Below are 56,510 nucleotides of genomic sequence, written 5' to 3' on the forward strand. Positions count from 1 at the left end.
CCCGATCGCCGCGCGCGAGCTCGGCCGCGCAGAGCCGCTCGAGGACGCGCACCGCGCGCAGCGGCTCGCCCGCGGCGCTGCACGCGCGCGCGAGCGCGCCGAGCGCGCCGGGATCCTCGGGCGCGAGCCGGAGCGCCTGGTCGAGGTGGAGGCGCGCGGCGGGCGGGTCCGCCTCGAGGAGCAGCGCGCCGAGCTCGGCGTGAGCGCGCGCCTTCTCCGCCGCGTCGGGATCGTGCGCGACGAGCCGGCGGAGCGCGTGGAGGAGCCCCTCGCGGTCCCCCGCGGCGAGGGCCAGCGCGCGGAGGGCGCGGAGCGCCGGGACGTGATCGCGCCGGACGGAGAGGGCGAGCTCGGCGGCGCGCAGCGCGTCCTCGCGCGCCGCGCCGGGCAGGGCGAGGGCGACCTCCGCGGCGGCGAGCGCCGAGAACGTCTCGCCCCGCGCGGCCGCGCCGGTGGCGAGGGCGGCGAGCGCGCGGGCGGCCTTCTCGGGCTCGCCGCGGGCGAGCCGGATCGACGCCTCGGCGGCGAGCGCCGGCAAGAACCCCGGGCGCCGCGCGAGCCACTCGGCGGCGAGATCGAGCGCCTCGTCGTGGAAGCGGTCCTCCGCGGCGAGGAGCGAGAGGAGCCGCTCGGCGGCGAAGGGGTGCGCGCTCGCGGCGGAGCCGGCGGCGAGGTACCGCTCCCGTGCGCCCGCTGCGTCGCCGGCGGCGAGCCGCGCCTCCGCCTCGCGGAAGGTCCGCGCGCCCTCCTCGGCCGCGAGGAGCTCGGGCTCGGGCGAGACCGCCGCCGGGCCGGCCGCCCCGCGGCTCCAGGCGAGCCGGACGGCCCCCTCGATGATCTCCGCGCGCGAGAGCGGGACGCCCGCCGCGCGCGGCAGCTTCCAGCCACGCGGCGCGAGGACGCGCCGCAGGAGGACCGGGAGCGGATCGCGCAGCACGGCCTCCCCGCCGACCGCATCGAGCACGCCGCGGGCGAGGTGGGGGAGCATCGCGGGCGGGATCGGCGCCGGGCCGTAGACGCGCGGGGAGTGGAACACGAGCGCGGCGCCCTGCGCGCCTGCGGGGACGAGCCCGGCGAGGAGCGTGAAGGGAGGTCCGCCCGAGAGCCGCGCCGCGATCTCCGCCGCCCCGGGGCGGAGCGCGATGCGCACGTCCTCGACGCCGAACGCGGCGAGGCTGGCCGACGCGAGCGCCGCCTCGGCGACGCCGGGCTCGATCGCGATGGAGAGCTCGAAGAGGTCGGAGAGCCGGTGGCGGAACTGGCCCGAGCCCTTGCCGACGTCGAACGGGAAGCGGACGTCGGGGACCTCGAGGGTGAGCGCCTCGAGCCGCACGCCGGGCGAGATGGGCTGATCGGCGAGCCGGACGAACGCGCCGCCGCGCTCGAGGCGGAGCTCGAACCCCGCCCCGCTCCTCGTCCCGGGGGCGGAGGATGGGGCGGAGGCGTCTTTTCTCACCTCCGCCATGTGCCGAATTCTAGCGGAGGGGCGAGGGGTTGGGAAAATCCGGCCCGCCCGACCCGGGCGCCGGCCGCTCCCGCCGCTCCGCGATGTGCGCCCGGGGCGCACATCCGGTTTCACGGTTCGTTCACCCCGCGCCGGGGTTGCGCGCGAGGTCACCCCGCAGCAAACACCGAAGCCCATGCGCCCATGCTCCCGGATCACCGCGTCCCTGCTCGTCTTCGCGCTCTCCGCCTGCGGAGGTGGCGGCAAGGACGGCGGCGACCCGGGAGGCGGGGGAGGACCGGCCCTCTGTCCCGCGGGCCCGGAGAAGACCGGCAGCGCCACCTCCTACGACGCCTCGGGCGTGGGGGCGTGCGGGTGGGATCCGGCGCCGGCCCTCGCCGTGGCGGTCTCGCCCGTGGTGTTCGCCGCCTCGGCGGCGTGCGGGACCTGCCTCGAGATCACCGGGCCGCTGGGGAAGGCGACCGCGGTGGTGGTGGACTCCTGTCCCTCCTGCGCCGACGCCGCGCTCGATCTCGGCGCAGCGACGTTCGCGCGGGTCGCGGATCCCGCTGCCGGCCGCGTGGACGTGACCTGGCGCACCGTGCCATGTCCGGTGGACGGCCCGATCCGCTACCGGTTCAGCCCCGCCTCGAACGCGTGGTGGTTCGGGATCGTGCCGATGGATCACCGCCACCCCATCGCCGCCCTCGAGGCGCGGGGCGCGGGCGACGCGACCTTCCGCACCCTGGAGCGGAGCGGCACGAACCTGTTCGTGGGCGCCGGGGTCCAGATCGCCGGGCCGCTCGCGATCCGGGCGACCGACGTGCACGGCCACGTGCTCGTGGACGAGAACGTCCCGTTCGCGCCGCCGCTCGACCCGGCGGCGCAGCTCGTCAGCGGGGCGGCGAACTTCCCCGAGACCTGTCCGTGACAGGGTGCCGGCGAGGTTCAGGCGGCGAGCGCGCCGAGCTTCTCGCGCAGCGCCTCCACGGCCCGGTCCACGAAGGCACGCACGAGCGGGGTCACGAACCGGCCCGCCGGGATCACCACCTGGACCGGCACGGGCGGCGGCTCGTACGGTTCCAGGATCCGCCGCAGCCGGCCGGCGCGGACGTGCGAGTCCACCATGTACGAGAGCACGCACGTCGGGCCGAGCCCGGCGACGGCCGCGTCGATGGCGGCCTCGGCCGTGTTCACCACGAGGCGAGGGGACACGGCCACGGCGAAGCTCCGGCCCCCGCGCCCGAACGTCCAGCGATGGGGGGCCGGCGTCACCGAGGTGCAGGCGACGCACGCGTGGCTCGCGAGCGCCTGCGGCGAGCGTGGCGTCCCGTTCGCCTCGAGATACCCGGGGCTCGCGTAGACCGCGCGCCGCACCTCGCCCGCGCGGAGGGCCTTCAGGGACGAGTCGGGCAGCCGGCCGAGGCGCACCGCCACGTCGAGCCCCTCGTCCACGAGCGACACCACGCGGTCGAGCAGGAGGAGCTCCACGCTCGCCGACGGGTGATCGCGCAGGAACGCCTGCACGATCGGGAGCACGTGCAGCCGCCCGAACACGACCGACGCGGTCACGCCCAGCCGCCCGCGCGGCTCCTGCCGCTCCGCCGCGGCGGCGCCCTCCAGCTCCTCGAACCCGGCGAGCGCGCGCCGCGCCGCCTCGAGCGTGCGCGCGCCCACGTCCGTGAGCGCGACCGAGCGCGTGGTGCGGTTGAGCAGCCGCGCTCCGAGCCGCTCCTCGAGCGCGGCCACCGCCCGCGTGACGGCGGCGGGCGACCGCCCCAGTCGCCGGGCCGCCGCGGCGAAGCTCCGTCCCTCTGCCACCGCGGCGAACGTCGCCCAGGCGTCGATCCGGTCCATGCGTCATTCCCCCGAGCGCAAGAGTGTCCTGCGACAGCGTCCATTGTTCCGGCGGGCTCGCGGCCGCAACTCCATGGGCACCCACGCGCCGCACCTCGTGCGGCCTCACCCCACCAGGAGACGCCATGTCCCGCATTCCCCCCGTCGATCCCTCCACCGCCGAAGGCCGTGCCCGCGAGCTGCTCGAAGGCGTGCAGCGGAGCCTGGGCGCGACCCCGAACCTCTACCGCGTGATCGCCCAGTCGCCCGCGGCGCTCGAGGGCGTGCTCGGCCTCGCGGGCGCGCTCGCGCGAGGACGCATCCGTGCGCGGCTGCGCGAGCAGATCGCGCTCACCGTCTCTGAGGCGAACGGGTGCGAGTACTGCCTCTCGGCCCACAGCGCGCTGGGGGCGGGGCTCGGGCTCCCGCCCGCAGAGCTCGAGCGCGCGCGGCAGGGGCGCGCCTCGAACCCGCGCGACGAGGCGGCGCTGCGGTTCGTCGGACGCGTCATCGAGCGGCGCGGCCGCGTCGACGACGCCGATCTCGCGGAGGCTCGCACCGCCGGCCTCGACGACGGGCAGCTCGTCGAGCTCGTCGCGAACGCGGCGCTGACCGTGTTCACGAACTATCTGAACGAGGTCGCCGGGACCGAGATCGACTTCCCCGTCGTGCACGCGAGCGGGGCGAAGGCCGCGTGACCGAACCCTGGGGTCCGGACGGGAGACCGGCCGGACCCCACCTCACCCGCAAGGAGCCGCGAGATGCACCGCCCCTCGAGCGACGTCGCGTTCACGCCGGCCGTCAAGGCGGTCCAGGCCCGCAGGGGATCGCGGGAGGCCTACGCGCGCCTGGAGCGCCGCGGAGGCTTCGGGACGGAGCTCGACGACGAGCTCGCCCGGTTCGTCGCGGAGCGCGACAGCGTCTACCTCGCGACGGCGAGCGCGGCGGGTCAGCCGTACGTGCAGCACCGCGGCGGTCCGAGGGGCTTCCTCCGCGTGCTCGACCCGCACACGATCGCCTGGGCCGACTTCCGGGGAAACCGGCAGTACGTCACGACGGGGAACCTCGCCGAGAACGACCGGGCGTTCCTCTTCCTCATGGACTACGAGACCCGGACGCGGGTGAAGATCTGGGGACGCGCCCGGGTGGTCGAGGACGATCCCGCGCTCGTCGCGCGCCTCATGCCCGAGGGTTACCGTGCCACGCCCGAGCAGGCGGTCCTGTTCACGGTGGAGGCCTGGGACGTGAACTGCCCGCAGCACATCCCGCGGAAGCTCGACGCCGCCGAGGTGGAGGCCGCGCTCGCGCGGCTGCAGGAGCGGGTGGCGGCGCTCGAGGCGGAGAACGAGCGGCTGCGGGCCGCCGCGGGCTGATGCACGAAGGGCCGCGCGTCGCCGCGCGGCCCTCCGCTCCCACCACCCGCCAGCAGCTCCGTCTACTGGGCCTGCCTCGTCTTCTGCGTGCCGTCCGTCGCCACCTCGGCGGCCGGGCGCCGGTAGACGACGATGCTCCTGCGGCTCTGGAACTCGTCGTCCTCCCGCGCGAACACCGTGACCACGTTGTTGCCGGTCTCGAGCGGGATGTCCGCCGTGAAGTCGAGCTTCGCGGCGGCCGTGCTCTCCGGGAGCACCTTGAAGAACACCTTCTGCTCGTTCACGAACACGAACACGTCGCGCAGGCGGGCGTCCGGATCGGACGAGGGCGGCACGAGCGCCGTGCCCTGCAGCTTCCAGTGATCCCCCTCCACCACCGGCGCGCCCTTCTGCGGATCGGGGACGAGCGCGATGCGCGGCGGCTCGCGCTGCCACGCGGCGGCGACGACGCCGGAGCGCGGGCCGCGCGCGGCGCGCACCTCGGAGTCGGGGACGAAGGCGAACCGGCCCTTCTGCCACTCGACCCGGTAGAACTCGCCGATCTTCGCGTCCACCGGGATCACCGCGCCGCGCTTGGCGGTCGCGATGGCCGGCGACGACGCGCTCGCGCCGGAGCGGAGCGTCGCCTCGGCGGCCTCGACCCGGACCGAGCCGGACGCCGCCGTGCGCGCCTGCTCGTCCTTCGCGACGGGCCAGTCGAGCTTCTCGGAGACGTACTCCTCCATCTTCTCGTCCACGATCATCACGCGGAGCGGGAGCGTGTCGCTCTTCGAGCCGCGCCGCAGCTCGACCTCCATGCGCGCGGACTTCGTCTCCCCGGGCTTGAGCGCGCCGAGCGCCTCGCGCCCCTTCTTGATGAAGACCTTGTCGTCGCCGAGGTTCTTGAGCGAGACCCAGGTCTTGTCGCCCGCCGCGCCGGTGCCGGCGTTGCGGACGTCCACCCGGACGTCGAACGTCTCGCCGCGCTGCGCGAGGCCGTCGCCGTTGCCGCCCTGGCGGTCCTCGATCTGCACGCTGAACGCGAACACGGGCTTCGGCACCTCGACCACCCCGAGGCTCGTCGCCAGGTCGGCCGGGGCGTGGCCGCCCTCGTCCTCGAAGTGCAGCGAGATCTCGTCCCGCCGGCTGTCCATGCCCTTCGGCAGCCGCAGCGGCACCGTCCAGCTGCGCCGCTCGCCCGGCGGCACGTTGCCGAACACGAACTCGCGCCGGTCGAGGAGCGGGTTCTTCTCGGCGGTGCTCCAGGCGCGGAGGCGCCGGAACGGCGCGTCGCCCTTGTTCTCGACGGTCACCGTCCACGGCACCGTGTCGCCGGCGCGGTGATCCTTGCCCGGCGCCGGGGTGAGCGTGACGGCGGCGCGCGCCGCCCCGCGGCCCTGCGTCGGCGCGGCCGGCGCCCAGTCGACGCCCAGCTCCTGGAGCCGCTTCTCGAGCCGCGTCTCCTCCTGCGCCTGGCGCTCGGCGACGAGCGCCTTCGCGGCCTCCATGAGGCGCGCGCGATCCGGCAGCGGCGAGCGCTTCAGGAGCTCGCGGCCGAACCGGATCTGGTAGTCCTCGACGAGCCGGTCGGGATCGGCCTCCGCCTCCTCGTCCTCGATCTGCTCGGGCGTCAGCTGCTGCTCGATGCCCTCGTCGTGGGCCTCCGCGGCCTGCGCGGCGACGTCGCGCTTCAGCGCCTTCGCGACCTGGTCCTCCTTCTCGTCGAGGAGGTAGCGCAGCTCGAGGGGCGCCTTCTCGACCCGCTTCTTCTTGGCCTCGGCCTTCGCGACCTCGGCGGGCGAGGAGTCGGCGGGGTTCATGAGGTGACGGTCGAGGTCCACCTCGCCCATCGAGCGCGGCGGCGCGAAGAAGTTCACCTGCTCCTTCAGCGCGCGGCCGGGGAGGAGCATGACGTCCGGCGTGATGCCGACCTCCTGGATCGACACGTCACCGGGGGTGAGGTACTGCGCGATGGTCAGCTTGAGCGCGGACTGCTCGCCCGAGCCGGTGGGATCGTTCAGGTCGTCGAGGACCTGCACCGACCCCTTGCCGAACGTCTGGCGCCCGATGACCAGCGCGCGGCCGTTGTTCTTGAGCGCGCCCGCGACGATCTCGCTCGCCGAGGCCGAGCTGTTGTTCACGATGACGACGAGGGGCAGGCTCGTGAGGTCGCTCGTCTCCCCGCTCGCCTCCTTCACCTCGTGGATCCGCTGGCGGTCGCCGCCGCCGACCGTCTTCACGATGACGCCCTGGGAGAGGAACAGGTCCGAGACCTGGATCGCCTGCTCGAGCAGGCCGCCCGGGTTCCCGCGCAGGTCGAGCACGAGGCCCTCGAGCTTGCCGCCCGCCTGGGCGCGCTGCTGCTGGAGGGCGGTGAGGAGGTCGCGCGTCGTGTTGGCCGAGAACTGGGACAGGCGGACGTAGCCGATGTTGCCGTCGAGCAGCTTCGCCTGGGCGACCGTCTCGACGTTGATGACCTCGCGCAGCAGGGAGAGCTTGCGGGCGTCCGTGCCCTTGCGCTGGACCGTGATCGAGATCTTCGTCTGCGGCTTGCCGCGCAGCCGGTCGACGGCGTCCTGCAGGTCCATGTTGACCGTGGACTGCTCCTCGATGCGGGCGATGACGTCGCGCGCCTTGATGCCCGCCCGCTGCGCCGGGGTGTTCTTGAGCACCTTCACGACGGTGAGGTTCCCGTCGCGCATGGCGATGACGAAGCCGAGCCCGCCGAACTCGCCGCGGGTCTGGAGCTTCATCTCCTTGAAGTACTTGGGCTCGAGCAGGTTCGTGTGCGGGTCGAGCGTGGAGAGCAGCCCGTTCACCGCCGCGTACTCGATCTCCTTCAGCTCCTTGTGCGCGACGAGGTGCTCCTGGATGAACCCCATCGCCTCGCCGAGCGCGGTGCGGACCTTCCAGATGGAGTCCACGCCGGTGAGGTCGAGCTCGCGCTGCGCCGCGCCCACCGTGAGCGTGAGCTTCGGCGACTTCGCGTCGCCCTGGACCATCACCTCGGCGACCGTCCGCTCCACGCTCTCGAGCGAGGACACGACCATCTGCTTCGGGTCGAAGCGCGAGGGATCGACGTAGTTGTCCTTCACCGCGAGGATCACCTGCGACAGGATCGGGAGGCGATCGAGGCGGTACTCGCCGGCGCCGTCCGCCTTCGCGTGCGCGGGGACGGCGCCGCGATACGCCACGGCCGCCGGCGGGACCTCGGGCTCCGCTCGTACGAAGCGGACGGTGACGCCGAGCGCGAGGGCGGCCGTGGCCGCGAGGGTGGTGAGCAGCCGGAAGGGGCGGATCATTCGGGGGCGCCTGGGCGTGGGAGGTCTTTGAGCGGGCAAGCGAGAAAACCTACGTATCGTCCGAGGATAGGGTGGGGGGTAGGGGTCCGCAAGCAGAACGGTGACCCCCCGCCGCCAGGGGACAGAACGTCTCGGGGTGGTTTTCATGCCCGCACCCACACCCGGGTTCGGGGTCGCAGGAGAGCGGTGACCTCGCGGGGTCCGGCCGAGGGCCCGTCAGTCGTCGTCGCGCGACGCGCGCGCGGACACCGGAGCGACCGCGCCTCCGGGCGTCGCGGGGAACGGCCCGAACGCGCTCGCGCCCCCGTGCGCGTACACGATCTCGCCGCCCGCCGAGCCGGTGCGCACCCCCAGCGCGGCCACGCCGATCGTCCCCGCGGCGACGGCCGCGCTGAGCCCGAGCGCGAGGCGCGCCGGCACGAGCAGCAGCGCCGCCGAGAGGGCGAGCACCGCCCCCGCCGCCCAGACGAAGATCTCGGCACGCTCCTCATGGGCCTCGATCACCCGCTCCGCCACGACCCTCTCCACCTGCCGCTCGTCGCGCTCTCCGAGCTGCATCGCGACCACGCCCGAGGCGACGAGGAGGGCCTGCAGCCCCACCAGGACGCCGAGCGCGATCCGGGGAACGCGCCCGCGAAGGTGGGCGATGGCGAGGGCGAGCGCCACGAGCGGGATCGCCAGCGCGAGGCCGAGGGGCAGGTGGACGATGGCGGGGTGCAGGGGTAGGGTCGGCATGGTTCGCTCTCCGGTGGTTCCCGCGACCTTGGCGGCGCGGGCGTCCGGCCGCCATCCGACGGATGACGCACGAAGAAAACCCGAGCGCGATGAAGCACCTCGCCCGCTCGCCTGCGGCGGATGACGGGGTCGTCCGCCCCGCGGTGCTCGCCGTCCCCGCCGCGATCCTCCTCGCCGTGACGCTGCTCGTCGGGCTCGACGTGATGAGCGACGCGGGCGCGGGCGGCTCCACCGCCCACCTCCTCCTCGAGGTGGCCGTGATGGCGGCGGCCCTCTCCGGGACGGTCGTGCTGTGGGGCCAGCTGCTCGTCGCCCGGAGGCGCGCGCGATCCCTCCAGCGGGACCTGGGCCGGGCGGAGGCGGACCTCGCCCGGTTCCGCCTGGAGTCGGACGAGCACGTCCGTGGGCTCGGCGCCGCGATCGATCACCAGTTCGCCCGGTGGGAGCTCTCGGGGGCCGAGCGCGAGGTGGCGCTCCTGCTCCTCAAGGGGCTCGCCTCCAAGGACATCGCGGACCTCCGGCGGACGAGCGAGCGGACGGTGCGGCAGCAGGCGCTCGCGGTCTACCGGAAGGCCGGGCTCGCCGGGCGCGCGGAGCTCGCGGCGTTCTTCCTCGAGGATCTCCTCTCTCCTCCACCGGCCGCGGGCCGCGCAGGAGTCCGCGCGGAGGAGCGCTGACGGGCCGGTCCGCGGGCTCGAGATTTCCGCAGGGGGCGGGCCGGGGCGGCGTTATAGAGTCCGCCCGCATGTCGCTCGACGCCCGCATCCACGAGTCGCCGCCCATCGCCGGAGTCGAAGACCTCGTCGCGTGGTTCCGCGCGCGCGAGCGGCCGCGCGAGAGCTGGAAGGTCGGGCTCGAGCACGAGAAGCTCATGCTCCGCGCCGGCACGCTCGAGCCGCTGCCGTACGAGGGGCCGGGCGGGGTCGCGGAGGTGCTCCGGGGGTTCACGCGCTTCGGCTACCAGCCGTTCGAGGAGGAGGGGCGGATCATCGCCTCCCAGAACGACGGCCTCACGATCTCGATCGAGCCGGGAGGACAGCTCGAGCTCTCGGGCCGGCCGTTCGCCGACGTGCACGTCGTGGCCGCCGAGCTCGACCGGCACATCGAGAAGTGCGCCGAGCTGGCGCGGGACCTGGGCGTCGAGTTCCTCGCCGGCGGGTACCGGCCATGGGGCACGCCGTCCGAGAGCCCCTGGATGCCGAAGAACCGCTACAAGGTGATGCGCCCGTTCCTCGCGGCCCGCGGCCGGCTCGCGCCGGACATGATGGCCATGACCGCGTCGGCGCAGGCGTCGTTCGACTTCTCGGGCGAGAACGACCTCGCCGAGAAGCTGCGCGTCGCGCTCGCGATCCAGCCCGCGGTGGTCGCGCTCTACGCGAACAGCCCGATCGTGCAGGGGCGCGAGATCGGCTGGAAGAGCTACCGCACCGCCGTCTGGGAGGAGACGGACCCGGCGCGCTGCGGGATCCTGCCGTTCGCCTTCGAGCCGGGGTTCGAGGAGGATCCGTACCGCCGCTACGCCGAGTGGGCGCTCGACGTCCCCATGATCTTCCTGCGCCGCGCGGGCGCGTACCGGGACACGGGCGGCAGGACCTTCCGGCAGTTCCTCGCGGAGGGGCTCTCCGGCGAGCGGGCGACGATCTCCGACTGGGAGGACCACCTCACGACGGTGTTCCCGGAGGTGCGGGTGAAGGGCGTCGTGGAGGTGCGCGGCGCCGACTCCTGCTCCGCGCCCATGGCGAAGGCGCTGCTCGCGTTCTGGAAGGGCATCCTCTACGACCGCCAGGCGCGCGCCTGGGCGTGGGACGTCGTGAGGTCGTTCACGGTGGCGGAGCGCCGGTCGCTGACGCGCACCGCGGGGCGCGAGGGGCTGACCGGGCGCGCACCGGACGGCCGCTCGATCCAGGAGCTCGCCCGCGTGCTCCTCGAGGCCGCATCGGGCGGCCTCTGCCGCCAGAGCTGCTGCGGCCAGCGGGGCGAGGACGAGCGCGTCTGGCTGGCGCCGCTCGCCGAGCGCGCCGCGTCCGGGCGCTCGCCGGCCGACGAGGCGATCGAGGCGTTTCGCCACGGTCCGCGAGCGCTCGCCGAGGCCCTCCGCTGCGCGTGACCTCGCATCCGGCGATCGCCGGAGGTCGCCGTCGCTTGACCGTGGGAGTCGCCCGCACTCCGTTGGGGATCAAAGCTCCAACGCGTGCGTCCGTACGGACAGGCGGCGTAGAAGTGAGCGAGGGGGACGCTCGACGGTTCGGCCATGCGCGGCGAAGAACCCGGTCAGGCGAGGATCCGCGAGCTGAAGCGCGCGCTCATCGACGCGCTGTGGGACGGGCCGACCGGGATCGCGCTGTTCGACGCCGACGTTCGATTCCTGCGGGTGAACGACGCGATCGCGTCCTGGAACGGGATCTCGCCCGAGGCGCACGTCGGCCGTTCTCTGGGTGAGATCCTGGAGCTCCGGCCGGACGACCCGCGCCGAAAGGCGGTGGAGGGCGTCGAGGCCGCCGTGCGAGCGGTGCTCGAGACCGGGCAGCCCCGCACCAACGTGCCCATCGAGGGAACGCCTCCGGGCGACCGCGCCCGCGGCTGGATCTGCTCGTACATCCCCATGCCGGAGCTGGACGGCCGTCGCCCGGGCGTCTGCGCGCTCGTGACGGACATGAGCGGCGCGCGCCAGCGTGAGGAGGAGATGGAGCGGGCCCGCGACAGGGCCCAGGCGATCGCGCTCCGGCTCGGGCTCCTCCAGGACGTGACGTCGGCGCTCGCGCGCGCCGGCGGCGCCCAGGAGATCGCGCGCGTGGTGGTGGAGCGGGTGCGCGTCGCGGCGGGCGCGAGCGTGACGACCTTCCGGACGAAGGAGGGCGACGCCCTCGTCGTGATCGACGAGGCGGGGGTGCAGGCGATCCGGCGGCGGTTCGGGCGGGTCCTCGTCACGGCGCCGCTCCCGGTCGCGGAGGCGGTCCGCAGCCGGGGGCCGGTCTGGTTCCGCTCGCACGAGGAGCTCCACGCGCACTTCCCGGAGATGTCCGAGATCGCGGCCGAGCACGGGGTGCGCGCCGGGGTGGCCTTGCCGCTCATCGCCGGGGCCGACCGGGACGTGCTGGGCGTCCTCTCGCTCGGGTTCCCCGAGCCGCGCGCCTTCGATCCCGACGAGCGCGCCTTCCTCCTCTCCGTCGCCGAGCACTGCGCCCAGGCGCTCGAGCGGGCCCAGCTCCTCGACGCGGAGCGCGCGCAGCGCCGGAGCGCGCAGCAGGCCCGCGATCGCCTCCAGCGGCTCCAGGCCGTCACCGCCGCGCTGTCCGGGGCGAGCACCGTGTCGGAGGTCGCCGCGGTCCTCGTCTCGCAGGCGAAGGAGGCGCTCGGGGCGTCCTCGTCCGTCGCCTACGTGCTCGACGCGGCCGCGGGGCGCCTGCACATGGCCGCCGCCATCGGCGGCGCGGAGCAGGTCCGCGATCGGCTGGCCACGCTGCCGCTCGACGCGCCGCTGCCGGGCGCCGCCGCCGCGCGCGGCGGCGAGCCGATCTGGATCGAGACCGCCGAGCAGCTCCTCGCCGCCTTCCCGGAGCTGCCCAGCTACGCGCCTCACGCCGCGCGGATGAAGGCGCTCGCCGCCCTCCCGCTGAAGCTCGGCGACCGCGTGCTCGGCGCCGTGTCCTTCGCCTTCGACGCGCAGCGGGCGTTCCGGCGCGAGGAGCGCGAGCTCATCCTCGCGGCCGCGCAGCAGTGCGCGCAGGCGCTCGACCGCGCGCGCCTGCTCGACGCCGAGCGAGGCGCCCGCGCCGCGGAGGCGCGCGTGCGCGCGGTGCTGGACGCGATCTTCGACAACGCGCCGCTCGGCATCGGGCTCCTCGACCCCGAGCTGCGCTTCGCGCGCGTGAACCGCGTGCTCGCCGAGATCAACGGCGTCCCGGCGGAGGCGCACGTCGGAAAGCGGCCGCGTGAGCTGCTCCCGGACATGCCGCACGACGAGGTCGAGGCTGCGTTCCGCGAGGTCCTGAGCACCGGCCAGCCCAAGATCGACGTCGAGCTCTCCGGCGAGACGCCGGCCGCGCCCGGGCACCTGCGCCACTGGGTCGAGAGCTGGTACCCGGTGCGGGTGGCGGGGGCGACCCTCGGGCTCGGCCTGCTGGTGCGCGAGGTGACCGCCGAGCGCGAGGCCGCGGAGTTCCAGCGGAACGTGCTCGGGATCGTCGGCCACGACCTGCGGAACCCGCTCTCCGCGATCACGGCCTCGGCCCAGCTCCTCCTGCGGCAGGCCGGCGATCCGGCGGCGGCGTCGCGGCTCGGCGAGCGGATCCTCGGGAACGCCGACCGCATGCAGCGCATCATCGCGGTGCTCGTGGACTACGCGCGCGTGCGGGGCGGCTCCGGGATCCCCCTCCGCCCGCGGCGCTGCGATCTCGGGGCGGTGTGCAAGGTGGTCGCCGAGGAGTGCGAGGCGGCCCACCCCGGACGCGCGGTGAGGGCGGCCGGCGCGCCGGACGTGCACGGAGAGTGGGACCCGGACCGCGTCGGCCAGATCGTCGCGAACCTCCTCTCGAACGCCCTCGACTACAGCCCGCGCGACTCGACGGTGGAGGTCTCGTGGCGCGCGGACGCCGAGCGCGCGGTGATCGAGGTCGCGAACGAGGGCGCCCCCATCCCGCCGCAGCTCCAGCCCTCGCTGTTCGAGCCGTTCCGGCGCGGGGAGCGCGACCGCGCCGGAGGGAAGGACGGCCTCGGCCTGGGGCTGTTCATCGCCCGCTCGATCGCGATCGCGCACGGCGGCACGCTCGAGGTCCGCTCCGCCCCCGGCGAGCGGACGGTGTTCACGCTCGCGCTGCCGCGGTGACGACGATCGTCGCTACTCCGTGGTCCGTCCGTCGAAGTGCTCCTCCGAGGCGTCGGCGGCGGCCTTCGTGGCGTGCACGGTCCCGTCCACGTGCTCGGGGGGCGCGTAGATCGTGTACAGCTTCAGCGGCTCGTCGCCGGTGTTGCGGACGTTGTGGCGCGCGCCGGCGGGGACGACGATGGCGGAGTCGCCCTCGACCTTCGTCCGCTTGCCGTCTATCGAGACCTCGCCCTGTCCCTTCTCCACCCGGAAGAACTGGTCCCGGTCCTCGTGGACCTCCTCGCCGATCTCCTCGCCGGGGCGGAGCGCCATCAGCACGAGCTGCAGGTTCTTCCCGGTGTAGAGCACGCGCCGGAAGTCGGTGTTCTCCTCGGTCCTGTCCTCGATGTCGTCGACGAACCCTCTCATCGGAGCCTCCCCTCGCCGCCTCATTCCACCCCCTCCTGCGCCGATCGCCAGGAACGGATCGGGCTGCCGCGGGTGGGCCACACAGGGAGCAGCCGCCCGTGGGGTGAGGAGGCGAGCGCGTCGGGCTGGCCGAGAGCGTCTTCAGTGCCCGTGCCCCGCGCGCAGGAAGCGCAGCGCCCACATGAGCACGAGCCCGCCGATCATGGCGATCGAGAGCCGCCAGCGCGCGACGCCGCGGCGGTGGAGGTCGGGGAGGATGTCCGAGAGCGAGAGGTGCAGGAACGTCCCCGCGCTGGCGGCGAGCGCGATCGAGGTGAACGCCTCCACGTGCACCGTCTCGCGCAGGAGGACGTACAGCCCCGCGCCGAGCGGCACCATGAGCGCGAACGCGGCGTTCATCGCGAGCGCGCGCCCGCGCGTGTAGCCCTCGGCGCGCAGGATCGCCGAGAGCGAGAAGGCGTTCGGGATCTTGTGCGCGAGGATGGCGAGGAAGACGAGCAGCCCGAGCTCCGCCTCCACGTTCGCCGCGCCGAGCGCGAACCCGTCCACGATCGTGTGGAGGCTCATCCCGACGAAGGCGGCGAGCCCCATCGTGTGGACGCCGCAGCCGGTCGCGTCGCCGTGCACATGGACGTGGGCGGGCGCGCCGTGGACGTGCGGGTCCAGCTCCGGGACGCCGCCCGGGCCGGGCTCGGCGCAGACGTGCACGAGCACGAAGCGCTCGAGCAGGTAGAGGAGGAGGAAGCCGAGCATCGCGTACGGCAGCGCCGCCGCGCCGCCCGCCTCGACCGCCTCGGGGAGCATGTGGAAGAAGGCGGCGCCCAGCATCACGCCGGCCGAGAACGAGAGCAGCACGTCGGAGCGCCGCATCGCGCCAAAGAGCGGGAGCGCCCCGCCGGCGAGGGCGCCCGCGAGGATCGCTCCGGTGTACGTGGCCAGGGACTGCAGCTCGGTCATGTGTCGTCCAGCCCGAGCGCCCGCATCCGGCGCACGAGCGTGCCGCGATCGATCCCGAGCGCCGCCGCGGCGGCGGCGCGCACGCCGTTCGCGCGCGCGAGCGCGCCGGCGATGAGCGGCTTCTCGACCTCGCGCATGACCGAGTCGTAGAGCCCGCCGGCCGGGTGGCCGCGCAGCCGCTCGAAGAACGCCTCCACGCGGTGCTGGAGCTCCTCGTCGAGCGGGCGTGGTCTCGCGATGCGTGCGTCCACGATGGCGAACTTCTCGCGCGCGGCGAGGGCGCGGCCCTCCGCGACGGTCTGCGCGCGCTCGACCTCGAAGCCCGCCTCGGCGCACGCGCCGGCGAGCTCGGCCGAGTCGGCGAGCAGCAGGGCCCTGGGCTTCACTCCCCCTCCTCCTCGCGGCGGAACCCCGGGTCCAGCTCGAAGCTCGCGCCGCCGGCCGGGAAGTGCTCCTCGATGACCTGCGCGACGTCCGCGGCGGTCTTGAGGCGGTCGGCGTCGCGACGGAAGTGGACGCCGCCACGGCGGCCGCGGGTGTACCACAGGAGGTGCTTGCGGAGCTCACGGATCGCGAGCAGCTCGGCCTCGCGCGGATCGTCGCCGGGTCGCTGCCGCCGCCGGTGCTCGACCTGGAGCCGCACGTGCTGGAGCACCGTGCCGACCCACTCGTCCCGGGTGGGCGGCGGCGGGCGGGGCGCGCCGAGCTCGGCCGCGCGCAGCTCGCGGAAGATCCAGGGGTTGCCGCAGGCGCCGCGGGCCACGAGGACCGCGTCGCAGCCGGTCTCCGCCCGCATGCGCAGCGCGTCGTCCGCCGTCCACACGTCCCCCGAACCCAGGACGGGGATGGAGATCGCCGCCTTCACCGCGCGCACGAGGTCCCAGCGCGCGCGCCCGGAGTACATCTGGTTCCGCGTGCGGCCGTGGAGCGCGACGGCGGCGGCGCCTCCCGCCTCGGCGGCGCGCGCGACCTCGACGCAGTTCAGCTCGGCGTCGTCCCAGCCGGCGCGGATCTTGATGGTGACCGGGACCGCCACCGCCGCGCGGATGGCGCGGACCGCCTCCTCGACGCGGCGCGGGTCGCGCCCCAGCGCGGCGCCGGCGCCCGTCCCGCAGACCTTCTTCACCGGGCACGCCATGTTCACGTCGATCATCCCGGCGCCGGCGCGGACCGCCACCTCCGCGCCCCGGGCGAGCACGTCCGGCTCGGACGCGAAGATCTGCACCGCGAAGGGGTCCTCGTCCGGCTCGCGATCGAGGTAGCTCTCCGTCTGGAGCGTCCCGTGGACGAGGCCGTGGGCGCTCACCATCTCGGTGTAGGCGAAGCTCGCGCCCATCGCGCGGCAGATGGCGCGGAACGGGCGGTCGGAGACCCCGGCGAGCGGCGCGAGGAAGAACCTGCCGGAGAACGAGTACGGGCCGATCTGGACGGACATGCGGAACGTGGGCGGCGGCCGGGATCTAGCACTCCCGCCGACGGGCGGGAAACCTGGAATTCGCGAGGCGGCCGGCGGTTCCCTGCTAAGCCGCGAAGCCCCCATGCGCAACTCGAACCCCGCGATCGCCCTCGCGGCCGTGATCGCCGTCGCGGCCGCCCCGGCTGGTGCCGCGCCCTCGTCCGGGCCCGAGCCCCGCCTCCCCGATCGCGTGACCCTCGTCTACGCGGCGGACGTGGGGGGCTATCTGGAGCCGTGCGGGTGCAGCGAGGACCAGCGGGGCGGCCTCGCCCGGGCCGCCACGGTGCTCGCGCGAATCCGGGCGGAGGGGGCGCCGACCTTCTTCGTCGCGGGCGGCGACCTGCTCTTCGAGCTCCCTCCCGACGCCGAGGCCCACGATCAGGACGTCCTCCGCGCCCGCACGCTCGGGGCCGTGATGCGCCGGCTCGGGCTCGCCGCCGCCGTCGCCGGCGAGCGGGACCTCTTCCTGGGCGAGCGGTTCGCGCGGTCCACCGGGATCCCCTTCACGGAGGGGACCGTGCTCGGCGGTCAGCTCGGGTTCGGCTCGCTCGGGAAGGTGCCTTCTGCGCCGGTGCGCGTCGCGGTGGTGCACGCCGGCGGCACGCGCGCCGCCCTGGAGCGGGCGGACGAGGCGCGCCGCGCGGGCCTCGCGCTCCTCCTCGCCGCCCACCGCGAGCGCCTCATCGACGACGACCAGGACCGGGCCGTGCTCGAGGCCCCGGTGCCGGTCGTGCAGGTGGCCGGTCGCGGGCAGTCGCTCGCGCGGATCGACCTGTGGCTGCGCGGCGATCTCTCCCGCCCGTTCGAGGTGTTGCGGGGCGCGTCGCAGCGCGACGAGGAGCTCGCGCTCGTCGCCGAGCGCCGCGCCGCGTACGCGGACCGGCTCGCGCGCGCGCGCTCGGCGGGACAGGCGCCGCTCGCGGCCGCCCTCGAGGCGAAGCTCCGCGAGCTCGACGCGCGCGAGCGCGAGCTTCGCGCCGCCGCGCTCCCGGAGGCGCCGCCGGATCGGCCCGCGCTCCGCGTCAGCTTCGTCCCGCTCACGAAGGACATCCCCGAGGACCCCGTCGTCCGGGGGATGATCGACGCGCACTACCGGGAGGTCGCGGCGGTGAACCTCGCCCACGCCCGCTCGCGCGGGGAGGTCTGCCCCCCGCCGGCGAAGGGCGTTTCGTCGTACGTCGGAGCGGGCGCCAGCAAAGGGGCCTGCCGTGCGTGCCACCCCGATGCGCAGTCTCACTGGCAGACGACGGCCCACTCGGCGGCGTACGAGACGCTCGTCCGCGTAGGGCGGCAGTTCGACCTCGCCTGCGTTCGCTGTCACGTGACCGGCTGGAAGGAGCCCGGCGGCGCGTGCGGCGTGGCGCAGGTCGCTGGCCGGGAGGCGGTTCAGTGCGAGGCGTGCCACGGGCCAGCGAGCGCGCATGTCCGGGATCCTCCCGGCCACATCGCGCGCGAGGTGCCGGCGACGCGCTGCCGGTCCTGCCACACGCCGGAGGCGTCGGTTCGCTTCGACCTCGCGCGCTACCGCGCCCTCATCCTCGGCCCCGGCCACGGGCAGCCGAGCAAGTAGGCGAGCGAGCGCATGATTTTGACCCCAGTAGTTTGGCCGCTACCATGTCAACCCTGAGAGGCTCCGGCCCCCTGGCCGGCGCCTGAGCAGCCGAGGAGCGATGCGACCGACGCGCCTGTCCCTTTTCGTCCTTTCCGTTCTCGCCGCGCCCCTCGCGTCGGAGGCCCGCGCCTCGCGGTCCGCCGCGCTCAGCGCCGCCCACTCGGCGGCCACGCAGGTGCTGCCGCCTGCGAGCGTGCCTGAACCGGAGGTCGTGGAGACGGCCCTCGAGCTCGCCGCCCCCGCGCCGCGGGCGCCGCAGATCGAGGCCTGGGCGGACGTGCCCGACGAGCCGCCCATCGCGGAGGAGATCGATCGCGACTCCGCGGACATCGAGGCGGTGCGCCGCGCCGAGGAGGAGGCGCACGTCCGCGACGGCGCGAAGGACGCGGCGGTAGAGGGCAAGGTGCCGCACGAGACCGGCGCCGGGCGCATCGAGCTCTTGCCCGAGCTGGACATGGACCTCGCCCAGCTCCGCGCGAAGTACGACATCCCCATCGACGTGAACGAGGCGGTGGTCGGCTACGTCCGCTTCTTCCAGTCGCCCGCCGCGCGCGCACATTTCGTGAAGTGGCTCGGCCGCTCGCACCGCTACCTCGATCACTACCGGGCCATCCTGCGCGAGGAGGGGCTGCCGGAGGACACGGTCTACCTCGCCATGATCGAGAGCGGCTTCGGCAACTTCGCGTACAGCCACGCGAGCGCCTCCGGGCCGTGGCAGTTCATCGCCTCGACCGGCAAGGCGTTCGGCCTGCGCCAGGACTTCTGGGTCGACGAGCGCCGCGATCCGGAGCGCTCCGCGCGCGCCGCGGCCCGCTACCTGAAGCAGCTCTACACGCAGACCGGCGACTGGCGCCTCGCGTGGGCCGGCTACAACGGCGGCGGCGGCCGCATCCAGCGGGCGAAGGACGCGGGCTACGACGACTTCTGGGACATGGCGGCGGAGCCGGGGAAGAAGGTCCTCCACCCCGAGACGAAGGGCTACGTCCCGAAGCTCATGGCGGCCGCCATCCTCTCGAAGCACCCGCAGGCCTTCGGCTTCACCGACGAGGAGATCGAGAAGCAGTCGTGGACGGAGTACGAGGAGGTGAAGATCCCCTCCGCGACCCTGCTCTCCGTGCTCGCCAAGGCCGCCGGCATCGAGGAGCGCGCGCTCATCGACCTGAACCCCGAGCTGCGCCGCTCCTGCACGCCGCCGCGCCCCTACTCCCTCAAGATCCCGAAGGCGAACGCGGAGACCTTCGCCGCGAGCTGGCCGGCCATGCAGCCCAAGGTGCGGCTCACCTTCGCGGGCCACGTCGTCCGCCGCGGCGACACGCTCTCGTCGATCGCGCATCGCCATGGCGTCCCGATGCAGGGGATCCTGGAGATGAACGGGATGAAGACCGCGAAGAAGCTGCGCGTGGGACAGCAGCTCCTCATCCCGAAGCCGATCGGCGCTGGTTCCGCCGTGGCGTCCGCCGATCGTGATCCCACCTTCGAGCCCACCATCGCCCGCGCCCGCGCCCGGACCGCCGTCCGCGTCCCGGCCGGCCGCGCCCGCACGACCCACCGCGTCCAGGCGGGCGACACCCTCTGGTCGATCTCGCAGCGGCTCGGCGTGGACCTCTCCGAGCTCTGCCGCTGGAACGGCATCCACAACCCGAACGGCCACAAGCTCCTCGTCGGCAAGAAGCTCGTCGTCTACAGCGAGCGCGGGTAGCGGCTCTGTAGCCTCGAAGGCGGCGTGATTCGCGACCCCGGAAGGTGATCGCGAATCCCCGCTCAGGACAGCGTCCGTGCCGGATCGACGCGCGCCGCCGCCGCGGCGGGCCCGAGCGCGCCGGCGATCGCGGCGAGCGCCGGGACCGCGACGCCCAGCGCGAGGAGCCAGGGCGGGAAGAGGAAGAAGCTCTCCGGCCGGAAGGGGAGGTCCGCGAGGAGCCGCGCGGCCGCGGCGTCGCCCAGCGCGGCGAGGCCCCTGGCGACGAGCGCGCCCGCCAGCCCGCCGGCGAGCCCGATCGCCGCGCCCTCGGCGAGCACGATCCGCCGCACGTCGGCGGGAGCCGCGCCGAGCGCCTGGAGCACGGCGAGCTCGCGCACCCGGCCGCGGACGCTCGCCGAGAGCGCCTGGGCGATCGCGAGCGCGGCGAGGGCGCACATCGCCACGGCGAGGAGGACGAGCGCGCCGGTCGTCACCTTCACGATGAGCGCCACCCGCTCCGCCGTCGCGCGCTCGCCCTCGTCCACCGCGAAGCCCATGCGCCGCGCGGCGGCCGCGAGGGCGGGCACGTCCTCCGGGCGCGCCGCGAGCACCGTCACCTGGCCGTACGCCGCGTCGCCCTTGCCGTACTCCCGGTGGAGTCGGCGGACCGTCTCGAGGGGCACCGCGACGGCGTAGAGCGGCACGCGATCGGAGAGGCCGGCCAGCCGGAGGCGCTCGGGCTCGACGCGCGCCTCGCTCGCTCCGGCCACGACGGAGTGCCCGACCCGGACCGGCAGCTCGACGCCGACGAGCGACACGCCCGGCGGCAGGCGGCGCAGGTTCCAGGCGGGCGCGAGGGTGCGGTCGTAGACCTCGACCAGGCGGCGGGCGAGGACGGTGGGGATGGGCGCGCCGGGCGGAGGATCGGCGAACGCCCCCGGCGCCACGTCCTCCTCCACGAGGGCGGGATCGACCCCGACGATCGGGAGCTGCAGCGCGAGGCCGGAGGGCCAGCGTCCGCCGAGGCCTCCCGCCGGCTCGGAGGCGGAGACCGGCACGCCGAGCGGCAGGCGCGGCCAGGCCGCCGCCGCGCCGGGGAGCGCGCGGAGCCGCCCCACGGCGTCGTCGTCGAGGCGGCCGCCCCCGAGGACCCCGCCGAGCGAGACGCGCGCGGGGACCACCTCCACGAGCCGGGCGTCGGCGGGGAACAGCCGGCGGGCCGCGGCGCCGACGCCCAGGCCGAGCGCGAGGAAGAGGACGAGCGCGGCCGCGCCCACGCAGGCCGCGGCGGCGTTCACTGCCGCCCCGCGGCGATCGGCCCGGAGCGCCGCCCCTGCCAGCCAGAGGATCCCGCGGGCCCCCGCCATCAGGCGAGCCTCCCGTCGAGGAGGTGCAGCACGCGCGTCGCCGCGTCCGACACGCGCTCCTCGTGCGTGACCACGAGCACCGACACGCCGTCGCGGGCGAGCTCGACGAAGAGCCGGATGACGTCCGCGCCGCTCGATGCGTCCAGGTTCCCGGTCGGCTCGTCGGCGAGGAGCACCGCCGGACGGGAGAGGAGCGCCCGCGCGAGGGCCACGCGCTGCCGCTCGCCGCCCGAGAGCCGCGCCGGCGGCGCGCCGCCCCGGTCGCCGAGGCCGACGCGCTGGAGCGCGTCCCGGGCCCGGGCGCGGACCTCCCCGATCCCGCCGCCCGGACCGGCGCGCCGGAGGACGCCGGGCAGCATCACGTTCTCGAGCGCGGAGAGGGTCGGGAGCAGGTTGAAGGCCTGGAACACGAAGCCGATGGCGCGGTTGCGGAGCTCCGCGCGCGCCGCCTCGCCGAGCCCCGCGAGCGAGGTCCCCGCGACGACCGCCTCGCCCTCGAAGTCGCGGTCGAGCGCGCCCGCGACGTGGAGCAGGGTGGACTTGCCCGAGCCGGACGGCCCGACGATGGCCACGAGCTCGCCCGGCGCGACGTCGAGGTCCACGCCGCGCAGCACGGGCACCTCTCTCGCGCCGTCCCGGAAGCATTTCTTCACGCCGCGGAGCCGGATCACCGCTGGACGCCCCCGCCGCCCGTGGCCTCGGGGGCACGCGCCTCGACGTCCAGGTCGAGCACGAGCGCGCCGGGCGCTCCGCCCGGGCCGGGCGCGACGCGCGTCTCGAGGGACAGCGCCCGGAGCCGCGCGGCGGGCTCGAGGAAGCGCTCCGCGAGCGCGCGCACCACGAAGCCCGAGGGGCCGGTCCCGAACGCCTCGGGCGGGAGCGCGCGCACGCTCGAGACGAGCCGCTGCACGTCCACCACCGCGCCGCCGAGCCCCCCCGCGAGCGCGGCCTCCGCGCCCGGGGTGGGGGCGCGAAAGCCCGCGCCCTCGCCGCCGAGCCGGGCGAGGAGCGCGTCGAGGCGGCCGGCCGCGCCCGCGGCGAGGACGAGCCGGTGCGCGCGCGGTTCGAGCCGCCAGGCGATCTCGCCGGAGGCGGTGGGCATCCGCACGATGGTGTCGGGCGCGGCGAGCGCGTCGTCCGGGCCGTCCGCCGGCAGCCCACCGCGCCGGTGCGCGCTTCGCGCCGCGCCGCCGCGCCTGGGTCCGCCCGGCACGGTCTCCGCGAGCGCCGCCGCGACTCGCCGGAGCGCGGCCTCGGCCTCCACCTTCACCGGCAGGATCGCCTCGAGCTCGAGGAGCTGGAGCGGGTCGGCGCGGAGCGCCTCGGGCGAGAGCGCGCTCACCGCCGCGCGCGGGGAGATCGCGAGCGCCACCGCGGCGCCGGGGGCGAGCGCGCCGAACAGATCGCGCCGCAGGTCGACGCCGTGCGCGGCGAGGCGGGCGCGGTCTTCCTCCGGCAGGAGGGGCACGAGCCGCTCGCCCAGCGCGGCGGGATCGCCGTCCCAGCGGAGGACGACGGCTGCGTCGCCGCGCAGGTGGGCGGCGGTGGCCCCGCCCGAGCCGCTGGCCTCGAGGGCGCGGAGCGCCGCGGCCCGCCCGCCCGCGAGGAGCGCGGCGCGCGCGTGCAGGCGATCCTTCGTGGCCGAGAGCCCGATGCCGAGACCGTCGCGCGCCTGCGGCAGCTCGGCGAGGAGGGCCGAGCCCCCCGGGACGTAGACGAGCGCGGCGGCGCCGTCGGCGGCGGCGGCGCGCGCGGCGCCGAACGCGGCGGTGGCGCCGAGCGCGGTCTCCGGCGTGAGCGCGGCCGCCTCGGCCACGACGGCGGGGCCGTCCGGGCCGGGCGCGACGAGCGCGGTCCGCTCGACGATCGCGTAGGAGAGGGCGGCGGCCGCGCCGGCGGCGCGGCGAAGGACGACGATCGCCTGGCCGCCGTGGGTCGCGTCGCTGCGGACCGCGGCCCCGAGCCGCTCGCGGGCGAGGCGAGCGAGGAGCGCCTCGACCCGCCCGGCGTCGGAGACCGGCAGGACGAGGAGCGGCGTCGCGCCGCCGGGACCCGCGAGCGCGAGCGCTCCGGCGCGGCGCGGGTCGAGGCCGGCGCCGGCGAGGCTCGCGCCGTCGAGCGGATCGAAGCCGAGCTGGGAGGCGAGCGCTCCGCGCGCGCCGGCGAGCTCACCCGCGCCGGGGAAGGACGCGGCGGTCGCGTGGAGGGCGGCGAGGTCGGAGGCGGCGCGGCCCAGCTCCGGCGCGAGGACCGCCGCACGCACGCCGGGTGGGAGGAACCGCTCCGCGGGGGCACCGCGGACCGCCTCCCGGCAGCCGCACCCCCGGCACCCGGCGGCGAGCGCGACGGCGACGAGCAGTGCCGGGGCCGCGCGGCGGAGCACGCGGGTTTCTTAGCATGCTAAACAGGCGCGCTCATGATCTTCTCGAACGACGACGACGCCCCCATCGCGCTCGACCTCGCGCCCGACTGGGCGGCCCGGCTCGGGCCCTCCGCGGCCCGCCTGGAGCTCGAGATCGGCTGCGGCCACGGCGGCTTCGCCCTCGGGTTCGCGGCGGCGTACCCCGACCGGGCGCTCGTCGCGATCGAGCAGCGGCGCGCCTTCGCCGAGGAGGTCGCGGAGAAGCGGGAGCGGCGCGGGCACGCGAACCTCGTCGTCATCCAGGGCGACGCCCGCATCCTCGCGCCGCGCCTCTTCCACGCGGGATCGCTCGCCGCGATCCACGTCCACTTCCCGGACCCCTGGTGGAAGCGCCGGCACGTCCGGCGGCGGCTCGTCGACGACCGCATGTCGACCCTGCTCCTCGGGCTCCTCGCGCCCGGCGGGCTGCTCGACTTCCGCACCGACGTCGAGCGCTACGCGCGGGAGGCGGTGGTGCGGCTCGAGGAGGCGGGGTTCGAGAACGAGGCCGGGCCCGGCGCGTTCGCGGAGCGGCCGCCCGACGAGATCCCCTCCACGCGCGAGAAGCGCTACCTCGAGACCGGTCAGCCGGTGTGGCGCCTGCGGATGCGCAAGCCGGAGTGACGGCGAGCGGAGACGCGAGCGCCCCCGGCCGTGTGGCCGGGGGCGTCGTCTTCCGGGCCGCTCCGCGCGCTTCGCCGCGTCGAGGCCTTCACGCGGAGTTAACGGCGCGTGCCGGTGCCGGACGTGTCGTAGCCGCCGCCCGTGCCCGTCGAGCCGCTGCTCGTGCCGGTGTCTGACGGGGTGCTGGTGCCGGGGGTGCTGCTGCTGCCGGAGGTGTCGCTGCCGGTGGTGCCCGTGCCGCTGCCCGTGCCCGGGGTCGCTGCGCCCGTGTCGCTGGTCGTGCCGCTGCTGGGCGTGCTGGTGTCGCCGCCCATGTGGCCACCCATGTCGCCGCCCATGTGACCGCTAGTCCCGCCGGCCATCGGGGCCGCCTCGATCTTCACCGCGACCTGCTTGCCGTCCTGCTCGTTGAAGCTGGCGCGGACGTCCTGGCCTTGCTGGATGTCGGAGATCTGGCCGGTGCGGCCGTCCACGGTGACGATCGTCTCGGGGACGACCTGGAGCGTCCTGCTGTCGCCCATGTCCGACTGGATCGAGACCGAGTTCGACGACACGCTCGCGACCTTGCCCATCAGCACCTTGTCGCTGTCGTGTCCCTTGATGTCAGGGCTCTGGGCGGTCGCGCTGCCCGAGGTGCCATAGGTGTCGCTCTGCGTTCCGGATCGCGCCGTGGTTTCGCTGGCGGTCGCGGGCGTGGTCCCCTCGGTCCGGGCCGTGCGGTTCGCGTGGGACGTCGAGCAGGCGATGCCGAACGCGAACGGCAACGCCAGCGCCATCTTGCGGATCTGCATTCTTCTCCCCCTCCTGATGCGCAAATGCTGTGCGCGGGTTCATCGGCCGGCGAGCCCCACCCGAAGGTGCGGGCGAGCGCGCGGGCTTCACCGCTGCGCCGCCGCCGGTGCCAAATATGTGGACTCTGGCCGAGCGAGGAGCGGCCGAGCCACACGACGCGCGTTTCTGCTCGCCCGCCGCCCCGCACGCCGGGCCCCCGCCCGGCACGGCGACCCGGGTGCCCGGAGAAGCACGGCCTGCGGCTATGCTGGCGAGATGACCGCTCGATTCACGAGGATGGCCCTCGGCGCCGCCCTGCTCGCGCTCCTCTCCATCGCCTGCCGGCGTCCCGAGGGGCCGGCCGACCGCTACCGCGTCTTCGCCGCCGCCGCGCGGGCGGGCGACGCCGACACCGTGTGGAGCATGCTCTCGGAGCGCTCTCGCGCCGAGCTCGACGAGCGGGCGAGGCAGGTGGCCGCGCGCGCCGCTCCCGGGGTCCTGCCCGCGACCGGCCGCGAGCTCGTGCTCGGGGACCTCTCGCCCACGGCCGGCCGGCTCGCCTCGGTGACGGTCCGGCGCGAGTCGCGCGACGCGGCGCTGCTCGCCGTGCAGGTCGAGGGCGCGGCCGGCCCGGCGGAGGTCGAGATGGTGCGCGAGGACGGGCGCTGGCGCGTCGTCCTCCCGGACGCGCAGCGCTCCTCCGGCCGGTAGCCAGGCGCCGAACCCTCTGTTAGAAAACGCTCTCCGCCATGAAGACCGCCGCCCAGATCCGCGAGCTGTTCCTCCGCTTCTTCGAGGAGAGGGGGCACCGCCGCGTCCCCAGCTCCTCGCTCGTCCCGCAGAACGACCCGACGCTCCTCTTCACGAACGCCGGGATGAACCAGTTCAAGGACGTCTTCACGGGACGTGAGAAGCGCGACTACTCCCGGGCCACCACCGCGCAGAAGTGCGTCCGCGCCGGCGGCAAGCACAACGACCTGGAGAACGTCGGGTTCACCGCCCGTCACCACACGTTCTTCGAGATGCTCGGGAACTTCTCGTTCGGCGACTACTTCAAGAAGGACGCGATCGCCTGGGCGTGGGAGCTCGTCACCTCCGAGCGCTGGCTCGCGATCCCGAAGGAGCGGCTCGCCGCCACCGTCTTCGCGGGCGAGGGGACCCTGCCTTGGGACGAGGAGGCCTACGACCTCTGGAAGGCGCAGGGCGTCCCGCCGGAGCGGATCCACAAGCTCGGCGCGAAGGACAACTTCTGGGCGATGGGCGACACCGGGCCCTGCGGCCCGTGCTCCGAGCTCCACTTCTTCCAGGGGAACGACATCCCCTGCGCGGAGGAGAAGGCCGGTCGCGCCTGCCAGGGCGTCGCCTGCGACTGCGACCGCTGGCTCGAGATCTGGAACCTCGTCTTCATGCAGTTCGAGCGCGGCGCCGACGGGGGCCTCACCCCGCTGCCCAAGCCCTCGATCGACACGGGCGCCGGCCTCGAGCGCATGGCGGCGGTCGCGCAGGGCAAGCGCTCGAACTACGACACCGACGTCTTCCAGAACATCATCCGCGCCATCGAGAAGCTCGCCGGGAAGCGCTACGGGGCGACCGACGCGGACGACGACGTGTCGATGCGGGTCATCGCCGACCACGCCCGCGCCACGACCTTCCTCGTGGGCGACGGCGTGCTCCCCGCCAACGAGGGGCGCGGCTATGTGCTCCGCCGCATCATGCGGCGCGCCATCCGCCACGGGAAGCGGCTCGGCCTCGAGAAGCCGTTCCTCGCGGACGTGTGCGAGGCGGTGATGCTGGAGATGGGCGACGCGTATCCGGAGACGCGCGAGAACCGCGCCTTCATCACCAAGGTGGCCGCGCAGGAGGAGGAGTCGTTCCGGCGCACGCTCGACAAGGGCCTCGCGATCCTCGAGGCCGAGATGCGCAAGCTCACGGCGCCCGAGACGCACCTCGGCAAGCCCGCCACGCCGCCGCCCGAGCGCCAGCGGCCGGTCATCGAGGGCAAGGTGACGTTCCAGCTCTACGACACCTTCGGCTTCCCCCTCGACCTGACCCGCGTCATCGCGGCGGAGCGCGGCTTCGACGTGGACGAGCAGGGCTTCGACCGGCACATGGCCGAGCAGCGCGCCCGCTCCGAGTGGAAGGGCTCGGGGGAGCAGGCCACCGGCGATCTGCACAAGCAGATCGCGGGCGAGCTCGGCGAGATCCGCTTCCTCGGCTACGAGGCGCCCAGCGCGCGCGCCGAGGTGAAGGCGCTCGTCGCGAACGGCGCGCGCGTCGCGAGGGCGGCGAAGGGGGACCGGGTCGAGGTCGTGACCGCCGCGACACCGTTCTACGGCGAGTCGGGCGGCCAGGTCGGCGACCAGGGCACCATCACCGCGGCCGGCGTGCGCGTCCGGGTGGAGGACACGCACCGGCCCGTCCCCGGGCTCGTCGTCCACGCCGGCGTGGTCGAGGAGGGCGCGCTCGCGGTGGGCGACGTCGTGGAGCTCGCCGTCGACGATCGGCGCCGCGACCTCATCCGCGCGAACCACTCGGCGACGCACCTCCTCCAGCTCGCGCTGCGCGAGACGCTCGGGGAGCACGTGAAGCAGGCCGGCTCGATCGTGGCGCCGGACTACCTGCGCTTCGACTTCTCGCACTTCCAGCCGCTCTCCGACGAGGAGCTCTTCGCCGTCGAGCGGCGGGTGAACGAGCTCGTGCGCGAGAACGCCGAGACGGACACCTCGGTGCTGAGGCTCGAGGAGGCGCGCCAGTCCGGCGCGATGATGATCTTCGGCGAGAAGTACGGCGACGTCGTCCGCGTCGTCCGCATCGGGCCCTCCAAGGAGCTCTGCGGCGGGACTCACGTGCGCCGCGCCGGCGACATCGCGTTCTTCAAGATCGCGAGCGAGGAGTCGATCGCCGCCGGCGTGCGGCGCATCGTGGCGTACACGGGCCCGAAGGCCGTCGAGCTCTCCCAGCGCGAGGCCGACGAGCTCCGGCGCGCGGCGGCGCTCCTCAAGGCGGGCGCCTTCGAGGTCGCGCAGAAGATCGAGCAGAGCCAGCGGCGCGTGAAGGAGCTCGAGCGTGCCCTCGACGACGCGAAGGGCAAGATCGCCGCGGCGCAGTCGGGTGATCTCGTGGCCCAGGCCCGCGAGGTGAACGGCGGCGCGAAGGTCCTCGCCGTGCGCGTGCAGGGCGACGGCAAGAGCCTGCGCGAGCTCGCGGACAAGCTGCGCGATCGGATCGGCAAGGGCGTCGTCGCGCTCGGCGCGGAGCAGGACGGCAAGGCGATCCTGCTGGTCGCGGTCACGAAGGATCTCACCGCGAAGCTCAAGGCGGGCGACCTCGTGAAGGAGGCGGCGAAGCTCGTCGGGGGCTCCGGCGGCGGCAAGCCGGACCTGGCGCAGGCGGGCGGCTCGGACCCCGCCGGGCTCGAGCGGGCGCTCGCGAAGGTGCAGGAGCTCGTCGCCGCCGCGCTCGGGTGATTGGCGAGTCACCCGGGAAACGCCGGACCGCGTTCGGGTGGCGGGGCGGGTGTCAAGCGAGGCGCGGCGTTGACCGCGCCCGCGCCCCCCGCCTACGATCCTCCCCCGCACGATGGCTCCGGTCCCCCGCCCGCGTCCGCAGCGCCGACGTTCACGAATCGTGGACTTCGCGCGAGCGCGCGAGGCGCGGCGGCTCAGGGACTTCCAGGCCCGCTGCCGCACGGTCACCGACGTGAACCGCGGCGCGCTCGGGCGGCTCTTCCAGACCGGCCTCATCTTCACGCGCCAGGGCGCGCGGCTCGGGCGCGACCTCCTCCTCGCCCACCAGCACCTCCTGCGCGTCTCGGACCTGCTCGACAAGATCGGCGAGCTGCCGGATCCCGGCGCGGACGGGGACGCCGCCGCCCTCTACGAGGAGGCGCAGGCGCTCCTCGCGCGCACCACCGAGCTCGCCGCGCGCTGCAGCGTGGTGCTCGCGCGCGGCAGCTGACCGCGCGTCCCGCGCCCGAGGGACGCGCGGCCGCGCGGCCGTCGCCGCCCGTCGCCGTCGCCCCCCGCTCCACGTTCACTGTACGACAACCCCTTCCTTGCGGTCCGCCGCGGGGCAGGGCAGGCTCGCCCGGGTCTCCAACCGGGAGTCAATACCTCCATGCGCAAGCACGCCCTCCTCGCCGCGATCGCGGCCCTCCTCCTCCCCGCCGCCGCGTCCGCGCAGGTCTCCCTCGGCGCCCGGCTCGGCTTCGCCCCGGCGATGGGCAACGTCGGCGGCGACGCCGGGGGCTCCAGCGTCGACCTGAGCGACTTCACGAAGAGCCAGATCCCGCTGCAGCTCGACCTGATGGTCCGCGTGACCCCCCAGCTCGCCCTCGGCGGCTACGCGTCCTACGGCTGGTCGAAGGGGACGCTGGATCTCGACGGGACGAACCAGAACGTGTGCGACCTCGACGGCGTGGACTGCTCCGGCGGGGTGCTGCGGCTCGGGGTGCAGGCGACCTACGCGTTCTCGACCACCGGCCAGTTCCAGCCCTGGGCGGGCGTGGGCACCGGCTGGGAGCGGAACCGGGTGAAGGCGGAGGGCGGCGGCGAGGAGCTCGAGTTCACGTTCTCCGGCTGGGAGGTCCTGAACCTGCAGCTCGGCGGCGACTACTTCGCCTCTCCTCGGTTCGCCGTCGGTCCCTACCTGATGCTCAGCATCGGCCGCTACGGCGAGATGAAGTACTCCGACAGCCTGGGGAACTCCGCGAGCGCCGACATCACCGACAAGGACGCCCACGAGTGGGTTCAGTTCGGCGTCCGCGGCCGCTTCGACCTGTAGCCGCCCGATCATCGAAGCGTCGAAGCCGCTGCGTCGACGGACGGCCGCCTCTCGGGGCGGCCGTCCTCGTTCGCGGGTTGCGGGACGGGCGGGCGCGGAGTACCCCTTCGGCCGCGATCGCGAAGGAGGGAACGCATGCACGGGAAGCTCGTCGAGCTCGAGGTGGAGTCGCGCGCGCTGGCGGGGAACGCGCTCGGGGATCCGGACCGGCGGCTCGTGCTCGCCTACCTGCCGGCCGGCCACGGTGCGGCGCCGCTGCCCGCGGTCTACTTCCTCCACGGCTTCACCGGGAGCGCGCGCGGGTGGTCGAACACCTCGGTGTTCGCGCCGACGGTGCCCGAGCGGCTCGACGCGCTCGTCGCCTCGGGCGCCATCCCGCCGGTCGTGGGGGTGTTCCCGGACGGCATGACCGCGCTCGGCGGGACGCAGTGGACGAACGCGCCCGCCGTGGGCCGCTACCAGGACTACGTCGCGGAGGACGTGGTCGCCCACGTCGACGCCGCGCTCGGCACCCTCCCGCGCCGGGAGGGACGCGCCATCGTCGGGAAGAGCTCGGGAGGCTACGGCGCGCTCGTCATGGGCCGCGACCGGCCCGACGTGTTCGCCCACCTCGCCTGCCACGCGGGGGACGCCTACTTCGAGTACTGCTACCTCCCCGACCTCCCGAAGGCGGCGGCGGCGCTCTCCGCCTCGGGCGACGCGGCGGCGTGGCTCGCGGAGGCGAAGCGGCGCGCGGCGGAGACCAAGCTCGGCGGGGCCGACCACCCCGTCCTGAACGTCCTCGCGATGGCGGCGCACTACGGCCCCGACCCGCGCGCGCCGCTCGGCCTCGCGCTACCCTTCGAGCTGCCCTCCGGCCGCGTCCGCGAGGACGTGTGGGCGCGCTGGCTCGAGCACGATCCCGTCCGCTTCGCGCCGCGGGCGCTCGAGGCCTACCGCCGGCTGGCGAGCGTGTTCGTCGACTGCGGGACGCGCGACGAGTACCACCTGCGCTGGGGCGCCCGCATGGTGGTCGAGACCCTGCGGGCGGGCGGCGTCGAGGTCGTGCACGAGGAGTTCGAGGACGGACACATGGGCATCAACTACCGGTTCGACGCCTCGCTGCGCTTCCTCGTCCCGCGCCTCGCGCGCGGGTAGGGCGATCGCGCGTCGGCGCGCGGCGCGCGCCCGCGGGTGCGCGGCCCGGAGCTCCGCTATCATGCCGGGATGATCGTCCCCTCCCGCGCGGCCGCCTGGTCGCTCCTCTGCGAGTACACGAAGACGCAGCCCCTGCGCCGGCACGCGCTGGCCGTCGAGGCCTCGATGCGGGCGCTCGCGCGGCGCGCCGGCGTGACCGAGCCGGGCGAGCTCGAGACCTGGGGCGTCGTCGGCCTCCTGCACGACTTCGACTACGAGCGCTGGCCGACCGAGGCGGACCACGTCTTCCGCGGCATGGAGATCCTGCGCGCGCAGGGCTGGCCCGAGGCCATCGTGAAGGCGGTGGGGGCGCACGCGTTCTACACGGGCGTGCCGCGCGAGACGCCCATGGAGCGGGCCATCGTGGCCGCGGACGAGCTCACCGGGTTCGTCGGCGCCTGCGCGCTCGTGCGGCCGTCGCGGAGCGTCGTCGACCTGCCGCCCGAGTCGGTGGTGAAGAAGATGAAGGACAAGGCGTTCGCGCGCTCGGTGGACCGCGAGTACATCCGGCGGGGCGCCGAGGAGATCGGGGCGCCGCTCCCCGAGCTCGTCGCGCTCGTCATCCGCGCTCAGATCCCCATCGCGGAGCGGCTGGGGCTCGCGGGGGCCCCCGCGCCGGACCTGCCGGACGCGCCCGTCCCGCCCGAGCCGGCCGAGCCCGCGGGGTAGCCCGCCGCCCTTGCCTCCCGGGTGGGGGCGAAGGTGCCCCGCGCGGAGATGGCGGGCCCCGCCGGACCGGGCCGCCGCTCACCGCCGCGTCCTAGCGCGAAGCCCGGCCTTAGCTTGGAGACATGGCCAGGACCACGCTCGCGCTCCTGCTCGCCGTGACCGCCTGTGGACGGCTCGACGACGTGGACTTCACGCGCTCCGCGACGCTCACCATCCCGGGGACCCCCGGCGGCGGACCCTCGGGGGCGATCGGTGGATTCGCCCCGATCGACCTCGGCGGTCAGGAGGCGCTCCGCGCGCAGGGCATCGACCCGGGCGACATCGACTCCGCGCACCTGCGCCGGCTGCACCTCGAGGTGCGGGAGGGCGCGAGCCTCGAGACGTGGCTCGACGACCTCGTCCTGCGCGCCCGGGCGGACGGCCTCCCCGCCGTCGTCGTCGCCGAGAAGCACGGCGTCCGCGCGCTGCCGGCCGGGACGCGCGCCCTCGACCTCGACGTCCACGGCGACGTCGACCTGAAGCCGTACCTCACCGGCCAGTCCCCGACGCTCGGCATCGAGGCGACCGGCGCGCCGCCCGCCTCGAACACCACCGTCGAGATCACCGCGACGATCCGCGTCGACGTGAACGTGACGGGGCTCCTTCGCTGAACGACAGCTCGTGGTTCGCGCTCATGGAGGCGGCCCTGGTCGGACGAGCGGCGCACCGCGCGCTCCGGTTGGGCATCGACGGGGTAGGCACGCGCGGTCCGGGAACGCTCCGCGCGGAGCACTGCGGGCGCAGAACGGTGAGCGTCATCGGCGGCAGTGTAGGGGTTCGCAAGCCGGGAGCACGCAAGCGGCGAGTCGTCGCTCCCGCCGCGCGGCCATGCGAACCGGTCCTCCGTCCGCTGGAGCTTCGGCCAACTCCGGGCCGCCGCTGGGTCACGGCGGCCACATCCCGAGCTGCATGACGGGACGCAGGGGCGCCATGTCAGCGCGCGAGAGCGGCGTCGGCTTGTCGCCCGCATCGCGGCGGAAGCGATTCATGTGGCCGCGCCCGAAGGTGCTCGCGTGAAGCAGATTGTGGGCTCGGCAGGCGAGCCGAAGATTCTCGACCGTGGGCGGTCCCCCGAGGGCGGCGGGCTGGATGTGGTCGAGCTCGAGCTTCCAGCGGCTGTTGCAGCGGCAGCCGTCCGGGCCGACCCAGGCGCAGCGTCCCCCGTCGCGCTTCCACACCGCGCGGCGCACTATCGCCGGGATCGTGGTCCTCGCAGCCGGCGGCTTCGCCGCGGTCTTCTTCGTCGCGGCGGCATTCGTCGTCCCGGCCTGCTTCGCTTCCTTCGTCTTCCGCTCCGGCGCGACCGCGCCCTTGCGCTTGCCGTGTTTTTCGATGGCGCAGCGGATCGCCTCGTGAAGCACCGCCGCGAGGTCGCCGTCCGGGACCTTGTGCGACAGAAGTGACCGGAGTGTCTCGAGGTCCTCCTTGCAGGCGCGGTCGAGGGTGACACGGAGCGACCAGTGGCTCTCCGAGACGGCGAGCGTCTCGGCCCGTCGCTTCGGCTGCACGTGGACGAGAGAGGTCTCCGGGAGCGAACCCGTGGCGGGTCCCGGATCAAGGGTCGGCTCAGCAGGGGCGGGCGCAGTCGCCGCGGTCGCCGCCTCGGACCGCTCGGCTTCAGGGAGCTCCAGTGGGATGCTCACCGTGGCGGGCGCGCGCTCGGGCAGCTTGCGGAGGCCTGCGCGCGGAGCGGTGCGGCTCTGGACGGAGGCGACGAGGTGCTCGACCTCGGACCGGGTCCGGAAGGCGGCGCGAGTGAGGAGATGGTCCACGTTCTCCTCGGTGAGCACCTGGCCGAGGAGCGCCACGGTGGACAAGCAAAGGCGCCCATCGCGCAGAGAAGCCTCGAGGATCGGGAAGCGGCGCAGCACCCGCATCGCCTGGATGCGCCGGCCGGCGGCGCCCTCGCGGAGGTGGAGCGCCTCCAAACAGTACGCCCAGAGGGACGCATGGCCGACCTCGACGAAGGCGCGGCGCCGATCGAACTCGTTGAGGTGCAGGAGGAAGTCGACCTGGACGGCACGTTCCTCTCCGGCGAGCTCGCGCAGGCGGATCGCGAGCGCGTTCGATTCGAGAGAAGCGGGGGCGAGCGCAGACATGGGTGTGCACCTCCAGTACTACCCTTCGTAGCACGCGATTTCCGGAGCTCCGGAGACGCTCGAGGTTCGCGTCTGGCCGCCGTTCTCCGGCACACCCTCGTCGATGCCCCAAGGCGACCGGCGCGCGCGGTCCGCGCGAGAATCGTGCGCGAGAGCGGCCTTTCCGCGCCGCCCATATGCCCCGAGGGCGATCGAGGCGAGGAAGGCGTCAACGGGAAATGTTTCACCCACCGCAACTGGGACGCCCGCCCTGAGCGCGAGCGACGCCGCGGCTCCCGTCGAACTATCGCTGGCGGTAGCAGTTACTTTGGGTGAACAGATGACTCCCGCGACGCTCCGGCCCGTGCGCCGGCGCGAGCTGCGGATGCGCGTCGTTCGCATGCGCCCGTTGAATTCACGGCTGCGCCGCCATGTCGGTCCCTACACGACGAGACGTCCGCACGCTTCGCCACCTCTGGCGCGTTCATCGCGGGAACGCCCGGAGCGCGTGCGCCAGACCCCGTCGCCCGGCGGCCCGCGATCTAAAGAGAACGGCCGCCCGGGGGCGGCCGCTCTCTTCCTGGCGTCACCGGGAGCCGGCGCCGCTCAATCACGCCCGCCGCGGCGCAGGAACGCCGGGATGTCGTACTGGTCCTCGTCGAGCGGCTTGTAGATGGCGGGCTCGCGACGGATCGAGACCGGCGTGCGCACCACGGCGGGCGCGGTCGCGGGGACGGTCTGGCTGGCGAGGCGGATCGGATCCTTCTTCGCCTCGGGAGGCAGCGGCGGCGGCATCGCCTTCGCGACCGGCGCGGTGATGGGCACCTGCACCTGCGTGGCGGGCCGGGCGGTGGGCTTCACCTCCCGCTGGTGGAACCCGGTGGCGATGACGGTGATCTTCACCTCGTCGCCGAGGTGGTCGTTGATCACCGAGCCGAAGATGATGTTCGCGTCCGGGTCCGCCGCGGCCTGCGCCATCGACACCGCCTCGTTCACCTCGAACAGGGTGAGGTCGGGGCCGCCGCTGATGTTCACGAGCAGGCCCGTGGCGCCGTCGAGCGTCACGTCCTCGAGGAGCGGCGAGTTGATGGCGGCCTGCATCGCCTCCACCGCGCGGCGGTCGCCGCCGGCGCGGCCGGTGCCCATGAGCGCGAGGCCCTGCTCGCTCATGATGGTGCGCACGTCGGCGAAGTCGACGTTCACGAGGCCGTGCACGGTGATGAGGTCGGAGATGCCCTGCACCGCGTTGAGCAGCACCTCGTCGGCGCGCTTGAACGCGTCGGCGAGCGACATGTTCTCACCCGCCACCGAGAGCAGCCGCTGGTTGGGGATGACGATGAGCGTGTCGACGGCCGCCTTGAGCTCGGCGAGCCCCTGCTCGGCCTGCTTGCGGCGCTTGTTCCCCTCGAAGAGGAACGGCTTCGTCACGACGCCGACGGTGAGGGCGCCCGTGGACTTGGCGATGTCGGCCACGACCGGGGCGCCGCCCGTCCCGGTGCCGCCGCCCATGCCGGCGGTGACGAACACCATGTCGGCGCCCTCGAGGGCCGACGCGATCTGATCGCGCTCCTCGAGCGCCGCGGTGCGTCCCACCTCCGGGTTGGCGCCCGCGCCGAGGCCGCGCGACGCGCTCCGCCCCAGCTGGATCTTCACGCTCGCCTTGTTGGCCGCGAGCGCCTGCACGTCCGTGTTCGCGGCGATGAACTCGACGCCGTCGAGGCGCCCCGCGACCATCGTGTTGATCGCGTTGCCGCCGCCGCCCCCGACGCCGATCACCTTGATTCGCGCGCCGTCCTGCTTGTCCGTGTACTCGATCATGGCAGGCTCCCCGCGGGCTAGAAGATCTCCCCGAGCCACTCCTTCATCCGGTTCTTCACCTTCCGGTACACGTTCTCCTCGCGGATCTTGAAGTACGGCGAGAGATCCTGCTGCTGGGCCCCGTAGATCACGAGGCCCACCGCGGTCGCGTACATCGGGCTCTTCACCACGTCGACCAGGCCGCCGATGCCGCGCGGCATCCCCTTGCGCACCGGCAGGCCCAGCACCTCCTCGGCCATCTCCGTCATGCCGGCGAGGAGCGTCGAGCCGCCGGTGATGACGATGCCCGAGGCGAGGATCTCCTCCATCCCGCACTTCTGCAGCTCGTGCTGGACGAGCATGAAGATCTCCTCGACCCGCGGCTCCACGATCTCGGCGAGGATGTGGCGGGAGAGGACGCGGGGCTGGCCGCCGCCCACGCTCGGCACCTCGATGGTCTCGGACTTGTCGACCATCGAGCCCATCGCGCAGCCGTACTGCTTCTTGATCCGCTCGGCCTCGTGCGTCGGGGTGCGGAGCCCGACCGCCACGTCGTTCGTGAGGTGGTTGCCGCCGAGGGAGATGACGGCGGTGTGCTGGATCGCGCCGTTGTGGAAGACCGCGATGTCGGTCGTGCCCCCGCCGATGTCCACGAGGCAGACGCCGAGCTCCTTCTCGTCGTCGGAGAGGGTCGCGAGCGAGGACGCGAGCGGCTGCAGGACGATGTCGGCGACGTTGAGGCCGGTGCGCTGCGCGCACTTCACGATGTTCTGCGCGGACGAGACCGCGCCCGTGACGATGAGCGCCTTCGCCTCCAGGCGCACGCCGCTCATCCCGACCGGCTCCTTCACGCCGTCCTGGTCGTCGACCACGTACTCCTGCGGCAGGACGTGGATCACCTCGCGGTCGAGCGGGATCGCGACCGCCTTCGCCTGGTCGATGACGCGGTCGACGTCCTGCTGGCGGACCTCCTTGTCCTTCACCGCCACCACGCCGTGCGAGGGGAAGGCCTTGATGTGGCCGCCGGCGATCCCGGTGTAGACGGTGCTGATCTCGCAGCCCGCCATGTGCTCCGCCTCCTCGATCGCGCGCTTGATCGAGGCGACCGTGGCGTCGATGTTGACGACCACGCCCTTGCGCAGCCCCTTCGACGGGTGCGAGCCGATGCCGATGATGTCGATGCCGTCGTCGGTCACCTCGCCGACGATGGCGCAGATCTTCGTCGTGCCGATGTCCAGGCCGACGAGGATGTCCCCGGTTTTCGCCATTGACCACCTCCGGGCGAGTTGGCGCCGTCGCGCTTCGCCCAACCTGCGGCCCTCTCGGACCGCCACCACCGCCACCACCTTCGCGCCGCGCCGACCACCGGCCGCGCCGCGAGCCGAAGCTCGACCCGCGCTAGGGGCTCGCCTGCTCAGGCGAGCCCTTCGCGCGCGACAGCCGCACGGCCACCCAGTCCGGGCGCCGCCGGTTGTCGAGATGCAGCACTTCCGCGCGCTGCCCCTCGGCGTCGACCGCCGCGAGCACGCGCTCCAGTCGCGAGAGCTTCTCGGGAAGCTCCCCCTGTCCCAGCCGGATCTCGACGCCCTCTTCGCCGGCCCAGAGCGTCGTCCCGTAATCCGCGTCGAGGTGGATCTCGGAGATGGGCGCGCGCCTGTCGAGGCCGCGCTCCGTCCAGCGGTCGACGAGCGCGAGCGCACCCGCGAGGCGCGGCTCGACGTCGTCCCGGTGCTCGACCCACTCCTCGCGCCCGATGCCCGTCACCACCGGCAGGTCCAGCCCGTCTCCGGGCGTCGCCCGCTTGAAGACCTCGCCCCGCTCGTCGACGAGGTAGAGCGCGCCCAGATCGACGAGGGCGCGCGCGCGCCGCTCCACCACCGCCACCTCGAGCGCCGCGGGAAACCGCCGGCGGACCTCCACCGAGGCGATCCACGGGTGCCGCCGCAGCGCCGCCGCCACCGCGTCGGGATCGACCGCGAGCAGGTGGTCCCCCACCGCCACCGGAGAGAGCTCGAGCAGCTCCTGCGCGGTCGCGCGCGAGAGGCCCTCGAAGCGGATCTCGTCGATGCGCAGCAGGCTGCCCACCACCGCCACGCGCCAGACGCCGAACCCGGCGCCGGCCAGGCAGAGGGCGAGCACGGCGAACGGGAACGCGAAGCGGAGGGCCGCCGCGGCCTTGCGCCGCCGCTCCCCCGGAACCCTGTCCACGCGCCGCCGGTTCGGACCCCGCGCCACCGCCGCTCCCCAGCGCCCGGTCACGGGGCCGCCGCACACGGCCGCCGCGCTTCCGGGCGGTATCGCCCGATGTTGGAGGATGGCAGAGGGCCGGGGGGCCGCAAGTTTTCGACCTACACGCGACCCAGGGGCGAGTCCGATCAGCGGGTTGGCCGGCCTCGATGCGGGGGAGGGCCGAGCCGGTGTGGGGCATGACGGTCGAGGTCGAGGTCGAGGTCACCCACAGTGAACTGACCGATCTTCGGGCACACGCCCGCCGCCACCTCCACCTGCCGCCGTCCCCTTCTTTCGCCCCTGCCGGCGCTCGTGCTCTCGTGGGTCGCTCTACCGCTCGGCGGTGCCCCTCTTCGAGCGGACCTCGATCGACCGATTCTCCAAACGCCCGCGAAAGCCCTGGTGCATCGCCCGGCCGGTACCTCGACTCCTGGGCTAGGGGTCTCCTCGTAGCGTCCTCGAGCGGCATACGTCGTGCCACACGAGCACCTAGCGTCGTGGGAGTCGGCAGGGGGGGAAACATGAAGACGACGAGGCGGACGGGCAGGTGGCTGCGCGGTGTGGCGGCGTTGCTGGCGGCGGGGTGGGCGAGCGCTGGAGCGGGTCAAGTGCCGCCGACGGTGCTGGCCGGTAGCGCCATCCCGAAGTGGATGGAGGAGCTACCGCGGATCAACCTCCAGGGCGGGCAGGCCGCGGACACGCCGCCCTGGACCATCGACACGCACTACGGGTACGACTCCGCTACGAGGACGCCCGGGAAGCTCTCGCTGCACATGTGCGAGGTGAAGGCGCAGATGCTGCCGGGGAAGCTCTACGGCCCCACGACGACGTGGGCGTACCGGGCCGGAGGCTGTCCGACGTCGGGCGAGACTCTCGACACGTACCTCGGTCCCGTCGTCGTCGCGCAGCGCGGCATCCCGACCGAGATCACGTACGTGAACGAGCTCGGCACGGTCGCCACCACGAAGCTCGACGCGTACCGGACGAGCACAGACCAGACGCTGCACTGGGCGGATCCCCTCAGCCTCGGCTGCATGATGAAGGCCGCGATGAACGAGTGGACGGACGCGAACGGCGCCTTCGTCATGTACCCGCCCCCCGGGGATCCGTGCGCCTTCGACTACGACGGACCGATCCCGGCGGTGGCGCACCTCCACGGCGGCGAGGTGCCGGCCGAGGTCGACGGCTCCCCGGACTCGTGGTTCACCCCGGACCTGGGCGAGGACTCGCGGTTCGGCCCGAAGTACTACACCAAGGGTTACGAAGGGCCCGAGGACGCCGCGCCGGGCAAGGCCGTCTACACGTACCCCAACGTCCAGGAGGCCGCGCCGCTCTGGTTCCACGATCACACGCTCGGCGCGACGCGTCTCAACGTCTACGCGGGGCTCGCCGGCGCGTACCCGCTGAAGGACGATCCGGCGAAGCTCGCGGACTTCCTGCCGGCCGTCGAGGAGACGATCCCCATCATCATCCAGGACCGGAGGTTCTACACGAACGGTGAGCTCTGGTTCACCGCAGGCCTGAACGGCGGCTTCACCGCGCCGAGCCCGGGCTGGGCGCTCAACCCCGAGCACCCGTACTGGAACCCGGAGTTCCTCGGCGACGCGATCGCGGTGAACGGGAAGGTGTGGCCGCGCCTCACGATCCCGGCGAAGCGGCACCGCTTCCTCTTCGTGAACGGCTCGAACGCGCGCACCTACGAGCTCTTCCTCACGAACCCGAAGACGAAGGTGAACGGCCCGGCGCTGTGGGTGATCGGGACCGACGGCGGCTACCTCGACGCGCCCGCGAAGATCGATCCCAGCGGGACGAAGACGATCCCGCAGAAGCTCGTGATCATGCCGGGCGAGCGGTACGAGATCATCGTCGACTTCACGAACTACGCCGGCCAGACCCTGCTGCTGCGGAACACGGCGCGCGCCCCCAATCCCGGGGGCGCGACGCCGAACGGCTCCACTACCGGCCAGATCCTCCAGCTCCAGATCGGCCCCGCGGCGCCGGGAACCCCCAACCATCCGGCCGCGCCCCGCGCGATCGTCCGCAAGCAGCCCATGCAGCGGCTCGTCCAGCCCGGCGCGGTGACGCCGAGCGTCGCCCCCGATCTCGTCCGGCAGCTCACGCTCAACGAGGTGATGGGCATGCCGATGACCGCGGTGAACCCCATCAACGGCGCGCTCACCGCGTATCCGGGTGGCCCGCTCGAGATCCTCGTCAACAACACGAAGTGGACCGGCGTCGCGGCGATGGGCGAGCCGAGGACGGACTTCACGCCTCGGGACGGTGACGACCTCGCCTACTCCGAGGTCCCGGTGGAGGGCGACGTCGAGGTCTGGGAGATCGTGAACACGACCGCCGACGCGCACCCGATCCACCTCCACCTCGTGCAGTTCCAGATCCTCAGCCGGCAGAGGTTCGACGCCGCGAAGTACGCGGCCGCGTACGCCCTGGCCTTCCCGAAGGGCTGCACGCCCGTCGACCCCATGGGCACGACCTACTGTCCGGGCTACGGCCCGCCGCTCGCGTACGGGACGAAGGACACGCCGCAGGACACCTCGGAGAAGATCGCGACCGCCCTGCGCCGCGATTACCCGGTCCGGACGGGCGTCCCGGTCGTGGGCGGAAACCCCGACGTCACGCCCTACCTGCAGGGGCCGGTGCTGCCCGCGGTCACCTACGAGCGCGGCTGGAAGGACACCGTCCAGGCGCCGCCCGGGATGGTGACGCGCATCCTCGTGCGGTGGGGGCCCACCGACACGGCCACCACCGCGGCGGCGAGGTTCGCGTTCGACCCATCGGGCGACGATACGTACAACTACGTCTGGCACTGCCACATCATCGACCACGAGGACAACGAGATGATGCGGCCGGACTTCGTCACGCCGGCTTCCGGCGTGACGCGGGAGTTCACCCGGGGGACGGAAGTCACGAGCTACTGATCATCTCGGCGGCACCCCGGCGCCCCGGTCGCGAGCTCGCGGCCGGGGCGCCGTCGCGAGCTGCGAGCGAGCGCTCGGGAGGGCGCGCCGCGGGAAGCGGAGGCTGCCCCGCGCCCTTGGCCCGCCGGTCACTCCGTGCTCTCATCCCCCCGTGTTCCTCCCCGACGAAGCCGCCGCCGCGCTCGAGGCGCTGCGGCGCACCGGCCACGAGGTGCGGTTCGAGATCAAGAAGGCCTGCGAGCAGGAGCGCTGGCGGCTCAAGGCGCTCTACGACGTCGCGGACGACGACGGGGTGCCGCCCCGCACGATCCACCTCGGGCTCCTCTGGTCCGACGACCGCCAGGGCGTGCGCGATCTCAGGGAGCGGCTCGAGCGGGGCGAGAGCGGCCGGGCGCCGTAGCGCAGTCGCCGCCGCCCGAGGGTCCGCGGTTCGGCCGATGGGCTTTCACGCTCCGCACGGGTACTCGCCGTGAAGGGCCGTCTGGGCGATCGTCGCCCTCCGGAGAACGGAGGCGTCACGATGGATGGCGAGGTGGGGTGCCGGCGCACGTGGAAGCCGCCGCGCGGCGCGCGCCTCTCCCGGGCACGAGCGCCCCGCGACGTTCCGCGGTAGATCGCCGACTGCATGAAGCTCCCCCTCTTCGGCAAGGCGCACGAGGCGACCGCGGGACCGGACTTCGTCTGGTTCGTGTACGGCTCGTCGCTCGACGGCGAGGCGTTCGCCGCGTGGGCCCACGAGCACGGCTACGCGGCGCCGTCGTTCGAGGGCGCCCGGCGCGTGCGGCTCGTCGGCTACCGCCTGGCGTTCGACGTGCTCTCCCGCGCGTGGGGAGGCGCAGTGGCGAACCTCGCCCGCTCGCCGGGCGACGTCGTCGAGGGGATCGCCCTGCCCATGCCCGGCCCGTCGCGCGGCCTCGCCGATCACAGGGAGGGGGCGGTCTCCGGGCTGTACGAGGCGTTCGAGGTGGAGCTCTCGCCGGTCGACGGCGGCCCGCACGTCCCCGCCATCGCCTACCGCGCCACCAACTCGCGCCGCCTGGCGAGTGACGCGCCGCCGTCACCCGCCTACCTGGAGGTGCTGCTTCGCGGCGCCCGCGCGCGCGGCCTCTCGGACGAGTGGATCCGGCGCCTCGAGGCGCTCGCGCCGAAGCGCTGAGCCGAGCGCGCTCCCGGTCAGGCGAGCGCGCCCCGCGGCGGCGCCGGGCGCCGGCGGGCGACGGCGAGGTACGACAGCGCCGCGAGCTTCCCGGCGCTCATGGTCAGGTAGCTCGCCCAGCTCCAGGGGATGCCGAGGGCGAAGGCGATCCCCACGAGGAACGCGCCAGTGTCGAGCGCCACGCCGGCGAGCTGCGACCAGAGCACGCGCGCGCGGAACGAGCCGCGCACCTTCGTGAACACGAGCTGGTCGAGGAGCTCGGCCGCGAAGAAGGCGCCGCCGGACACGAGCGCGAGCCGCGGGTTGAACGCGGCGGTGATGAGCGCGCCCGCGAGCGAGGCGAGCCACACCTTGCCGCCGATCTCCTGCTGGGCGTAGTCGCGCAGGATGAACGTCGCGCCCACGAGCAGCGTCGCGAACGAGAACACGCCGCCCCAGGGCGGCCGGACGGGCGGGAACACGACGAAGGCCGCGTTCACCGCGATGATGGAGAGGACGTAGAGGAGCGTGCGCAAGGGGACCTTCGGAGAGCGGCAGAGAGGTATACCCGGAGCGCGGCGCGGCGCACGCCGGCGTCACCGCACCTCGATGACGCCCTGGAACATGTTCATCGCGCAGGCGTACCTGAGCTCGCCGGCGCGCGCCGGCGTGAAGGAGACGGTGACCGGCTCGTTCAGCGGCAGCGGCTGGTGGATGCCGAGCTCGGGGAGCACGAGCTCCTTCGCGCAGGTCTCGTCGGTGGTGCGCGTGACCACGAGGGTGAGGGGGACGTCCTTCCTCGCCTGCACCTTCCAGGGCTCGAAGCCGCGCTTCGTCACCGTGATCCTCACCGGCTCACCGGGTCCGGGGCGGCGATCGCAGGCGGCGAGGCCGGCGAGGGCGCCGAGCAGGGCGACGAGGGCGAGGGTGGGGGTGCGCATCGGGCATTCTCCTTGCGTCGCGCGCCCGCGTCCCGGGCGCGGCGGCGCAGTCTCGCATGCATGCGCGTCGCGCGCGACACCATCGGGGGAAGGGCGCGCGGGCTGCGCCCGCGGTCGATGGGCCGACGCGGCGCGTCCGGCGCGACCGGGGAGTCGCGCGCGGGCAGCGCCCGCACCTAGCGTCAGCCAACGTGCTGAGCGCGTCCCTGCTGCTCGCGTCCCTCGCCGCCGCTGCGACCGCGGCGTGGCCCGGCTCGCCCGACTGGCCGCTCGTCCCCGGCATGATGGGCTACAACGCGCTCCCGGTCCTGCCCAACGTCGACCCCGTGATCGGGACGCGCGTGGAGGTGGAGCTGTCCGCCGCGGCACAGGTCTCCGGCCTCGCGCTCCGGGATCACGCCGCCACCCCCTACCTCCGGCTGCTGTTTCCGTTCCGCGAGACCGCCGCGCTGGAGGTGGACGGGACGCCCATCGAGATCTGGCGCACCTCCACGGCGACGCAGCACCGGCTCGGAGCGCGCTACCGTGCGGACGGCACCCCGGGAGACGCCCGGTTCGGCGCACGCTTCCTCCTCCTCCGGGAGCGCGCGGCGCCCGCGGTAGGCCTCCGGCTCAGCGTGAAGTCGGCCACGGGCAAGGGGCTCGCCTCGCGCCGGTTCACGAACGCGCCGGGCTACGCGATCGACCTCCTCGCGGGCAAGGACCTCGGCGCGCTCGGCGCGGCGCGCCTGCGCGCGCTCGGGCGGGTCGGCTTCGTCTCCTGGCAGTTCGCGCAGAACCGGCAGGACGACGCGTTCGCCTACGGCGGGACCCTGCGCGCGAGCGGCCCGTCGGGCGCGGCGGTCGAGCTCGAGTGGCGCGGGTACGCCGGGTGGCGGTTCGCCGATCGCCCGAGCGTGCTCGGGCTCGGAGCGATCGTGCCGGTGCGCGGCGGCGAGCTCAGGGCGGCGCTGAACGCCGGGGTCACCGCGGACGCCCCGCCGCTCGAGCTGCGGGTCGGCTACGTGTGGCGCTTCCAGGTCCCGGCGCTGCTGCGGGCGCAGGGGCCGGCGGCGCGGCCTACGCCTTGAGCGCGGCGCCGTCGAGGATGCGCTCGCACAGATCGGGGAAGGCGAGCCCCAGGCCGGCGGCGATCTTCGGCACGAGAGAGGTCGCCGTCATGCCGGGGAGGGTGTTCACCTCGAGGATGAACGGCGTGCCGTCGGGAGCCACGATGAAGTCCACGCGGCTCACCCCGCTGCAGCCGAGGCCGCGGTGCGCGACCTCCGCGGCGGCCATCACGCGCGCCACGTGCGCCTCGGGGATGCGGGCCGGGTAGTAGTACTTGGTCGTCCCGGCGGTGTACTTGGCGGCGTAGTCGTAGAACTCGTTCGCGGGGGCGATCTCGATCGCGCCGAGCGCCTTGCCCTCGAGCACGGCCACGTTCACCTCGGTGCCCTTCACGTAGCGCTCGACGATGACGTCGCCCTTGTAGCGGGCCGCCTCGCGGCACGCGTCGGCGAGCCGGGCCGCGTCCTTCACGATCTGCACGCCCACCGAGGAGCCCTCGCCGGCGGGCTTCACGACGCAGGGCACGCCGAAGGGGAGGTCCGAGGCGCGGATCTCGGCGGCCCGCCCGGGCGGGAACGCGCGGTACTCGATGACGTCGAGGCCGAGCGCCTTGAAGATCGCCTTCGAGACCGTCTTGTCCATGCCCATCGCGGACGCGGTGACGCCGGAGCCGGTGTACGGGATCTCCATGCACTCGAGGAGCCCCTGCACGCAGCCGTCCTCGCCCCAGCGGCCGTGCAGCGCGACGAAGGCGACGTCGATCCGGAGCTCGCGCAGCCGCGCGGCGAGCTCGGTGTCCACGTCCACGAGCGCGACGTCGTGGCCCTTCGTGCGGAGCGCGTCGGCGCAGGCGGCGCCGGTGCGGAGCGAGACCTCGCGCTCCGAGGAGCGACCGCCATACAGCACCGCGACCTTCTTGCCCGTCCACTTGCCCATTGTCCGTCTCCCGATCCTCAGACAGCGACCTCGAACCCTACCGCGACCTCGCTCACCATTCCGCGGCTCACTCCCCGCGCAGCGCCTCGAGCTCCTCTGCAAGGAACTCGCCCACGAGCCGGACCTCGGTCTCGAGCGCGAGGCCGAACCGCTCCTTCACCTTGCGCCGCGCGAGCGCCATGAGCGCGAGGACGTCGCGCGCGGTGGCCCCGCCGAGGTTCGAGATGAAGTTCGCGTGGACGTCCGACCACGTGGCGTTCCCGACACGGTACCCCTTGAGGCCGACGGCCTCGATGAGCCGGCCGGCGAAGTCGCCCGGGGGGTTCGTGAACGTCGAGCCGAAGGTGGGACGGTCGAGCGGCTGTGTCCGCCGGCGCCGATCGCGGTCCTCCTGCATGACGCGCGCGCTCTCGGCCACGTCGCCCGGCCGCAGGGTCACCGCGAGCCGCGTGACGACGGCGCCCGCGGGGAGGCGGCAGGTGCGGTAGGCGAAGCCGAGCGCCGCGGCGGGGACGAACCCCGCGCCGTCGGCGGTCGCGAGCTCGACCTCGGTGACGACGTCCTTCATCTCTCCGAGGGTCGTCCCGGCGTTCATCGCCACCGCGCCGCCGAGCGTGCCGGGGATGCCCGCCACGAACTCCACCCCGACGAGGCCCGCTGCGTGGGCCTGGATCCACAGCCGGGTGGTGGGCGCGCCGGCGCCGAGCACGAGCCGGGAGCCCTCCCGGCGCTCCTCCCCGAACCCCTGCGGCAGCCGGAGGACGACGCCGCGCACGCCCGCGTCGGCGACGAGGGTGTTCGCGCCGCCGCCCAGGATCGTGAGCGGCACCCCGAGCTCGCGGACCGCGCGGAGCAGCGCCGCGAGCGCGTCGGGATCCTCCGGGCGGACGAGGAGGTCGGCCGAGCCGCCGACCCGCACGGCCGTGCGCGGCGCGAGGGGCGCGTCGCGCACGAGCTCCCCGCGCACTCGCCGCGCGAGCTCCGCGCGCCAGTCGGCGGCGCCCGCCCCGAAGACCGCGCCCGGCACGCTAGCCCTCGAGCAGCCCGAGCAGCTCGGGGCCGACCGCGGTGATGTCGCCCGCGCCGAGGGTGAGGACGATGTCGCCGGGCCGCACCCGCGCGCGCGCCGCGCGGGCGAGCTCGGCGCGGGGCGCGAGCGAGACGTCGCGGTGGCCGCAGGCGCGGATCGCCTCGGCGAGCGCCTCGGAGGTCGCGCCGGGGATGGGCTCCTCGCCGGCGGCGTAGATGTCGGTGAGGACGAGCACGTCCGCGTCGTTGAAGGCGGTCGCGAACTCCGGGAGCAGGTCGCGCGTGCGCGTGTAGCGGTGCGGCTGGAACAGGCACACCACCCGCCGGCGGAAGGCCTCGCGCGCGCCGAGCAGGGTCGCCTTCACCTCCGCCGGGTGGTGGCCGTAGTCGTCGACCACCGTCACGCCGCCCGCCTCCCCGCGCACCGTGAAGCGGCGCTGCACGCCGCCGAACGAGGCGAGCGCCGCGCGGGTGACGTCGGGCGGCACGCCCATCTCGTCGGCGAGCGCCACGACCGCGAGGGCGTTGAGCGCGTTGTGGCGCCCGACGAGCTTCACCTCGAAGCGGCCCAGCGGCTCCTCGCGCCGGAAGGCGTCGAAGCGGACCGCGTGGCCGGAGACCTCGATCGCCTCGGCGCGGTAGTCGGCCTGGTGGCCCTCGCCGTAGGTGACGTAGCGGCTCTCCACCTCGGGCAGGAGCGACTGCACGGTGGGGTGGTCGATGCACAGGATCGCGCGGCCGTAGAACGGGACGCGGTTCACGAAGTCGAGGAAGCCCCGCCGCAGCGCCTCCTCGGTCTTCCAGTGATCGAGGTGCTCCGGGTCGATGTTCGTGACGATCGCGATGGTCGGCGGGATGTGGAGGAACGAGCCGTCCGACTCGTCCGCCTCGACGACCATGTAGTCACCCCGGCCGAGCTTCGCGTTCGAGCCGAAGGTGTTCACCTTGCCGCCCACCACCGCCGTCGGGTCGAGGCCCGCGTGGGCGAGGAGGTGCGCCGCGAGCGAGGTGGTCGTGGTCTTCCCGTGCGAGCCGGCGATGGCCACCCCGTACTTGAGCCGCATGAGCTCGGCGAGCATCTCCGCGCGGGGGATGATCGGGATCTTGCGGCGGCGCGCCTCGACGACCTCCGGGTTGTCCCGGCGGACCGCCGAGGAGGTGACGACCACGTCGACCTGCTCGACGTGCTGCGCCGCGTGGCCCCGCTCGATCCGGCCGCCGAGGCCGGCGAGGCGGCGGGTGATCTCCGACTCCTTCAGGTCGGAGCCGGAGACGGCGTAGCCGAGGTTCAGCAGCACCTCGGCGATGCCGCTCATGCCGATGCCGCCGATGCCGACGAAGTGGATCTTGGCGGGTCTGGAACGGAAGAGGCTCATCGCGTGGGGGTCCGGGCGGTCAGGCGAGGTCGGGTGGGCGGACGGGGCCGTGGCCGGGGGCGCGCTCCTGGCCGGCGGGGGAGCCCCAGCGGCGGCGCACGAGCTCGGCGCACACGTCGCCGATCTCCTTCGCCGCCTGCGGGCTGCCGAGCCGCCCCGCGGCGCGCACCATCCGCTCGCGCCGCTCGGGGTGGGTGAGGACGGAGCGGATCTCCGCGGCGAGCAGCTCGCCGGTGAGGTCGCGCTCCTCGATCATGACCGCCGCGCCCGCGTCCACGAGGCTGCGCGCGTTCAGCACCTGGTGGTTGTCGGCGGCGGCGGGGAAGGGGACCAGGATCGACGGCTTCTTGCAGACGGTGAGCTCGGCGAGCGTGGTCGCGCCGGCGCGGCACACGACGAGGTCGGCCCCGGCGTACGCCGCGCTCATGTCGTGGATGAACTCGCGCACGTCCGGCTCGAACCCGCAGGCGCGGTAGCCCTTCTCGACCTGCTCGCGGTCGCGCGCGCCGGTCTGGTGGGTGACGCGGAGCCCGTCGCGCAGGTCGGCGAGGTGCGGGAGCGCCTCGACGACGCGCATGTTGAGCGCGTGCGCGCCCTGCGATCCGCCGAAGACGAGGAGCCGCAGCCGGTCGTGCTCGACGTCCGGCCGCATGTAGTTCTCCATGAGCTTGCGGCGGATGGGGTTGCCGAGCTGGTACACCTTGCGGCCGGGGAAGTGCCGCGCGGCCTCCGGGAAGGCGGTGAAGACCGCCTCGACGAACCGCCCGAGCACCCGGTTGGTGAACCCGGCGATCGCGTTCTGCTCCTGGACCGCCGTCGGGATCCTGAGCAGCGAGGCCACGAGCACCACGGGCCCGCTCGCGTAGCCGCCCACCCCGATCACCACGTCCGGCCGCCACTTGCGCAGGATCCGGTAGGACTGGAGGAGCGCGCGCGGGATGAGGAGCAGGTTCACGAGGAGCGAGAGGAGCCCCTTGCCCTTCAGCCCCTTCACGTCGATGAGCTCGATCGGGAACCCCGCCGCGGGGACGACCTTCGCCTCGAGCCCGCGCCCGGTGCCGACGAAGACGACGTCGTTCGCCGGGTGGCGCCCGACCACCTCCTCCGCGAGGGCGATGCCGGGGAAGACGTGGCCCCCGGTGCCGCCGCCGGCGATGAGCATCCTCATGACGTCGTCCCTTCCGCACCCGTGTCGAGCCGTGCGTCCCCGGCCGCCCGCGACCGCTCGGCGCCCGGGCGCACGATCACCGCCGAGGGCGCGCGGCGCAAGAACCCGCCGCGCTCGCCGCTCACCGTGAGCAGGACGCCCGCCGCCCCGAGGAGCGTCATGAGCGAGGAGCCGCCGTAGGAGACGAAGGGCAGGGTGAGCCCCTTCGTCGGCAACAGGCCGAACACCACCGCCAGGTTCACGAGCGCCTGCGCGCCGACGAGCGAGGTCACGCCGAGCGCCGCGTAGCAGCCGAACGGCTCGGACGCGTGCAGCGCGGCGCGCACGCCGCGCCAGACCACCACCGCGTACAGCGAGACGAGCAGCAGGATCCCGAGCAGCCCCGTCTCCTCCGCGATCACCGCCGCGATGAAGTCCGTGTGCGCCGCCGGCAGGTAGAAGAGCTTGCCCTTGCCCTGGCCGAGCCCCTGGCCGAGCCAGCCGCCGTGCGCGGTGCCGAGGAGCGACTCCCAGAGCTGGAACCCGGGCCCGTAGCGGTAGCGCTCCGGATCGAGGAACGCCATGACGCGCTCGTACCGGTAGGGCGTGGACTTCACGAGGTGCCAGGCGACGGGCAGGGCGAGCAACCCCGCGCCGAGGAGGTAGGAGACGCGCGCGCCCGCCGCGAAGAGCATCGCGAAGAGGACGAGGAAGAGGATGACCCCCGTCCCCATGTCGCTCTGCCACAGGCAGAGGGCGACGAGCGCGCCCGTCACGAGGAGGTGGGGGAGGAGCCCGATGGAGAAGATCCGGACCTTCTCCTGCTTCCGCGCGAGCGAGCGCGCGAGGTAGAGGACGAGCGCCACCTTCGCCGCCTCGGCGGGCTGGAACTGCAGGGGGCCGAGCGGGATCCAGCGCTGCGCGCCGCCGGCGGTCTTCCCGAGCACCGGCACGAGGAGGAGGGTGAAGAAGGTGACGGCGAGGAGCGGGTAGGCGAGCGCCGAGATCCTCCGGGCGCCGAGGCGGAGCGCGGCCACGAGCAGCCCGACCCCCACCCCGGCCGCGAGGAGCTGCCGCTTCAGGTAGTAGAACTCGTCGTGCCCGAGCCGCGCGCTCTGTGACGCCGGGATCGCGCTCGCCGAGTACACCATCACCGCGCCGAGCGCGGTGAGCGCGAGCAGCGCGCCGAGGAGGAGCCCGTCGATGTGGGCCCCGGCGCGCGGCGCGGACGTGTCCTCGGCTCGGCTCATGAGAGCTCCGCGACGTGGCGGCGGAACGCGGCGCCACGCTCCTCGTAGCTGCGGAACTGATCGTAGCTCGCGCAGGCCGGAGAGAGGAGGACCGCGTCCCCCGGACGGGCGAGGGCCGCCGCCCGACGCACCGCGGCCTCGAGCGTGCCGCAGGGCTCGGTGGGGCAGAGATCGCCGAGCTCGCGCTCGACGGCGGGCGCGTCCTCGCCGACGGTGAGGAGCGCCTTCACGCGGCCGGGGAAGAGCGGACGGAGGGGGGCGTACGGCGCTCCCTTGCCGCGGCCGCCCATGACGAGCACGACGCGCGGCGCGCCGGCCGGGAAGGCGGAGAGGCCGACGTAGGTGGAGTCGACGTTGGTCGCCTTCGAGTCGTTCACCCACTCCACCCCGCCCCGCTCGGAGACGAGCTCGAGCCGGTGCGGCAGGCCGGGGAACGCGTCGAGCCCCGCCTGCACCGCGTCGCCCGGCACGCCGAGGAGCCGCGCCGAGAGCACGGCGGCCATCGCGTTCTCGCGGTTGTGCCGTCCGCGGAGCGCCCGGTTGGCCAGGCGGAAGCGCTCGGGCGCGCCGCCGCCGCGCCGGATCCACAGCTCGGTCGCGCCGCCCGCCCCCGGCTCGCCGCCCGGATCGCGCGCGCCGTCGGGCGCGGGGGGGCCGAAGCCGAAGGTGTGCAGCGCGGCGCGCGAGCTCTCGGCCATGGCGAGCGCGCGCGGGTCGCGGGCGTTCGCGACGGCGTGGTCGTCCGCCTGCTGGAGCGCGAAGAGCCGCGCCTTGGCGGCGGCGTAGTCGTCCACGTCGCGGTAGCGGTCGAGGTGATCCGGGGTGACGTTCAGGATGGCCGCCACGCGCGGGCGGAGCGAGAGGAGCCCCTCGATCTGGAAGGACGAGAGCTCGAGGACGACCACCTCCGCGCCGCCGCCCTCGAGGACGTGCTCGCAGAGGGGGGTGCCGAGGTTCCCGCCGGTGAACGTCCGCCGGTGGCGCGCGAAGAGGGCGCCGGCGAGCGCGGTCGTCGTGCTCTTCCCGTTCGTCCCGGTGATCGCGACGATCGGCACCGCGGGGAGGAAGCGGGCGGCGAGCTCCGCCTCGCCCCACACGGGCACGCCTGGCGCGCGGGCCGCGCGGAGCTCGGGGATCGCCATGGGGACGCCGGGCGAGACCACGACGAGGTCGGCGTGCTCGAAGTCGGCGGGATCGTGGCCGCCGAGCGCGCGGCGCACGCTCGCGCCGGCGAGCGCGGCGAGCGGGGCGGAGAGGTGCTCCTCGCCGCGCCGGTCGGTGACGGTGACGCGCGCGCCCTCGCGCGCGCAGAGGCGCGCCGCCGCCACGCCGCTCTTGGCGAGGCCGACGACGGTGACGCGCTTGCCCTTCAGATCGGGGGTGCTCAAGGCCGCTACCTCAGCTTGAGCGACATGAGCGCCACGAGGGCGAGCATGATCGACATGATCCAGAAGCGCACGATGATCTTCGGCTCCGCCCAGCCCTTGAGCTCGTAGTGGTGGTGGATGGGCGCCATGCGGAAGATGCGCTTGCCGGTGGTCCGGAAGGACCAGACCTGCAGGATGACGCTGACCGTCTCGGCGAGGAACACGCCGTGGAGGATCGCGCTCGCCACCTCGTTCTTGGTGAGCACGGCGAGCATGCCGAGGCCGCCGCCGAGCGCCAGCGAGCCGACGTCGCCCATGAACACCGACGCAGGGTACGTGTTGTACCAGAGGAAGGCGATGCTGGCGCCGAAGATGGCCGAGCAGAAGACGCCCAGCTCCTCGGCCCCCGGGATGTACGCGATGCGCAGGTACTCGGCGAGGCTGAAGCCCGCGATGGTCGCGCCCGCGACGTACGAGAGCGCGAGGAACGTCATCGACGAGACGATCGTCGGGCCGATGGCCAGGCCGTCGAGGCCGTCGGTGAGGTTCACCGCGTTCGACGTGGCGACCACGACGAAGATCATGAACGGCAGGTAGAGCGCGCCGAGCGACGGCGCGAAGAGGTGCGTCGGCACGAACGGCAGCGTGAGGTGCAGGTCGACGAGGCTGCCCACCGTGACGAACGGGAACCCGTCCACCCGGCGGAGCTGCCCGTCGGTGAGGAACCCGTAGTAGACGACGAGCACCACGAGCACCTGGAGGAGGAGCTTCTTCTTCCCGGCGAGCCCCTTCGAGTTCTTCTTGGAGATCTTGAGCCAGTCGTCCCAGAAGCCGATGGCGCCGTAGCCGAGCGTCACGAGGAGCGCCGCCCAGACGAGCCGGTTCGCGAGGTCGGCGAAGAGCAGCGTCGACACCGTGACGGCGAAGAGGATGAGCGCGCCGCCCATCGACGGCGTGCCGGCCTTCTTCTTGTGCCGCTCCGGCGTGTCCTCGCGGACGTTCGTGTGCCCGTACTGGAGCACGCGCATCCGCTCGATGAACAGCGGCCCGAAGAGGAGCCCGATGAGGAGCGCGACGAGGCCCGCCGCCACGATGCGGAACGACGGGTAGCGCAGGACGTTGAAGAGCCCGAACTGCCCGGAGAGCGGGTAGAGGAGGTGGTAGAGCATCTAGCGGAGGGCCTCGACGAGCCGCTCGAGCTTCATGCCGCGGCTGCCCTTGACGAGGAGGACGTCGTTCGACGGCGCGATCGCGGCCCGGGCCCAGCGGACGAGCGCGTCCATGTCGTCGGTGTGGAAGGTCTCGAGGCCGGCGGCGCGCGCCGCCTCGGCGGTGGCGCGGGCCCTCGGCCCGAACGCGGCGAGGAGGGAGACGCCCGCGCGGGCGGCCTCCGCGCCGAGGGCGCGGTGGGCCTCCTCCTCGAACGCGCCGAGCTCGAGCATGTCGCCGAGCACCGCCACCGGCCGGGCGTCGGGCCGCGCGAGATCGACGAGCGTGCGGAGCGCCGCGGACATCGAGGAGGGGTTCGCGTTGTAGCAGTCGTCGACGAGCCGGAGGCCCGAGGCGAGCCGGTCGAGGCGCAGGCGGCGCCCCACCGGGCGGACCGCCGCGAGCCCCTGCGCGATCTCGCGATCGCTGCAGCCGAGGGCGACGCCGGTCGCCGCGGCCGCCGCCGCGTTCGCGGCGTTGTGCGCGCCCACCAGCGCCGGGATGTGCACCTCCACCTCGCGGTTGCCGATGCCGAGCACGAAGCGGAGCCCGTCGTCCCCCTGCGAGGCGATCTCGAGCACGACGACGTCGCCGCGCCGGCCCGCCGCCGCGGCGAAGGTGAGCATCCGGTGGCCGCTCGCCTGGGCGCGCCGCAGCATGCGGGGATCGTCCGCGTTGGCGATGACGATGCCGGTCTCCGGCAGCCCCCGGTACAGCTCGGCCTTCGCGTCGGCGACCGCGTCCAGGGTGCCGAGCCCCTCGAGGTGGGCGGGCGCGGCGAGCGTCACGACCCCCACGTACGGCTCGGCGATGGCGGCGAGGCGCGTGATCTCCCCGGGGTGGCTCATCCCCATCTCGACGACTGCCGAGCGGTGCTCCGGCCCGAGGCCGAGGAGCGTCAGCGGGACGCCCACCTCGTTGTTGAGGTTGCCCTCGGTCTTCAGGGCGGGGCCGCGCGTCGCCAGGATCGCCGCGATCATCTCGCGGGTCGTGGTCTTGCCGTTCGAGCCGGTGACGCCGACGACGGGGATCTGGAACCGGCGGCGGTGGTGGCGCGCGATGGCGCCGAGCGCGGGGAGGGTGTCCGGGACCGAGAGGAGCGGCAGCGGCGCCCCGGCCGGCGCGCGGCCGTCGGCCACGACCGCGGCGACGGCGCCCTTCGCGGCCGCCTCGGCGAGGTAGGCGTGCGCGTCGAAGCGCTCGCCCACGAGGGCGACGAACAGCGCGCCCGGCGCGAGCGTGCGGGTGTCGGTCGAGACGCCGGCGACCTCCGCGGGCGGGGCGCCGATCCAGCGCCCGCCGGTCGCGGCGGCGAGCTCGTCGGAGGAGAAGTGGGGGACGGTCATTGCGTCGCCATCATGCGGTGCGGAGGGCCCTCTGGGCCTCCTCGCGGTCGGAGAAGGGGTGCTTCGTCGTGCCGACGATCTGGTAGTCCTCGTGCCCCTTGCCGGCGATGAGCACGGCGTCGCCCGCGCGCGCGAGGGACAGGGCGAGCGCGATCGCCGCGCGGCGCTCCGGCTCGACGAGGAAGCCGCGCCCGCCGCCCTGCGCCGCCGCGGTCGTGAGCCGCGGCGCGCCCGCCCGCTCGAGGCCGGGCAGCACGTCCGAGATGATCGCGTCCGGCGCCTCGGTGCGCGGGTTGTCGCTCGTGACGACGACGAGATCGGCCCCGCGGGCGGCGACCTCGCCCATGAGCGGGCGCTTGCCGCGATCGCGGTCGCCGCCGCAGCCGAAGACGCAGAGGAGCCGGCGGGGTCCGGTGGCGCGGAGCGCCTCGAGGGCGCGCGCGAGCGCGTCGTCGGTGTGGGCGTAGTCCACGAACGCCGAGATGCCGCGGCCGTCGATCCGCTCGAGCCGTCCGGGGGCGCCGGGGGAGGCGGAGAGCCCGCGCGCGATCGCCTCCGGCGGGATGCCGAGGGCGAGCGCGAGCCCGGCCGCGCAGAGGAGGTTCTCGAGGTTGTGCGCGCCGACGAGCGGGGAGCGGATCGCGATCTCCCCCTTCGGCGTCACGAAGGTCGCCGCGATGCCGGCGAGCCCCAGGGCGACGCCCTCGGCGCGGAGGGCGTCCTCGGCGCGGGTGCCGTAGCGCCAGACGCGACGCCCGGGGCCGAGCTGGTCTGCGAGCCGGGCGCCGTACGGATCGCGCGCGTTCACCACGGCCACGCCGTCGGGTGCGAGGTGCTCCGTGAAGAGCCGGCGCTTGGCGGCGAAGTACGCCTCCATGTCGCCGTGGTAGTCGAGGTGATCGCGGGTGAGGTTCGTGAAGCCGGCGGCGGCGAAGCGCATGCCGGCGACCCGCTCCTGCGCGAGCGCGTGCGAGGAGACCTCGAGCACCACCGCCCGCGCGCCGGCGTCGCGCATCTCCGCGAGCACCGCCTGGATGGCCGTCGACTCGGGGGTCGTGTGCGTCGCCGTCCGCTCGACGCCGGGGAAGCGCTGCGTGACGGTGCCGAGCAGGCCGATGGGCAGGTCCGCCGCGCGCGCGCAGGCCTCGACGAGGTAGGTGATCGTCGTCTTGCCGTTCGTGCCGGTGACGCCCGCCACGCGGAGCGCGTCGGCGGGCCGGCCGTGGAAGTTCGCGGCGGCGATGGCCATCGCGCGGCGCGACGACGGGGCGAGGAGGAGCGTGGCCGGAGCGCACGCGATCTTCCGCTCGGCGACGACGGCCACCGCCCCGCGTTCCGCCGCCTGCGCGGCGAAGTCGTGGCCGTCGTGCACCGCCCCGGGGAGGGCGAAGAACACCGCGCCCGGGACGACCTCGCGAGAGTCCCCCGTGACGCGGGCGATCTCGGGATCGCCAGCCACCTCGCCTCGCGCGCCCGTTCCCTGGATGACTGCCGAGAGCTTCATCTCACCACACCGGAATGCAAGCCGCCCTCCGGAATCTCTTCCCCTGTGCGCTCGCCCGGTTACGCGCCGGCGTGTCACCTGGGACACGCGCCACGGCGCGGCGCGGCACATCTTACAGCAACGGGCTCCGGCGCTAGTGCCCGCCCGCAAGGCTTCCGGCCATGTGGGCGCCAGGTCACCCGGTCGGCGCGAGCCGCATCCGCACCCGGGTCCCGCGCTCGACCACCTTCCCCGCCGCCGGCCACTGCTGCACGACCCTGCCGGAGCCGTCTACCTCGGCGGCGAGGTCCGCCTGCTCGAGCGACCGGATCGCCGAGCGAGCGGGCAGGCCGGCGAGCGAGGGCACGGCCACGCTCGCGCCGTCCACGGGGGCGGCCGCGCGCGCCGCCAGCTCGACGGGGGGCGGCCCCTCCGGCTCCTCCTCGACGGGAGGCGCCGCCGCGAGCGCGAGCCGCTCGGCCTCCGGTCCGCTCGCGGGCACGCCCATGAGCCGCATGGCGTCCTCCACGATCTCGCGGAACGCGGGCGCCGCGACCTCGCCGCCGTGCACGTCGCCCTTCGGCTCGTCGAGGAACACGCCCACCACCACGCGCGGCGCCTCGGCGGGAGCGAACCCGACGAAGGAGCTGAAGTGCCGGTCCGAGGCGTAGCCGCCGGAGACCGGATCGACCTTGCGCGCGGTGCCGGTCTTGCCGGCGACGCGCCACCCGGCGAGCCGCGCGCGCTTCCCGGTCCCCTTCGGATCCTCCACCACCCCCACGAGGAAGCGCGTCATCGTCTCCGCGACGTCCGGCGGCACGGCCTGCCGGACCACCTCCGGCGACGCCGCCTGGAGCACCTCGCCCGTCGCCGGATCGACGACCCGGCGCACGGCGATGGGGCGCATGAGCTTGCCGCCGTTCGCGATGGCCGCCATGCCGGCGGTGATCTGGAGGGCGTTCGCCGTCAGGCCGTGGCCGAAGCTCTGGGTCGCGAGGGCGACCTCGGAGCGCGGCGGCGGGAGCTGGCCGCGGATCTCGCCGGGGAGCCCGACGCCGGTTCGCTCGCCCAGCCCGAACGCGGCGAGCGACTCGTGGAGCCCCGCGCGCCCCAGGCGCGCGCCGATCTTGGCGGCGCCGATGTTCGAGCTCACCGCCAGGATCTTCGACGCGCCCGCCCAGCCGAGCGCCTCGTGATCGTGGATGACGTGGGCCCCGATGGCGTAGCGGCCGTTGCCGCAGTCGATGGGGTCGAGCGGGTGGAGCGCGCCGCGCGCGAGGGCGCCGGCGATGGTGAAGGTCTTCACCGTCGAGCCGGGCTCGAAGGAGTCGGTGACGACGCGATTGCGGAGCTCCGCGCCGCGCTTGGGCGCGTTCGGGTTGGAGGGGGGATAGCTCGCCATGGCGAGCACCTCGCCCGTGCGCGGGTCCATGGCGACCGCCATGCCGGAGAGCGCCTGCGAGCGCCTCACCGCCGCGCCGAGCGAACGCTCCGCGGAGAGCTGGATGCCCTGGTCGAGCGTGAGCTCGACGCGCGCGCCCTCGCGGGCCTGCCCGGCGGTGGGCGCCTGGGCGAGGACGGTCTTGCCGGCGCCGTCGCGCAGGGACGGCACCTTCGCGGGCTCGCCGCGCAGCACCTCGTCGAGCCCGAGCTCAACCCCCTCGAGCCCCTCGCCGTCGTCGCCGACGAGGCCGAGGACCTGGCTCGCGAGCTCGAGCTTCGGGTAGTAGCGGCGCGTCTCCGGGACGAGCGCGACCCCGCGCA

General features: G+C 74.4%; 47 protein-coding genes and 1 pseudogene (1 of these 48 running past the window's edge). 20 read left to right on the forward strand and 28 right to left on the reverse strand.

The annotated features are described in order from the left end of the window. Positions 1 to 1,465 (reverse strand): annotated as a pseudogene (locus tag MNY60_RS10625) (hypothetical protein); the annotation flags it as partial. A 175-nt stretch (positions 1,466 to 1,640) separates the two neighbouring features. On the opposite strand from MNY60_RS10625, the gene MNY60_RS10630 reads away from it, so the two are divergent. After that, positions 1,641 to 2,375, forward strand: coding sequence for an expansin EXLX1 family cellulose-binding protein (locus MNY60_RS10630; RefSeq protein WP_242340255.1), 735 nt, complete (start codon positions 1,641 to 1,643; stop codon positions 2,373 to 2,375). A 17-nt stretch (positions 2,376 to 2,392) separates the two neighbouring features. Here the strand turns inward: MNY60_RS10630 and MNY60_RS10635 are convergent, their stop codons facing one another. Continuing rightward, positions 2,393 to 3,301: a LysR family transcriptional regulator gene (locus MNY60_RS10635; protein ID WP_242340256.1), complete on the reverse strand. Its 909-nt coding sequence runs from the start codon at positions 3,299 to 3,301 to the stop codon at positions 2,393 to 2,395. Positions 3,302 to 3,426: 125 nt separating this feature from the next. On the opposite strand from MNY60_RS10635, the gene MNY60_RS10640 reads away from it, so the two are divergent. After that, complete coding sequence (locus MNY60_RS10640; protein ID WP_242340257.1) at positions 3,427 to 3,978, forward strand: carboxymuconolactone decarboxylase family protein; 552 nt, start codon at positions 3,427 to 3,429, stop codon at positions 3,976 to 3,978. Between the two features lie 63 nt (positions 3,979 to 4,041). Continuing rightward, positions 4,042 to 4,653, forward strand: coding sequence for a pyridoxamine 5'-phosphate oxidase family protein (locus tag MNY60_RS10645; protein WP_242340258.1), 612 nt, complete (start codon positions 4,042 to 4,044; stop codon positions 4,651 to 4,653). A gap of 62 nt (positions 4,654 to 4,715) precedes the next feature. Here the strand turns inward: MNY60_RS10645 and MNY60_RS10650 are convergent, their stop codons facing one another. Both MNY60_RS10650 and MNY60_RS10655 read right to left on the reverse strand, forming a co-directional pair. Beyond that, positions 4,716 to 7,934: an MXAN_5808 family serine peptidase gene (locus tag MNY60_RS10650; protein ID WP_242340259.1), complete on the reverse strand. Its 3,219-nt coding sequence runs from the start codon at positions 7,932 to 7,934 to the stop codon at positions 4,716 to 4,718. A 216-nt stretch (positions 7,935 to 8,150) separates the two neighbouring features. Further along, a complete protein-coding gene (locus tag MNY60_RS10655) occupies positions 8,151 to 8,669 on the reverse strand; it encodes a hypothetical protein (RefSeq protein ID WP_242340260.1) in 519 nt (172 codons plus the stop codon). Between the two features lie 89 nt (positions 8,670 to 8,758). Between MNY60_RS10655 and MNY60_RS10660 the strand changes: the two genes are divergently transcribed. The 3 genes from MNY60_RS10660 (at position 8,759) to MNY60_RS10670 (ending at position 13,494) form a co-directional block, all read left to right on the forward strand. Continuing rightward, positions 8,759 to 9,346 carry a helix-turn-helix transcriptional regulator gene (locus MNY60_RS10660; RefSeq protein WP_242360611.1) on the forward strand — a complete coding sequence of 196 codons (588 nt, stop codon included), beginning with the start codon at positions 8,759 to 8,761 and terminating at the stop codon, positions 9,344 to 9,346. Positions 9,347 to 9,414: 68 nt separating this feature from the next. Next, complete coding sequence (locus tag MNY60_RS10665) at positions 9,415 to 10,776, forward strand: glutamate--cysteine ligase (protein WP_242340262.1); 1,362 nt, start codon at positions 9,415 to 9,417, stop codon at positions 10,774 to 10,776. A 144-nt stretch (positions 10,777 to 10,920) separates the two neighbouring features. Beyond that, complete coding sequence (locus tag MNY60_RS10670) at positions 10,921 to 13,494, forward strand: PAS domain-containing protein (RefSeq protein WP_242360612.1); 2,574 nt, start codon at positions 10,921 to 10,923, stop codon at positions 13,492 to 13,494. A gap of 12 nt (positions 13,495 to 13,506) precedes the next feature. On the opposite strand, the gene MNY60_RS10675 is transcribed toward MNY60_RS10670, so the two are convergent. From MNY60_RS10675 to dusB, 4 genes are all read right to left on the reverse strand, one after another. Next, on the reverse strand, positions 13,507 to 13,902 hold the full coding sequence (locus MNY60_RS10675) for a cupin domain-containing protein (RefSeq protein WP_242340264.1): 396 nt from the start codon (positions 13,900 to 13,902) through the stop codon (positions 13,507 to 13,509). Positions 13,903 to 14,043: 141 nt separating this feature from the next. Then, entirely contained in the window at positions 14,044 to 14,859 is an 816-nt protein-coding gene (locus MNY60_RS10680; RefSeq protein ID WP_242360613.1) for a ZIP family metal transporter, read from the reverse strand. Continuing rightward, entirely contained in the window at positions 14,856 to 15,245 is a 390-nt protein-coding gene (locus MNY60_RS10685; protein WP_242340266.1) for a helix-turn-helix domain-containing protein, read from the reverse strand. Before MNY60_RS10685 ends, MNY60_RS10680 begins: the two co-directional genes overlap by 4 nt. Beyond that, positions 15,242 to 16,294 (reverse strand): tRNA dihydrouridine synthase DusB, encoded by a 1,053-nt coding sequence (gene dusB / locus MNY60_RS10690; protein WP_242340267.1) that lies wholly within the window; start codon positions 16,292 to 16,294, stop codon positions 15,242 to 15,244. Before dusB ends, MNY60_RS10685 begins: the two co-directional genes overlap by 4 nt. 103 nt (positions 16,295 to 16,397) lie before the next feature. Here dusB and MNY60_RS10695 point away from each other — a divergent pair, with 103 nt between their 5' ends. Then, positions 16,398 to 17,885 (forward strand): cytochrome c family protein, encoded by a 1,488-nt coding sequence (locus MNY60_RS10695; protein WP_242340268.1) that lies wholly within the window; start codon positions 16,398 to 16,400, stop codon positions 17,883 to 17,885. Positions 17,886 to 17,985: 100 nt separating this feature from the next. Further along, positions 17,986 to 19,626 carry a lytic transglycosylase domain-containing protein gene (locus tag MNY60_RS10700; protein WP_242340269.1) on the forward strand — a complete coding sequence of 547 codons (1,641 nt, stop codon included), beginning with the start codon at positions 17,986 to 17,988 and terminating at the stop codon, positions 19,624 to 19,626. Positions 19,627 to 19,688: 62 nt separating this feature from the next. Here MNY60_RS10700 and MNY60_RS10705 read toward each other — a convergent pair whose 3' ends face one another. From MNY60_RS10705 to MNY60_RS10715, 3 genes are read right to left on the reverse strand one after another with little or no spacing between them, the layout of a single operon-like run. Continuing rightward, positions 19,689 to 20,975 (reverse strand): FtsX-like permease family protein, encoded by a 1,287-nt coding sequence (locus MNY60_RS10705; RefSeq protein ID WP_242340270.1) that lies wholly within the window; start codon positions 20,973 to 20,975, stop codon positions 19,689 to 19,691. Next, positions 20,975 to 21,646, reverse strand: a complete 672-nt coding sequence (locus MNY60_RS10710; RefSeq protein WP_242340271.1) for an ABC transporter ATP-binding protein — start codon at positions 21,644 to 21,646, stop codon at positions 20,975 to 20,977. Before MNY60_RS10710 ends, MNY60_RS10705 begins: the two co-directional genes overlap by 1 nt. Beyond that, complete coding sequence (locus tag MNY60_RS10715) at positions 21,643 to 23,358, reverse strand: hypothetical protein (protein WP_242360614.1); 1,716 nt, start codon at positions 23,356 to 23,358, stop codon at positions 21,643 to 21,645. Before MNY60_RS10715 ends, MNY60_RS10710 begins: the two co-directional genes overlap by 4 nt. A gap of 33 nt (positions 23,359 to 23,391) precedes the next feature. Between MNY60_RS10715 and trmB the strand changes: the two genes are divergently transcribed. Next, complete coding sequence (gene trmB / locus MNY60_RS10720) at positions 23,392 to 24,000, forward strand: tRNA (guanosine(46)-N7)-methyltransferase TrmB (RefSeq protein ID WP_242341201.1); 609 nt, start codon at positions 23,392 to 23,394, stop codon at positions 23,998 to 24,000. Between the two features lie 98 nt (positions 24,001 to 24,098). Here trmB and MNY60_RS10725 read toward each other — a convergent pair whose 3' ends face one another. Further along, a complete protein-coding gene (locus MNY60_RS10725) occupies positions 24,099 to 24,791 on the reverse strand; it encodes a hypothetical protein (protein ID WP_242341200.1) in 693 nt (230 codons plus the stop codon). A 256-nt stretch (positions 24,792 to 25,047) separates the two neighbouring features. On the opposite strand from MNY60_RS10725, the gene MNY60_RS10730 reads away from it, so the two are divergent. From MNY60_RS10730 to MNY60_RS10760, 7 genes are all read left to right on the forward strand, one after another. Beyond that, positions 25,048 to 25,482, forward strand: a complete 435-nt coding sequence (locus MNY60_RS10730) for a hypothetical protein (RefSeq protein WP_242341199.1) — start codon at positions 25,048 to 25,050, stop codon at positions 25,480 to 25,482. A 38-nt stretch (positions 25,483 to 25,520) separates the two neighbouring features. Beyond that, entirely contained in the window at positions 25,521 to 28,238 is a 2,718-nt protein-coding gene (gene alaS, locus MNY60_RS10735; protein ID WP_242341198.1) for an alanine--tRNA ligase, read from the forward strand. A 160-nt stretch (positions 28,239 to 28,398) separates the two neighbouring features. After that, on the forward strand, positions 28,399 to 28,728 hold the full coding sequence (locus tag MNY60_RS10740) for a hypothetical protein (RefSeq protein WP_242341197.1): 330 nt from the start codon (positions 28,399 to 28,401) through the stop codon (positions 28,726 to 28,728). A gap of 159 nt (positions 28,729 to 28,887) precedes the next feature. Beyond that, positions 28,888 to 29,553 (forward strand): outer membrane beta-barrel protein, encoded by a 666-nt coding sequence (locus MNY60_RS10745; protein ID WP_242341196.1) that lies wholly within the window; start codon positions 28,888 to 28,890, stop codon positions 29,551 to 29,553. A 135-nt stretch (positions 29,554 to 29,688) separates the two neighbouring features. Further along, entirely contained in the window at positions 29,689 to 30,690 is a 1,002-nt protein-coding gene (locus MNY60_RS10750) for an alpha/beta hydrolase family protein (RefSeq protein WP_242341195.1), read from the forward strand. Positions 30,691 to 30,759: 69 nt separating this feature from the next. Further along, positions 30,760 to 31,398 (forward strand): HDIG domain-containing metalloprotein, encoded by a 639-nt coding sequence (locus MNY60_RS10755; RefSeq protein ID WP_242341194.1) that lies wholly within the window; start codon positions 30,760 to 30,762, stop codon positions 31,396 to 31,398. A 122-nt stretch (positions 31,399 to 31,520) separates the two neighbouring features. Continuing rightward, complete coding sequence (locus MNY60_RS10760; protein ID WP_242341193.1) at positions 31,521 to 32,048, forward strand: hypothetical protein; 528 nt, start codon at positions 31,521 to 31,523, stop codon at positions 32,046 to 32,048. 273 nt (positions 32,049 to 32,321) lie between these two features. Here the strand turns inward: MNY60_RS10760 and MNY60_RS10765 are convergent, their stop codons facing one another. From MNY60_RS10765 to MNY60_RS10780, 4 genes are all read right to left on the reverse strand, one after another. After that, positions 32,322 to 33,536, reverse strand: a complete 1,215-nt coding sequence (locus tag MNY60_RS10765) for an HNH endonuclease (RefSeq protein ID WP_242360615.1) — start codon at positions 33,534 to 33,536, stop codon at positions 32,322 to 32,324. A gap of 585 nt (positions 33,537 to 34,121) precedes the next feature. Beyond that, complete coding sequence (gene ftsZ / locus MNY60_RS10770; protein WP_242339187.1) at positions 34,122 to 35,333, reverse strand: cell division protein FtsZ; 1,212 nt, start codon at positions 35,331 to 35,333, stop codon at positions 34,122 to 34,124. Between the two features lie 17 nt (positions 35,334 to 35,350). Beyond that, entirely contained in the window at positions 35,351 to 36,580 is a 1,230-nt protein-coding gene (ftsA, locus tag MNY60_RS10775) for a cell division protein FtsA (protein ID WP_242339185.1), read from the reverse strand. 130 nt (positions 36,581 to 36,710) lie between these two features. Further along, positions 36,711 to 37,520: a cell division protein FtsQ/DivIB gene (locus MNY60_RS10780; RefSeq protein ID WP_242360616.1), complete on the reverse strand. Its 810-nt coding sequence runs from the start codon at positions 37,518 to 37,520 to the stop codon at positions 36,711 to 36,713. 641 nt (positions 37,521 to 38,161) lie between these two features. On the opposite strand from MNY60_RS10780, the gene MNY60_RS10785 reads away from it, so the two are divergent. From MNY60_RS10785 to MNY60_RS10795, 3 genes are all read left to right on the forward strand, one after another. After that, on the forward strand, positions 38,162 to 40,477 hold the full coding sequence (locus tag MNY60_RS10785; RefSeq protein ID WP_308197126.1) for a multicopper oxidase domain-containing protein: 2,316 nt from the start codon (positions 38,162 to 38,164) through the stop codon (positions 40,475 to 40,477). Positions 40,478 to 40,628: 151 nt separating this feature from the next. Then, complete coding sequence (locus MNY60_RS10790) at positions 40,629 to 40,877, forward strand: hypothetical protein (protein WP_242339181.1); 249 nt, start codon at positions 40,629 to 40,631, stop codon at positions 40,875 to 40,877. A 225-nt stretch (positions 40,878 to 41,102) separates the two neighbouring features. Beyond that, a complete protein-coding gene (locus MNY60_RS10795) occupies positions 41,103 to 41,633 on the forward strand; it encodes a gamma-glutamylcyclotransferase (protein ID WP_242360617.1) in 531 nt (176 codons plus the stop codon). 17 nt (positions 41,634 to 41,650) lie between these two features. On the opposite strand, the gene MNY60_RS10800 is transcribed toward MNY60_RS10795, so the two are convergent. Both MNY60_RS10800 and MNY60_RS10805 read right to left on the reverse strand, forming a co-directional pair. Then, complete coding sequence (locus tag MNY60_RS10800; RefSeq protein ID WP_242339175.1) at positions 41,651 to 42,148, reverse strand: hypothetical protein; 498 nt, start codon at positions 42,146 to 42,148, stop codon at positions 41,651 to 41,653. Between the two features lie 60 nt (positions 42,149 to 42,208). Continuing rightward, positions 42,209 to 42,553, reverse strand: coding sequence for a cupredoxin domain-containing protein (locus MNY60_RS10805; protein WP_242339173.1), 345 nt, complete (start codon positions 42,551 to 42,553; stop codon positions 42,209 to 42,211). Positions 42,554 to 42,744: 191 nt separating this feature from the next. Between MNY60_RS10805 and MNY60_RS10810 the strand changes: the two genes are divergently transcribed. Further along, positions 42,745 to 43,623, forward strand: a complete 879-nt coding sequence (locus MNY60_RS10810) for a hypothetical protein (RefSeq protein ID WP_242360618.1) — start codon at positions 42,745 to 42,747, stop codon at positions 43,621 to 43,623. On the opposite strand, the gene MNY60_RS10815 is transcribed toward MNY60_RS10810, so the two are convergent. The 10 genes from MNY60_RS10815 to MNY60_RS10860 all read right to left on the reverse strand — a co-directional run. After that, positions 43,613 to 44,539, reverse strand: coding sequence for a D-alanine--D-alanine ligase (locus tag MNY60_RS10815; protein ID WP_242360619.1), 927 nt, complete (start codon positions 44,537 to 44,539; stop codon positions 43,613 to 43,615). The genes MNY60_RS10810 and MNY60_RS10815 overlap by 11 nt on opposite strands. Before the next feature lie 67 nt (positions 44,540 to 44,606). After that, positions 44,607 to 45,566 carry a UDP-N-acetylmuramate dehydrogenase gene (gene murB / locus MNY60_RS10820; protein WP_242360620.1) on the reverse strand — a complete coding sequence of 320 codons (960 nt, stop codon included), beginning with the start codon at positions 45,564 to 45,566 and terminating at the stop codon, positions 44,607 to 44,609. Position 45,567: 1 nt separating this feature from the next. Next, positions 45,568 to 46,944, reverse strand: coding sequence for a UDP-N-acetylmuramate--L-alanine ligase (gene murC, locus MNY60_RS10825; RefSeq protein WP_242339163.1), 1,377 nt, complete (start codon positions 46,942 to 46,944; stop codon positions 45,568 to 45,570). Between the two features lie 19 nt (positions 46,945 to 46,963). Next, a complete protein-coding gene (murG, locus tag MNY60_RS10830; RefSeq protein WP_242339160.1) occupies positions 46,964 to 48,112 on the reverse strand; it encodes an undecaprenyldiphospho-muramoylpentapeptide beta-N-acetylglucosaminyltransferase in 1,149 nt (382 codons plus the stop codon). Continuing rightward, positions 48,109 to 49,341: a putative lipid II flippase FtsW gene (ftsW, locus tag MNY60_RS10835; protein ID WP_242360621.1), complete on the reverse strand. Its 1,233-nt coding sequence runs from the start codon at positions 49,339 to 49,341 to the stop codon at positions 48,109 to 48,111. Before ftsW ends, murG begins: the two co-directional genes overlap by 4 nt. Beyond that, positions 49,338 to 50,729 carry a UDP-N-acetylmuramoyl-L-alanine--D-glutamate ligase gene (gene murD, locus MNY60_RS10840; protein WP_242360622.1) on the reverse strand — a complete coding sequence of 464 codons (1,392 nt, stop codon included), beginning with the start codon at positions 50,727 to 50,729 and terminating at the stop codon, positions 49,338 to 49,340. Before murD ends, ftsW begins: the two co-directional genes overlap by 4 nt. Positions 50,730 to 50,734: 5 nt before the next feature. After that, positions 50,735 to 51,877: a phospho-N-acetylmuramoyl-pentapeptide-transferase gene (mraY, locus tag MNY60_RS10845; RefSeq protein ID WP_242339153.1), complete on the reverse strand. Its 1,143-nt coding sequence runs from the start codon at positions 51,875 to 51,877 to the stop codon at positions 50,735 to 50,737. Beyond that, on the reverse strand, positions 51,878 to 53,263 hold the full coding sequence (gene murF / locus MNY60_RS10850; protein WP_242339151.1) for a UDP-N-acetylmuramoyl-tripeptide--D-alanyl-D-alanine ligase: 1,386 nt from the start codon (positions 53,261 to 53,263) through the stop codon (positions 51,878 to 51,880). It lies immediately after the preceding gene. A 10-nt stretch (positions 53,264 to 53,273) separates the two neighbouring features. After that, on the reverse strand, positions 53,274 to 54,767 hold the full coding sequence (locus MNY60_RS10855; protein ID WP_242339149.1) for a UDP-N-acetylmuramoyl-L-alanyl-D-glutamate--2,6-diaminopimelate ligase: 1,494 nt from the start codon (positions 54,765 to 54,767) through the stop codon (positions 53,274 to 53,276). Between the two features lie 175 nt (positions 54,768 to 54,942). Continuing rightward, positions 54,943 to 56,510: the 3' portion of a penicillin-binding protein gene (locus MNY60_RS10860; protein ID WP_242339146.1), read on the reverse strand. The gene runs 445 nt beyond the window's last position; the window shows 1,568 of its 2,013 coding nt (coding positions 446-2,013); the start codon falls outside the window, past its right edge — the gene reads right to left on this strand; it ends in the stop codon at positions 54,943 to 54,945.

Origin of the sequence: Anaeromyxobacter sp. SG17, assembly GCF_022690695.1 — a bacterium.
Lineage (GTDB): Bacteria > Myxococcota > Myxococcia > Myxococcales > Anaeromyxobacteraceae > Anaeromyxobacter > Anaeromyxobacter soli.

What these genes read in the sequence shown, in the direction of transcription:
- MNY60_RS10630 (WP_242340255.1), top strand. Translation starts at nt 1,641, where the DNA reads ATGCGCCCATGCTCCCGGATCACCGCGTCCCTGCTCGTCTTCGCGCTC.
- MNY60_RS10635 (WP_242340256.1), bottom strand. Translation starts at nt 3,301, where the DNA reads ATGGACCGGATCGACGCCTGGGCGACGTTCGCCGCGGTGGCAGAGGGA.
- MNY60_RS10640 (WP_242340257.1), top strand. Translation starts at nt 3,427, where the DNA reads ATGTCCCGCATTCCCCCCGTCGATCCCTCCACCGCCGAAGGCCGTGCC.
- MNY60_RS10645 (WP_242340258.1), top strand. Translation starts at nt 4,042, where the DNA reads ATGCACCGCCCCTCGAGCGACGTCGCGTTCACGCCGGCCGTCAAGGCG.
- MNY60_RS10650 (WP_242340259.1), bottom strand. Translation starts at nt 7,934, where the DNA reads ATGATCCGCCCCTTCCGGCTGCTCACCACCCTCGCGGCCACGGCCGCC.
- MNY60_RS10655 (WP_242340260.1), bottom strand. Translation starts at nt 8,669, where the DNA reads ATGCCGACCCTACCCCTGCACCCCGCCATCGTCCACCTGCCCCTCGGC.
- MNY60_RS10660 (WP_242360611.1), top strand. Translation starts at nt 8,759, where the DNA reads ATGAAGCACCTCGCCCGCTCGCCTGCGGCGGATGACGGGGTCGTCCGC.
- MNY60_RS10665 (WP_242340262.1), top strand. Translation starts at nt 9,415, where the DNA reads ATGTCGCTCGACGCCCGCATCCACGAGTCGCCGCCCATCGCCGGAGTC.
- MNY60_RS10670 (WP_242360612.1), top strand. Translation starts at nt 10,921, where the DNA reads ATGCGCGGCGAAGAACCCGGTCAGGCGAGGATCCGCGAGCTGAAGCGC.
- MNY60_RS10675 (WP_242340264.1), bottom strand. Translation starts at nt 13,902, where the DNA reads ATGAGAGGGTTCGTCGACGACATCGAGGACAGGACCGAGGAGAACACC.
- MNY60_RS10680 (WP_242360613.1), bottom strand. Translation starts at nt 14,859, where the DNA reads ATGACCGAGCTGCAGTCCCTGGCCACGTACACCGGAGCGATCCTCGCG.
- dusB (WP_242340267.1), bottom strand. Translation starts at nt 16,294, where the DNA reads ATGTCCGTCCAGATCGGCCCGTACTCGTTCTCCGGCAGGTTCTTCCTC.
- MNY60_RS10695 (WP_242340268.1), top strand. Translation starts at nt 16,398, where the DNA reads ATGCGCAACTCGAACCCCGCGATCGCCCTCGCGGCCGTGATCGCCGTC.
- MNY60_RS10700 (WP_242340269.1), top strand. Translation starts at nt 17,986, where the DNA reads ATGCGACCGACGCGCCTGTCCCTTTTCGTCCTTTCCGTTCTCGCCGCG.
- MNY60_RS10705 (WP_242340270.1), bottom strand. Translation starts at nt 20,975, where the DNA reads ATGGCGGGGGCCCGCGGGATCCTCTGGCTGGCAGGGGCGGCGCTCCGG.
- trmB (WP_242341201.1), top strand. Translation starts at nt 23,392, where the DNA reads ATGATCTTCTCGAACGACGACGACGCCCCCATCGCGCTCGACCTCGCG.
- MNY60_RS10725 (WP_242341200.1), bottom strand. Translation starts at nt 24,791, where the DNA reads ATGCAGATCCGCAAGATGGCGCTGGCGTTGCCGTTCGCGTTCGGCATC.
- MNY60_RS10730 (WP_242341199.1), top strand. Translation starts at nt 25,048, where the DNA reads ATGACCGCTCGATTCACGAGGATGGCCCTCGGCGCCGCCCTGCTCGCG.
- alaS (WP_242341198.1), top strand. Translation starts at nt 25,521, where the DNA reads ATGAAGACCGCCGCCCAGATCCGCGAGCTGTTCCTCCGCTTCTTCGAG.
- MNY60_RS10745 (WP_242341196.1), top strand. Translation starts at nt 28,888, where the DNA reads ATGCGCAAGCACGCCCTCCTCGCCGCGATCGCGGCCCTCCTCCTCCCC.
- MNY60_RS10750 (WP_242341195.1), top strand. Translation starts at nt 29,689, where the DNA reads ATGCACGGGAAGCTCGTCGAGCTCGAGGTGGAGTCGCGCGCGCTGGCG.
- MNY60_RS10755 (WP_242341194.1), top strand. Translation starts at nt 30,760, where the DNA reads ATGATCGTCCCCTCCCGCGCGGCCGCCTGGTCGCTCCTCTGCGAGTAC.
- MNY60_RS10760 (WP_242341193.1), top strand. Translation starts at nt 31,521, where the DNA reads ATGGCCAGGACCACGCTCGCGCTCCTGCTCGCCGTGACCGCCTGTGGA.
- MNY60_RS10765 (WP_242360615.1), bottom strand. Translation starts at nt 33,536, where the DNA reads ATGTCTGCGCTCGCCCCCGCTTCTCTCGAATCGAACGCGCTCGCGATC.
- ftsZ (WP_242339187.1), bottom strand. Translation starts at nt 35,333, where the DNA reads ATGATCGAGTACACGGACAAGCAGGACGGCGCGCGAATCAAGGTGATC.
- ftsA (WP_242339185.1), bottom strand. Translation starts at nt 36,580, where the DNA reads ATGGCGAAAACCGGGGACATCCTCGTCGGCCTGGACATCGGCACGACG.
- MNY60_RS10795 (WP_242360617.1), top strand. Translation starts at nt 41,103, where the DNA reads ATGAAGCTCCCCCTCTTCGGCAAGGCGCACGAGGCGACCGCGGGACCG.
- MNY60_RS10805 (WP_242339173.1), bottom strand. Translation starts at nt 42,553, where the DNA reads ATGCGCACCCCCACCCTCGCCCTCGTCGCCCTGCTCGGCGCCCTCGCC.
- MNY60_RS10815 (WP_242360619.1), bottom strand. Translation starts at nt 44,539, where the DNA reads ATGGGCAAGTGGACGGGCAAGAAGGTCGCGGTGCTGTATGGCGGTCGC.
- murC (WP_242339163.1), bottom strand. Translation starts at nt 46,944, where the DNA reads ATGAGCCTCTTCCGTTCCAGACCCGCCAAGATCCACTTCGTCGGCATC.
- murG (WP_242339160.1), bottom strand. Translation starts at nt 48,112, where the DNA reads ATGAGGATGCTCATCGCCGGCGGCGGCACCGGGGGCCACGTCTTCCCC.
- ftsW (WP_242360621.1), bottom strand. Translation starts at nt 49,341, where the DNA reads ATGAGCCGAGCCGAGGACACGTCCGCGCCGCGCGCCGGGGCCCACATC.
- mraY (WP_242339153.1), bottom strand. Translation starts at nt 51,877, where the DNA reads ATGCTCTACCACCTCCTCTACCCGCTCTCCGGGCAGTTCGGGCTCTTC.
- murF (WP_242339151.1), bottom strand. Translation starts at nt 53,263, where the DNA reads ATGACCGTCCCCCACTTCTCCTCCGACGAGCTCGCCGCCGCGACCGGC.
- MNY60_RS10855 (WP_242339149.1), bottom strand. Translation starts at nt 54,767, where the DNA reads ATGAAGCTCTCGGCAGTCATCCAGGGAACGGGCGCGCGAGGCGAGGTG.